The 55,113-nt window shown below is 72.1% G+C and carries 55 protein-coding genes (1 of these 55 cut by a window edge); 15 read left to right on the top strand and 40 right to left on the bottom strand.

What is annotated here, in order from left to right:
- Window positions 1–2: 2 nt before the first annotated feature.
- Window positions 3–1,022 (bottom strand): ScbA/BarX family gamma-butyrolactone biosynthesis protein, encoded by a 1,020-nt coding sequence (locus tag ACZ3OF_RS04885; protein ID WP_467302765.1) that lies wholly within the window; start codon window positions 1,020–1,022, stop codon window positions 3–5.
- 252 nt (window positions 1,023–1,274) lie between these two features.
- Between ACZ3OF_RS04885 and ACZ3OF_RS04880 the strand changes: the two genes are divergently transcribed.
- Window positions 1,275–1,922, top strand: a complete 648-nt coding sequence (locus ACZ3OF_RS04880; RefSeq protein ID WP_361666109.1) for a ScbR family autoregulator-binding transcription factor — start codon at window positions 1,275–1,277, stop codon at window positions 1,920–1,922.
- 172 nt (window positions 1,923–2,094) lie between these two features.
- Here ACZ3OF_RS04880 and ACZ3OF_RS04875 read toward each other — a convergent pair whose 3' ends face one another.
- The 4 genes from ACZ3OF_RS04875 to ACZ3OF_RS04860 form a co-directional block, all read right to left on the bottom strand.
- Window positions 2,095–3,171: an acyl-CoA dehydrogenase family protein gene (locus ACZ3OF_RS04875; RefSeq protein WP_361666112.1), complete on the bottom strand. Its 1,077-nt coding sequence runs from the start codon at window positions 3,169–3,171 to the stop codon at window positions 2,095–2,097.
- Complete coding sequence (locus tag ACZ3OF_RS04870) at window positions 3,168–4,367, bottom strand: acyl-CoA dehydrogenase family protein (RefSeq protein WP_361666115.1); 1,200 nt, start codon at window positions 4,365–4,367, stop codon at window positions 3,168–3,170. The genes ACZ3OF_RS04875 and ACZ3OF_RS04870 overlap by 4 nt, the downstream gene beginning before the upstream one ends.
- Window positions 4,364–5,332: an NADPH:quinone oxidoreductase family protein gene (locus ACZ3OF_RS04865; RefSeq protein WP_361666117.1), complete on the bottom strand. Its 969-nt coding sequence runs from the start codon at window positions 5,330–5,332 to the stop codon at window positions 4,364–4,366. The genes ACZ3OF_RS04870 and ACZ3OF_RS04865 overlap by 4 nt, the downstream gene beginning before the upstream one ends.
- A 122-nt stretch (window positions 5,333–5,454) precedes the next feature.
- Complete coding sequence (locus ACZ3OF_RS04860) at window positions 5,455–6,051, bottom strand: helix-turn-helix domain-containing protein (protein WP_361666119.1); 597 nt, start codon at window positions 6,049–6,051, stop codon at window positions 5,455–5,457.
- A 63-nt stretch (window positions 6,052–6,114) separates the two neighbouring features.
- Between ACZ3OF_RS04860 and ACZ3OF_RS04855 the strand changes: the two genes are divergently transcribed.
- From ACZ3OF_RS04855 to ACZ3OF_RS04840, 4 genes are all read left to right on the top strand, one after another.
- Entirely contained in the window at window positions 6,115–7,074 is a 960-nt protein-coding gene (locus ACZ3OF_RS04855; RefSeq protein ID WP_467302760.1) for an NAD(P)/FAD-dependent oxidoreductase, read from the top strand.
- Between the two features lie 87 nt (window positions 7,075–7,161).
- Complete coding sequence (locus tag ACZ3OF_RS04850) at window positions 7,162–8,061, top strand: SDR family oxidoreductase (RefSeq protein ID WP_467302758.1); 900 nt, start codon at window positions 7,162–7,164, stop codon at window positions 8,059–8,061.
- A gap of 119 nt (window positions 8,062–8,180) precedes the next feature.
- Window positions 8,181–8,960: a VOC family protein gene (locus tag ACZ3OF_RS04845; RefSeq protein ID WP_467302756.1), complete on the top strand. Its 780-nt coding sequence runs from the start codon at window positions 8,181–8,183 to the stop codon at window positions 8,958–8,960.
- A gap of 285 nt (window positions 8,961–9,245) precedes the next feature.
- Entirely contained in the window at window positions 9,246–10,430 is a 1,185-nt protein-coding gene (locus ACZ3OF_RS04840; protein ID WP_467302754.1) for a hypothetical protein, read from the top strand.
- Between the two features lie 39 nt (window positions 10,431–10,469).
- Here the strand turns inward: ACZ3OF_RS04840 and ACZ3OF_RS04835 are convergent, their stop codons facing one another.
- From ACZ3OF_RS04835 to ACZ3OF_RS04810, 6 genes are all read right to left on the bottom strand, one after another.
- Window positions 10,470–11,303 carry an enoyl-CoA hydratase/isomerase family protein gene (locus ACZ3OF_RS04835; protein ID WP_361666137.1) on the bottom strand — a complete coding sequence of 278 codons (834 nt, stop codon included), beginning with the start codon at window positions 11,301–11,303 and terminating at the stop codon, window positions 10,470–10,472.
- Between the two features lie 55 nt (window positions 11,304–11,358).
- Window positions 11,359–11,931 (bottom strand): YwqG family protein, encoded by a 573-nt coding sequence (locus tag ACZ3OF_RS04830; RefSeq protein ID WP_361666139.1) that lies wholly within the window; start codon window positions 11,929–11,931, stop codon window positions 11,359–11,361.
- 57 nt (window positions 11,932–11,988) lie between these two features.
- Window positions 11,989–12,741: a PIG-L deacetylase family protein gene (locus ACZ3OF_RS04825; protein ID WP_361666141.1), complete on the bottom strand. Its 753-nt coding sequence runs from the start codon at window positions 12,739–12,741 to the stop codon at window positions 11,989–11,991.
- Between the two features lie 19 nt (window positions 12,742–12,760).
- A complete protein-coding gene (locus ACZ3OF_RS04820) occupies window positions 12,761–13,660 on the bottom strand; it encodes an SIS domain-containing protein (RefSeq protein ID WP_361666143.1) in 900 nt (299 codons plus the stop codon).
- A 193-nt stretch (window positions 13,661–13,853) separates the two neighbouring features.
- The gene (locus tag ACZ3OF_RS04815) at window positions 13,854–15,152 is read right to left on the bottom strand and encodes an alpha/beta fold hydrolase (protein ID WP_467302751.1); all 1,299 of its coding nucleotides are present in this window, start codon (window positions 15,150–15,152) and stop codon (window positions 13,854–13,856) included.
- 84 nt (window positions 15,153–15,236) lie between these two features.
- On the bottom strand, window positions 15,237–16,700 hold the full coding sequence (locus tag ACZ3OF_RS04810) for a cellulase family glycosylhydrolase (protein ID WP_361666147.1): 1,464 nt from the start codon (window positions 16,698–16,700) through the stop codon (window positions 15,237–15,239).
- A 170-nt stretch (window positions 16,701–16,870) separates the two neighbouring features.
- Here ACZ3OF_RS04810 and ACZ3OF_RS04805 point away from each other — a divergent pair, with 170 nt between their 5' ends.
- On the top strand, window positions 16,871–18,034 hold the full coding sequence (locus ACZ3OF_RS04805; protein ID WP_361666149.1) for a betaine/proline/choline family ABC transporter ATP-binding protein: 1,164 nt from the start codon (window positions 16,871–16,873) through the stop codon (window positions 18,032–18,034).
- 12 nt (window positions 18,035–18,046) lie between these two features.
- Here ACZ3OF_RS04805 and ACZ3OF_RS04800 read toward each other — a convergent pair whose 3' ends face one another.
- From ACZ3OF_RS04800 to ACZ3OF_RS04765, 8 genes are all read right to left on the bottom strand, one after another.
- Complete coding sequence (locus tag ACZ3OF_RS04800; RefSeq protein WP_467302748.1) at window positions 18,047–19,015, bottom strand: ABC transporter substrate-binding protein; 969 nt, start codon at window positions 19,013–19,015, stop codon at window positions 18,047–18,049.
- Entirely contained in the window at window positions 19,012–19,686 is a 675-nt protein-coding gene (locus ACZ3OF_RS04795) for an ABC transporter permease (RefSeq protein ID WP_361666154.1), read from the bottom strand. The genes ACZ3OF_RS04800 and ACZ3OF_RS04795 overlap by 4 nt, the downstream gene beginning before the upstream one ends.
- Entirely contained in the window at window positions 19,683–20,363 is a 681-nt protein-coding gene (locus ACZ3OF_RS04790; RefSeq protein WP_361666156.1) for an ABC transporter permease, read from the bottom strand. The genes ACZ3OF_RS04795 and ACZ3OF_RS04790 overlap by 4 nt, the downstream gene beginning before the upstream one ends.
- Window positions 20,364–20,476: 113 nt before the next feature.
- Complete coding sequence (locus ACZ3OF_RS04785) at window positions 20,477–20,926, bottom strand: hypothetical protein (RefSeq protein ID WP_361666158.1); 450 nt, start codon at window positions 20,924–20,926, stop codon at window positions 20,477–20,479.
- A 9-nt stretch (window positions 20,927–20,935) separates the two neighbouring features.
- A complete protein-coding gene (locus ACZ3OF_RS04780) occupies window positions 20,936–21,193 on the bottom strand; it encodes a DUF6381 family protein (protein ID WP_361666161.1) in 258 nt (85 codons plus the stop codon).
- A 167-nt stretch (window positions 21,194–21,360) separates the two neighbouring features.
- Window positions 21,361–21,747, bottom strand: a complete 387-nt coding sequence (locus ACZ3OF_RS04775; protein WP_361666162.1) for a VOC family protein — start codon at window positions 21,745–21,747, stop codon at window positions 21,361–21,363.
- Window positions 21,748–21,860: 113 nt separating this feature from the next.
- Window positions 21,861–22,691: an ammonia-dependent NAD(+) synthetase gene (gene nadE / locus ACZ3OF_RS04770; RefSeq protein WP_361431631.1), complete on the bottom strand. Its 831-nt coding sequence runs from the start codon at window positions 22,689–22,691 to the stop codon at window positions 21,861–21,863.
- Between the two features lie 178 nt (window positions 22,692–22,869).
- Complete coding sequence (locus ACZ3OF_RS04765) at window positions 22,870–23,211, bottom strand: hypothetical protein (RefSeq protein WP_361666165.1); 342 nt, start codon at window positions 23,209–23,211, stop codon at window positions 22,870–22,872.
- Window positions 23,212–23,420: 209 nt separating this feature from the next.
- Between ACZ3OF_RS04765 and ACZ3OF_RS04760 the strand changes: the two genes are divergently transcribed.
- Entirely contained in the window at window positions 23,421–26,408 is a 2,988-nt protein-coding gene (locus ACZ3OF_RS04760) for a carbohydrate binding domain-containing protein (protein WP_467302742.1), read from the top strand.
- Between the two features lie 63 nt (window positions 26,409–26,471).
- On the opposite strand, the gene ACZ3OF_RS04755 is transcribed toward ACZ3OF_RS04760, so the two are convergent.
- Window positions 26,472–26,879: an STAS domain-containing protein gene (locus ACZ3OF_RS04755; protein WP_361666170.1), complete on the bottom strand. Its 408-nt coding sequence runs from the start codon at window positions 26,877–26,879 to the stop codon at window positions 26,472–26,474.
- A gap of 251 nt (window positions 26,880–27,130) precedes the next feature.
- Entirely contained in the window at window positions 27,131–28,714 is a 1,584-nt protein-coding gene (locus ACZ3OF_RS04750) for an SDR family oxidoreductase (RefSeq protein WP_361666173.1), read from the bottom strand.
- A 133-nt stretch (window positions 28,715–28,847) separates the two neighbouring features.
- Between ACZ3OF_RS04750 and ACZ3OF_RS04745 the strand changes: the two genes are divergently transcribed.
- Together ACZ3OF_RS04745 and ACZ3OF_RS04740 are read left to right on the top strand one after the other, a co-directional pair.
- Entirely contained in the window at window positions 28,848–29,342 is a 495-nt protein-coding gene (locus ACZ3OF_RS04745) for a MarR family winged helix-turn-helix transcriptional regulator (protein ID WP_361666175.1), read from the top strand.
- Between the two features lie 188 nt (window positions 29,343–29,530).
- On the top strand, window positions 29,531–31,636 hold the full coding sequence (locus tag ACZ3OF_RS04740; RefSeq protein ID WP_467302739.1) for an MMPL family transporter: 2,106 nt from the start codon (window positions 29,531–29,533) through the stop codon (window positions 31,634–31,636).
- Between the two features lie 63 nt (window positions 31,637–31,699).
- Here ACZ3OF_RS04740 and ACZ3OF_RS04735 read toward each other — a convergent pair whose 3' ends face one another.
- The 10 genes from ACZ3OF_RS04735 to ACZ3OF_RS04690 form a co-directional block, all read right to left on the bottom strand.
- Complete coding sequence (locus ACZ3OF_RS04735; protein ID WP_361666181.1) at window positions 31,700–32,614, bottom strand: amino acid ABC transporter permease; 915 nt, start codon at window positions 32,612–32,614, stop codon at window positions 31,700–31,702.
- A complete protein-coding gene (locus ACZ3OF_RS04730; RefSeq protein ID WP_361666184.1) occupies window positions 32,611–33,276 on the bottom strand; it encodes an amino acid ABC transporter permease in 666 nt (221 codons plus the stop codon). The genes ACZ3OF_RS04735 and ACZ3OF_RS04730 overlap by 4 nt, the downstream gene beginning before the upstream one ends.
- Window positions 33,277–33,289: 13 nt before the next feature.
- On the bottom strand, window positions 33,290–34,132 hold the full coding sequence (locus tag ACZ3OF_RS04725) for a glutamate ABC transporter substrate-binding protein (protein ID WP_361666185.1): 843 nt from the start codon (window positions 34,130–34,132) through the stop codon (window positions 33,290–33,292).
- Window positions 34,133–34,172: 40 nt separating this feature from the next.
- Window positions 34,173–34,913 carry an amino acid ABC transporter ATP-binding protein gene (locus ACZ3OF_RS04720; RefSeq protein ID WP_361666187.1) on the bottom strand — a complete coding sequence of 247 codons (741 nt, stop codon included), beginning with the start codon at window positions 34,911–34,913 and terminating at the stop codon, window positions 34,173–34,175.
- A gap of 133 nt (window positions 34,914–35,046) precedes the next feature.
- On the bottom strand, window positions 35,047–36,207 hold the full coding sequence (gene pcaDC / locus ACZ3OF_RS04715) for a bifunctional 3-oxoadipate enol-lactonase/4-carboxymuconolactone decarboxylase PcaDC (protein WP_467302735.1): 1,161 nt from the start codon (window positions 36,205–36,207) through the stop codon (window positions 35,047–35,049).
- Window positions 36,204–37,547: a 3-carboxy-cis,cis-muconate cycloisomerase gene (pcaB, locus tag ACZ3OF_RS04710; RefSeq protein ID WP_467302733.1), complete on the bottom strand. Its 1,344-nt coding sequence runs from the start codon at window positions 37,545–37,547 to the stop codon at window positions 36,204–36,206. Before pcaB ends, pcaDC begins: the two co-directional genes overlap by 4 nt.
- Complete coding sequence (gene pcaG / locus ACZ3OF_RS04705) at window positions 37,544–38,110, bottom strand: protocatechuate 3,4-dioxygenase subunit alpha (protein ID WP_361666195.1); 567 nt, start codon at window positions 38,108–38,110, stop codon at window positions 37,544–37,546. Before pcaG ends, pcaB begins: the two co-directional genes overlap by 4 nt.
- A gap of 6 nt (window positions 38,111–38,116) precedes the next feature.
- Window positions 38,117–38,887, bottom strand: coding sequence for a protocatechuate 3,4-dioxygenase subunit beta (gene pcaH, locus ACZ3OF_RS04700; protein ID WP_361666198.1), 771 nt, complete (start codon window positions 38,885–38,887; stop codon window positions 38,117–38,119).
- Window positions 38,888–38,904: 17 nt separating this feature from the next.
- Window positions 38,905–39,555: a CoA transferase subunit B gene (locus ACZ3OF_RS04695; protein ID WP_467302730.1), complete on the bottom strand. Its 651-nt coding sequence runs from the start codon at window positions 39,553–39,555 to the stop codon at window positions 38,905–38,907.
- The gene (locus tag ACZ3OF_RS04690; protein ID WP_467302858.1) at window positions 39,552–40,304 is read right to left on the bottom strand and encodes a CoA transferase subunit A; all 753 of its coding nucleotides are present in this window, start codon (window positions 40,302–40,304) and stop codon (window positions 39,552–39,554) included. The genes ACZ3OF_RS04695 and ACZ3OF_RS04690 overlap by 4 nt, the downstream gene beginning before the upstream one ends.
- Before the next feature lie 154 nt (window positions 40,305–40,458).
- Between ACZ3OF_RS04690 and ACZ3OF_RS04685 the strand changes: the two genes are divergently transcribed.
- Window positions 40,459–40,917 (top strand): MarR family winged helix-turn-helix transcriptional regulator, encoded by a 459-nt coding sequence (locus tag ACZ3OF_RS04685; RefSeq protein ID WP_467302728.1) that lies wholly within the window; start codon window positions 40,459–40,461, stop codon window positions 40,915–40,917.
- Here the strand turns inward: ACZ3OF_RS04685 and ACZ3OF_RS04680 are convergent.
- A complete protein-coding gene (locus ACZ3OF_RS04680) occupies window positions 40,904–41,395 on the bottom strand; it encodes a MarR family winged helix-turn-helix transcriptional regulator (protein WP_361666208.1) in 492 nt (163 codons plus the stop codon). The two genes, ACZ3OF_RS04685 and ACZ3OF_RS04680, sit on opposite strands and share 14 nt — an antisense overlap.
- Before the next feature lie 84 nt (window positions 41,396–41,479).
- A complete protein-coding gene (locus tag ACZ3OF_RS04675; RefSeq protein WP_467302726.1) occupies window positions 41,480–43,189 on the bottom strand; it encodes an IclR family transcriptional regulator domain-containing protein in 1,710 nt (569 codons plus the stop codon).
- Between the two features lie 154 nt (window positions 43,190–43,343).
- On the opposite strand from ACZ3OF_RS04675, the gene ACZ3OF_RS04670 reads away from it, so the two are divergent.
- Window positions 43,344–44,561 carry a 4-hydroxybenzoate 3-monooxygenase gene (locus ACZ3OF_RS04670; RefSeq protein ID WP_361666213.1) on the top strand — a complete coding sequence of 406 codons (1,218 nt, stop codon included), beginning with the start codon at window positions 43,344–43,346 and terminating at the stop codon, window positions 44,559–44,561.
- A gap of 34 nt (window positions 44,562–44,595) precedes the next feature.
- Here ACZ3OF_RS04670 and opcA read toward each other — a convergent pair whose 3' ends face one another.
- Together opcA and ACZ3OF_RS04660 are read right to left on the bottom strand one after the other, a co-directional pair.
- Entirely contained in the window at window positions 44,596–45,519 is a 924-nt protein-coding gene (opcA, locus tag ACZ3OF_RS04665) for a glucose-6-phosphate dehydrogenase assembly protein OpcA (RefSeq protein WP_361666216.1), read from the bottom strand.
- A gap of 119 nt (window positions 45,520–45,638) precedes the next feature.
- A complete protein-coding gene (locus ACZ3OF_RS04660; RefSeq protein WP_467302856.1) occupies window positions 45,639–46,757 on the bottom strand; it encodes an MFS transporter in 1,119 nt (372 codons plus the stop codon).
- 102 nt (window positions 46,758–46,859) lie between these two features.
- Between ACZ3OF_RS04660 and ACZ3OF_RS04655 the strand changes: the two genes are divergently transcribed.
- A complete protein-coding gene (locus tag ACZ3OF_RS04655) occupies window positions 46,860–47,666 on the top strand; it encodes an AraC family transcriptional regulator (RefSeq protein WP_361666218.1) in 807 nt (268 codons plus the stop codon).
- Here ACZ3OF_RS04655 and ACZ3OF_RS04650 read toward each other — a convergent pair.
- A complete protein-coding gene (locus tag ACZ3OF_RS04650; RefSeq protein WP_467302722.1) occupies window positions 47,606–48,460 on the bottom strand; it encodes an alpha/beta fold hydrolase in 855 nt (284 codons plus the stop codon). The genes ACZ3OF_RS04655 and ACZ3OF_RS04650 overlap by 61 nt on opposite strands.
- Before the next feature lie 63 nt (window positions 48,461–48,523).
- Here ACZ3OF_RS04650 and ACZ3OF_RS04645 point away from each other — a divergent pair, with 63 nt between their 5' ends.
- Both ACZ3OF_RS04645 and ACZ3OF_RS04640 read left to right on the top strand, forming a co-directional pair.
- Window positions 48,524–49,123 (top strand): sigma-70 family RNA polymerase sigma factor, encoded by a 600-nt coding sequence (locus ACZ3OF_RS04645; RefSeq protein WP_467302720.1) that lies wholly within the window; start codon window positions 48,524–48,526, stop codon window positions 49,121–49,123.
- Between the two features lie 39 nt (window positions 49,124–49,162).
- Window positions 49,163–50,080, top strand: coding sequence for an oxidoreductase (locus ACZ3OF_RS04640; protein WP_361666226.1), 918 nt, complete (start codon window positions 49,163–49,165; stop codon window positions 50,078–50,080).
- 79 nt (window positions 50,081–50,159) lie between these two features.
- Here the strand turns inward: ACZ3OF_RS04640 and ACZ3OF_RS04635 are convergent, their stop codons facing one another.
- The 4 genes from ACZ3OF_RS04635 to ACZ3OF_RS04620 form a co-directional block, all read right to left on the bottom strand.
- A complete protein-coding gene (locus tag ACZ3OF_RS04635; protein WP_467302717.1) occupies window positions 50,160–51,461 on the bottom strand; it encodes a sugar ABC transporter permease in 1,302 nt (433 codons plus the stop codon).
- Window positions 51,458–52,237 carry an ATP-binding cassette domain-containing protein gene (locus ACZ3OF_RS04630; RefSeq protein ID WP_361666230.1) on the bottom strand — a complete coding sequence of 260 codons (780 nt, stop codon included), beginning with the start codon at window positions 52,235–52,237 and terminating at the stop codon, window positions 51,458–51,460. Before ACZ3OF_RS04630 ends, ACZ3OF_RS04635 begins: the two co-directional genes overlap by 4 nt.
- A gap of 108 nt (window positions 52,238–52,345) precedes the next feature.
- Window positions 52,346–53,428 (bottom strand): sugar ABC transporter substrate-binding protein, encoded by a 1,083-nt coding sequence (locus tag ACZ3OF_RS04625; protein ID WP_361666232.1) that lies wholly within the window; start codon window positions 53,426–53,428, stop codon window positions 52,346–52,348.
- 83 nt (window positions 53,429–53,511) lie between these two features.
- Entirely contained in the window at window positions 53,512–54,486 is a 975-nt protein-coding gene (locus ACZ3OF_RS04620; RefSeq protein WP_467302714.1) for an EamA family transporter, read from the bottom strand.
- Between the two features lie 80 nt (window positions 54,487–54,566).
- Here ACZ3OF_RS04620 and ACZ3OF_RS04615 point away from each other — a divergent pair, with 80 nt between their 5' ends.
- Window positions 54,567–55,113, top strand: the 5' portion of a protein-coding gene (locus tag ACZ3OF_RS04615; RefSeq protein ID WP_467302712.1) for a LysR family transcriptional regulator. It continues 353 nt past the right edge of the window; the window shows 547 of its 900 coding nt (coding positions 1–547); it begins with the start codon at window positions 54,567–54,569; its stop codon lies beyond the right edge, outside the window.

Genomic DNA, 55,113 nt, shown 5'->3' with positions numbered 1-55,113 from the left:
CGTCAGCGGCGGGAGCCCGACTCCACCGACGACCGGCCGCTCGGAGCAGGAGACGATGTCCGGGCGGGCGCCCAGACCATCGTCGATGTCATGACGACGGCGTCCCGCTGAACAGCGTCCACGGCGAGCTCCCGCGCACCCGTCCGGTCCCCCGCACCACGGTCGGAGCGCACCACCAGCCGTGTGGGTACGTCGAGTTCGGCCCAGGCACGACACTCGGAGTCCAGCGCCACCAGCACATACGGCCCGGCGCCGGCGGAAGGTGCGGGCGAGTGCGTGGCCGATGGTGGGGCGGGGGAGGCCTCGGCGGCGTTCACCAGCAGATGTCCGAGCTGACGGAACCCCTCGAAGACCACCATCAGCGGCACGTGGTCGGTCGGGTGGTCGAAGAGGATCGCGTGGTCGAGATCGGCCGCGAGCAACCACTCCCCCGGCCGCTCACCGGTCATCAGCACACTGTCCTTCTCCCGCAGGCGCCCCACGGAAGACCCCGCAACTCGGCCCGGATGCCCCGCAACTCGCCCGCCAGGGAACCCTGCGAAGCGCCCCGTCGCCCCGGCAGGCCGGCCTGCCGGCGGCACTCCGCCCGGACGGCGGCGCAGCCTGCGGTAGTACGACTCGTCGACGGCCACCACGCTCAGGCCGCCCCGTCCGCACACCACGCCCGCGACGCGGAGTTCGGCCTCGATCCGCATGCCACGGCGCCGCGGCGAGTCGTTCCCGACACCGAACCAGCGGACGTCCAGCACCACCGGCAGCGGCTCCCCGCCCACCCGCAGCGCATCGGGGTCGTCGATCACCAGATGCATGTCCCGGCCGACGAACCGGCGCTCCAGCGGAACGCCGTAGTGCCAGTGCGCCACGTACACCAGCGCCTGACGGACGGTCTCCGCGAACAGCAGCGGATCGCTCCTGCCCGCCGGATCCGGGTGGTAGAGCGCGTGATCGCGCGGCCACTGGGCCGCGATCACGAAATGGTCGTCCTCCAGTGCCACGGCATCGGTCAGGAACACCTCCGACACGGCCGCCCGGTGAACCAGTCGCCGGGGAATGGTCTGCTGGAACGTAAGCTCAGGAGCCCGGCTCACGAAACCACCCGCCCGGACGTGCTTAACACCCCGTGCCGTCGCATACACACACCCCCGTCGTACCGCCGACCCGGCCTCTTGCCGGGCCCTGTTCGGCCATGCAAAACCTACCTTCGAGAAGGTATCTTTCGGGTCTCCGGCACTGCCAATGCGGCGCATGTCACTGCCCAGTTAGGACCAAACGCCATGAACACACCCGCCACACCTGCTAGGGCCACCTCGCGCCGCAGCGTCTCCACGGAGCCCGCACGCTCAACGGTCAGGCAGGAGCGCGCCGTTCGTACCCGCGCGCGCATCCTCGCCGCGGCAGCCCAGCTCTTCGCCGAGATGGGGTTTCCCACCGTCACCATCCAGGACGTGGCACAGCACGCCGACGTCACCAAGGGCGCCGTCTACTTCCACTACGCCAACAAGGAAGCCCTCGCCCACGCCGTCGCCGACGAGTTCTACAGGCGGATCCGCGACATCGCCGACACCGTCGAGAACAAGGAGCTGACCCCCCTGTCGGCCGTGGCGGAGCTCCTCACCCGGACCGCCACCGCGCTCAGAGACGACATCGTCATGCAGGCCGGAGCCAGGCTCCAGATCGAGCGGACCATGATCACCCCCGAACTCCCCACGCCTTTCGAGGACTACACCGAAGTCATCACCGCGTGGCTCCACCGGGGCGCCCACGACGGCACCCTTCCGGCGACCACGAATCCCACGGCCCTCGCCCAGGTCCTCGTCTCCGCCTTCTTCGGCGCGCAGCACATCTCCTGGACCCTCAACAACCGCGCCGACCTCCCCGCGCGCACCCACACCATCATTCAGACCGTCATCCCTCACATCTAGGGGGTGACGACCGGCCCTTCGGACGACGGGACCCGCCGCGACGGCCCGAGCCGAGCGGCATCGCACGAAGGGCCCCCGACCGGCACTCTCGCCGGCCAGAGGCCCTTTCGGGGCCATCGCCCCCACTCAACGGTCTGTCAGGGATGCGGGACCTGGGCCCCTTGCTCCGGGGTCAGGCGGGGGCCGGGAGGCCGACCAGGGCGGCGATCGTGTCCTGGTGCCTTCCCGTCGAACCCAGGGCGATCTGGTCGGACTTGGCCCGCTTAAGTGCCAGGTGCGCCGGGTGCTCCCAGGTCATGCCGATGCCGCCGTGTAGCTGTACGCACTCCTCGGCCGCGTGGACGGCGACCTTCGCGCAGTACGCCTGGGCGACGGCGACGGTCAGCGGCGCGTCGGGGCTGCCCGTGGCCAGCGCGTCGGCGGCGGCACGGGCCGCCGCCCGGGCGTTCACGACCTCCAGCCAGAGCTGCGCCATGCGGTGCTTGAGCGCCTGGAAGGAGCCGACGGGCCGGTTGAACTGGTAGCGGGTGCGGGTGTGGCGGACGGTCTCCTCCAGGCACCACTCGGCGAGCCCCAGCTGCTCGGAGGCGAGCAGCCCGGCCCCCGCGAGCAGACCGCGCCTGATCGCGGCCGTGGAGGTCTCCGCGTCGGCGAGCCGGACGCCGCTCGCGCCGGTCGTGGTCACCGTCGCGAGGGGCCGGGTCAGGTCGAGCGGTGTCTGCGGCTCCACGCCGGCGGCGTCCGCCGCGACCGCGTGCAGGCCGTCGGCCCGCGGGACGAGGAACACGTCGGCGAGGGCGGCGTCGGCGACACCGTCGACGGTCCCGGTGGTGGACGGCGCCGCGTCGGGGGCCGTGGACAGGGGCAGCGCGAGCACGGCGACCCTGCCCCCGGAGGCGAGCCCCGCGAGGAGCTCGGCGACCGGGGCGCTCTCCGTGTCCAGGGCGAGCAGGATCTCGGTCGCGACCACGGCGCTGGTGAGGTACGGCGCCGGGGTCACCGCGCGCCCCAGCTCCTCCAGGACCACGGCCGCCTCGCGGTGGCTCGCGCCCTGGCCGCCCAGCTTCTCGGGAACGAGCAGCCCCGCCGCGCCGATCTCGCCCGCGAGGGACTTCCAGAGGCCGGGGACGTACGGGTCACCGGTCTCGACCCGGCCGAGCAGCGCGGCCGGGCCGGCCCGGTCGGTGAGCAGGGAGCGGACCGCCGCCCGCAGGTCGTCCTCGGCATCGGAGTAGAGCAGGTCAGTCATCGCGCGAGGTCCTTCCAGGCGACGTCCTTGTCGTTGCGGGGCTCGGCGGGCAGGCCGAGGACGCGTTCGGCGACGATGTTCAGCAGGACCTCGGTCGTACCGCCCTCGATCGAGTTGCCCTTGGAGCGCAGATAGCGGTAGCCGGCGTCGCGGCCTGTGAAGTCGACCAGCTCGGGGCGGCGCATGGTCCAGTCGCCGTACAGCAGCCCTTCCTCGCCCAGCAGTTCGACCTCCAGGCCGCTGATGACCTGGTTGAGGCGGGCGAAGCCGAGCTTCATCGCGCTGCCCTCGGGTCCCGGCTGTCCGGCGACGAGCTGCTGGCGCAGGCGTTCCCCGGTGAGCCGGGCCACCTCGGCGTCCACCCACAGGTCGAGCAGCCGCCGGTGGAGGTCGTGGGTGCGCAGGTCCGGTCGGTCGCGCCAGGTCGTGGCGACGGGTCCGATCATGCCGCCCTCGCGGGGGATGCGGGCGCCGCCGATCGAGACCCGCTCGTTCATCAGCGTGGTCTGGGCGACCCGCCAGCCGTCGCCGGTCTCGCCGAGCCGATGGGCGTCGGGGATGCGGACGTCGGTGAGGAAGACCTCGTTGAACTCGGCCTCGCCGGTGATCTGGCGCAGCGGCCGCACCTCGACGCCCGGGTCGCTCATGTCGCAGATGAAGTACGTGATGCCGCGGTGCTTGGGCAGATCGGGGTCGGTGCGGGCGATGAGGATGGCCCAGCGGGCGACATGGGCGCTGGACGTCCACACCTTCTGGCCGTTGACGATCCAGTCGCCGGTGGCGTCGTCGCGGACGGCGCGGGTGCCGAGCGCGGCGAGGTCGGAGCCGGCGCCGGGCTCGCTGAAGAGCTGGCACCACACCTCCTCGCCCACCCACAGCGGCTTGAGGAAGCGCTGCTTGACCTCTTCGGAGCCGTACGCGAGGAGGGTCGGCGCCGCCATGCCGAGGCCGATGCCGATCCGGCGGGGATCGTTGTCGGGGGCCTCGGCGGCGGTGAGTTCGGCGTCCACGACGGCCTGCAGGGAGCGCGGGGCGTCGAGTCCGCCGAGGCCGACGGGGTAGTGCACCCAGGCGAGCCCGGCGTCGAAGCGGGCCCGCAGGAAGTCGGTGCTGTCGGTGGTCGCGGGCGGGTGCTCGGCGAGCAACCGCTGCGTCCGGGCGCGCAGTTCGGCGGCGTCCGGGGTCGGGGCGGTCATGCGGCCGCTCCTTCGGGGACGACGACGAGGCGGCCGGTGGTGGCGCCCTCGCTCACGCGCTGCACGGCGTCCGCCGCGCCGGTGAGCGGGACACGCTCGCTGACCAGGGGCTTGATCAGGCCCTTGGCGGCGTACTCGGTGAGCGTCTCGTGGCAGCGGAGGATCGCCGCGGGGTCCTTGAGGTTGTAGAGGCCCCAGTGGAGTCCGAGGATCGAGTAGTTCTTGACGAGGGCGTGGTTGAGGGCGGCGGAGGGGATGACCCCGCTGGCGAAGCCGACCACCACGATCCGGCCCTCGAAGGCGACGACCTTCGTGGACTGGGTGTAGGCCTCGCCGCCGACGGGGTCGTAGATCACATCGGCCCCACGGCCGCCGGTGGCCTCCTTGACGGCGGTGATGACGTCCTCGGAGCGCCGGTCGACGACGATGTCGCAGCCGAGCGCGCGGGCGGCCTCGGCCTTCTCCGCCCCGCCGACGACACCGATGACGGTGGCGCCGGCCGCCTTGCCGAGCTGGACGGCCGCGCTGCCGACTCCGCCCGCGGCGGCGTGGACGAGCAGGGTCTCGCCCTCCTTGAGGGCGGCGCGGCGGTGCAGCCCGAACCAGCCCGTCTGGTAGCCGATGTGGAGAGCGGCCGCCTCGGCGTCGTCGAGGGCCTCGGGGGCGGGCAGCAGGGCCGCCGAGTCCGCCACCGCGTAGTCGGCGAAGCCGCCGTACGGGAGGGCGGGGGTCGCGATGACCCGCCGGCCGTCCTCGGTCTCGCCGCAGATCTCCACCCCGGGGGTGAAGGGGAGCGGGGGCCGCACCTGGTACTGACCCCGGCAGAGCAGGGCGTCCGGGAAGTTGACGTTGGCGGCGCGCACCCTGAGGAGGAGCTGCCCCTCGCCGGGCGTGGGCGCCTCCACCTCGTCGAGCTGCATCACCTCGCCCGGCTCGCCGTTCTCGTGCACTCGCCATGCCTGCATCGCGGTCCTCCACCAGCCGTCGTCCGTACTGCGCGGTCGATCGCATACTAAGCGGTCGCTTGTGCCCGGTGGAACCATGTGCCGGGGACTTCTTGCACCCGGCCGCCCCGCGCACCGTCGGCTCAGGACTGCTTCGGGCGGGCCCGTACATGCATCCGCTCACCCTGCGGACCGAACAGGCTGAGGAACTCCACGGGCCCGTCGGGCGTCGGTCCGAACCAGTGCGGTACGCGCGTGTCGAACTCGGCGGCCTCCCCCGCCCCCAGCACGACGTCGTGCTCGCCGAGGACGAGGCGCAACTTCCCGGACAGCACGTAGAGCCACTCGTACCCCTCGTGGACCCGCGGATCCGGATTCTCGTACGGCTTCTCCTGCACCACCTTGTACGCCTGGAGGCCACCCGGCTGGCGGGTGAGCGGGAACATCGTCCGGCCGTGCCGCACGATCGGCTTGGCCTTGACCCGGGGGTCGCCGACCGGCGGCGCGCCGACCAGCTCGTCCAGCGGCACCTGATGGGCGCGGGCGATGGGGAGCAGCAGCTCCAGGCTCGGCCGTCGCTGCCCCGACTCCAGTCGGGAGAGGGTGCTCACGGAGATCCCGGTGGAGGCGGAGAGGTCCCCGAGCGTGGCTCCGCGATCGCGCCGGATCCGGCGCAGCCGTGGACCGACCTCGTTCAGCACGGCGTCGATGCGGTCGTCCCCGGTATCTGCTTCAGTCATCTCTCCATTGCAGAAACAGCAAACGCGTTTGTCAACCCCGGTCGCCGGAGGGACGCTGCCGGTATGAGTGGACACACGAGCACACATGACCCTCGCCCCTACGACGTGGTGGTGGTCGGTGGCGGCGCGGCCGGGCTGAGCGCGGCCTTGATCCTCGGCCGGTCGCGGCGCCGGACCCTGGTCGTCGACGCCGGTGAGCCGCGCAACGCCCCGGCCGCCCATATGCACGGGTTCCTCTCCCGGGACGGGATGAGCCCGGCGGAGTTCCTGGAGACGGGACGGCGCGAGATCGCCGCGTACGGGGTGGAGTGGACGGCGGGCCGCGTGACGGAGGCGGTACGGGACGGCTCCGACGGGTTCGTCGTGACGGTGGACGGCGGCCGCCGCGTCGAGGCGCGCCGGCTGATCGTCACCACCGGGCTGGCCGACGAGCTCCCGGCGATCGACGGGGTCGCCGAGCGGTGGGGGCGGGAGGTGCTGCACTGCCCGTACTGCCATGGCTGGGAGGTCCGCGACCAGGCCTTCGGGGTGATCGCGCACCCCGTCATGGCCGCTCATCAGGCCGTGATCCTCTCCCACTGGTCCCCGGACGTGACCCTTTTCCTGCACACGGCCGCACCGCTCTCCGAGGAGGAGCGCGCCCGGGTCGCGGCGGCCGGCGTCGAGGTGGTGGCGGGCGAGGTGGCGGGTCTGGTCGTCGAGGACGACCGGTTCACCGGCGTACGGATGGCGGACGGCCGGGTCGTCGAGCGCGACATGCTCTTCGTAGGTCCCCGCATGACACCGAGGGACGGGCTGCTCACCGCGCTCGGCGCCGAGACCCACGAGACGCCGCTCGGCGCGTTCGTGGCGGTCGACGAGACCGGCCGGACGAGCGTGCCGGGCGTGTGGGCGGCGGGCAACGCGATCGGTGCCCAGGAGCAGGTGATCAACGCCGCGAGCGGGGGCTACCGGGCCGGGGTGGCGATCAACATGGAGCTGCTCATGGGCGACCTGGACCGCAAGGTCGCGGCCGCGGGCTGACGGGGCGTCCCGCCGAGGGCCGCCGCGGCTTTCCGTCGCGAGCCGACAGGGCTTCAGTTCTCGTCCTCGCCGCGCTATCGATGCGGCATGACGAACGCAGAGACGGATCCGCCGGGACTGCCCGCCCCTCCCCCGCTCGGTGCGAGCGCGCTGCCACCCGGGACGTACGAGGGGCGGACGGTTCTGGTGACCGGGGGCGGGTCCGGGCTGGGGAAGGCCGTCGCCGCCGAGTTCGCCCGGCTGGGCGCGGAGCTGATGCTCGTCGGCCGGACGGCCGCCCGCCTGGAGGCCGCGCGGCGGGAGCTGGCGCGGATCGGCGGGACGCGGGTGGCGACCGCGGTCTGTGACATCCGTGAGCCCGCCGCCGTGGCCTGCGCCTTCGACACGTGCGAGACGGCGCTCGGCTCCCGGCCGGACGTCCTGGTGAACAACGCGGCCGCCAATTTCCCCGTGCCGGCGGAGGAGTTGTCGCCCAACGGCTGGCGCGCGGTCGTCGACATCACGCTGACCGGGACCTGGTTCATGACCCGGGAGTTCGCCCGGCGCCACCTCGCCGCGCGCACGCCCGGGTCCGTCGTCAACGTGGGCGCCTCCTACGCCTGGACCGGCGGCCCGGGGTTCGCGCACTCGGCGGCGGCGAAGGCCGGGGTGAAGAACCTGGTCGAGACCCTGGCGGTGGAGTGGGGGCCGTACGGGATCCAGGTCAACGGACTGGTGCCGGGTCTGATGCCGCACGAGGACATGACGGACGACATCCGGGGCGCGCTCGGGCGGGCGCCGCACCAGGACGCCCGGCAGCCCGCCCTGCGCGTGGGATACCCGCGGGAGCTGGGCTGGGCGGCGACCTTCCTGGCCTCTCCGTACGCCCGGTTCGTCTCCGGGCACACGCTGGTGGTGGACGGCGCGAACTGGCAGCGCCGGGCCCTCGTCAACGATCCCGTGGTGCCGGTGCGCGAGCAGCTTGGCCGGGGGCGGTTCGGGGAGTGACGCGCGCTGGTCCACGCGGATGAACCCGGGCGGCTGCGGCTGCGACGGCGAGGGAGAGCGGCGAGGATCGGCGAGGGTGACCGGACGACCTCCAGACTCGGAAAGGCAGGGCACACCACATGCTCGGTACGGACTTCACCAAGGGATCGCCCAGCTGGGTCGACCTGGGCAGCCCCGACACCGCGGTCGCCGCCGCGTTCTACACCGCCGTCTTCGGCTGGGAGTTCGCCTCGGCGGGGCCGGACGCCGGAGGCTACGGCTTCTTCCAGCAGGACGGGAAGACCGTCGCCGCCCTCGGTCCGCTGACGGAGGCGGGGGCGAGCAGCGCGTGGACGCTGTACTTCCAGACGCCCGACGCCGACGCCACGGCCAAGACCACCGAGTCCGCGGGCGGGACCGTGCGTGCCGAGCCCATGGACGTCATGACCGCAGGGCGGATGGCCCAGCTGACCGACCCGGCGGGCGCCGACTTCGCGATCTGGCAGCCGGGCGAGACGAAGGGCCTCGACAAGGCCTCCGAGAACAACACTCTCTGCTGGGCCGAGCTGCACGTGCCCGACCCGACGTCCGCCCTGCACTTCTACGGGAAGCTGTTCGGCTGGCGCTCGCAGGAGATGGAGGCGCCGGGGATGACCTACCGTGTGCTGTCCACCGCCGAGGGCGATCTGGAGGACGCCACCTTCGGCGGGGTCGCCGAACTCCAGGAGGGCGGGAACAAGGCGCGCTGGATCCCGTACTTCGGTGTGACGGACGCGGACGACATCGTCGCCCGCGCGCAGGGCAACGGCGGGTCGGTTCTGATGCCGGCGGCCGACATCCCCGACGTCGGCCGCATCGCGTGGCTCGCGGACCCCTTCGGAGCCGCGTTCGCGGTCCTGAAGCCCGCCCCGCCGAACTAGGGCGCGTTTCGAGACCTTGTCGGCACGGACCTCGCCCGGCCGGGTGCGCGGGTGCCCCGGCCCGGGGCTGAGCGCACCCGGACAGCCCCCGGATCGCCTCGCTCGGCTGTCCTGGGGGCTGTCCGTCATGGACTGCCGTCTGTCACCCGATCGGTGACCACTCTGCGATCTTCTCCGCGCGTAATTCTCCATTGCGCGCATTCTCGGGCGTGCTCTGAGTAGGGTCCGGAGCGTTACCGGTCCACGACCGCGCTATCAGCTGCGGCGCCGATGATTGGGCACGAATTGACCGTCGAGACGGGCGCCAAACCCACACAGGTGGTTCTGCAGAAATCACGGCGGAACATTCTCGTTCGACGTGCCTTCCTGTCGTTTCGCCGCGCCAGCCCGGCCATCCTCTGCTACCTGGCCTGCAAAGTCCTGGGTGTCACCTGGATCGCGATGCGATCGAAGGAGGGCGACCAGTCTCTTGTGACATTGCTGGGCTATGTGTGGGATGCGCGGTGGTACCTGGGCATCGCACAGAATGGCTACGGGCACGCGGATCTGATTCCCGGCTACGGCGGCGGCCCGGCCGGCAGATGGCAGGATCTCGCGTTCTTTCCGTTGTATCCGGGTGTCGTGCGAGCGGCCGACGAACTGCTGCCGACGACAATCGTCGGTACCGCACTGCTGATCAGCTTCGTGTCCTCCTGTGTCGCGGCATGGGGGATCCATGCCTTCGGCACGGCCCTGCACGGCAATCGCGTCGGACTGCTGCTCGTCGTCCTGTGGGGTCTGCTGCCGCAGGCCTTCATCCAGTCCATGGCCTACCCGGAGGCGATGTTCACCGCGCTGTGCGCCTGGGCGCTGTACGCGCTGGTGACGCAACGTCTGGTCACGGCGTCCTTCCTTGCCGTGGCTGCGGGCCTGACCCGTCCGTTGGGCGTCGCGGTAGTGGCCGCCGTCGTCGTCACGGCGGTGCTCGCCTCGCCGCGCGGGCGCCGGACGCTCGCCGCTGTCCTCATCGCGCCCCTGGGGTTGCTCGGCTATTTCGTGTGGGCCGGAGTGTCCACCGGGCGACCGCTGGGCTACTTCGATGTGCAGCGGGACTGGAAAACGCACGTCGACTTCGGCCAGTCCGTCATCGCTGCCACGAACAGGGTGGCCGCCGGCCACGTGAGCGCGGTGGAACAAGGTTCCGTGCTCATCGTGATCGCGGGCCTTGTCCTCCTGTGGGCTCTTCTGAGTTCGCGTCCGCCGGCAGCCGTCGTCGTCTTCACTCTGGTCCTGGTGGCCGTAGCCGTAGGCGTGAGCGGCTACATTCAGATCAAGCCCCGCTTTCTGCTGCCCGGATTCACCCTGCTGCTGCCCGCGGCCGCCGCTCTGGCCAGGGCCAGACCGATCACCGTGGTCGCGACGCTCTCCGCACTGGCGTTCGTCTCCTTCACCTACGGGGCCTTCTTCGTGACCTCCGGATACACGCCGTAGCGCCCTGACGTAGGCCGTCGCCGCACCGCTGCGGTTCGGTCAGGTGCCGTCGAAGTGCGGGGGCCGGCGGGTCGCCTTGGCGGCGTAGCCTTCGCGGGCGTCGTCCGAGGTCAGGGTGAGCGCCGCGGAGAGGGCCGCGCGGTCCAGGGCGGCGGACATGCCCTGGTCCGCGAAGGCGTCGATGTTCCGTTTGATCGCGCGGACGGCGAGCGGCGCGGCGCACGCGATGGCGTCCGCCGTTTCTCGGGCCGTGCGATCCAGGTCGTCGCGGGGCGTGACGACCTGGACGAGGCCGAGCCGTTCGGCGGTGGCGGCGTCGATCCGGCGGCCGGTGAGGGCCAGGTACTTGGCCCAGCCCGCGCCCGCCTCACGGGCGATCCGCAGATCGCCGCCCGCGTCGACGGCGACGCCGAGGCCCGCCTCGGGGAGGGCGAACACGGCGTCGTCGGCGGCGATCCGGATGTCCGCCATCAGCGCGAGCTCGAAGCCGAAGCCGAGGCAGTAGCCCTGGACGGCGGCCACGACCGGCTGCGGCAGCCGGGCGAAGACCGCGAAGCGTTCGTGGACCCAGCGGATGCCTTCGTCGTACCGCTGGATCCTCTCCGCGGCCGTGCGGCCGGTGATCCCGCCACCGGGCGCCGTGACATCGATGCCCGCGCAGAACGCGCGCCCCTCGGCCCGCAGCAGCACGACCCGTACGCGTTCGTCGAAGCGGAGCCGGTCGGCCATGAGGCCGAGCTGGCGGCTGGCCTCCCAGCTCCAGCCGTTGAGCTTCTCCGGCCGGCAGAGCGTGAGGACGCCGACGCCGCCCTCGACCGTGAGTGCGATGCGCTCCTCGCCCTCCGGGATCTCCGTGCCGAGCGTGTCGATCACGGCGCACCACCTCCTGATTCTGACGCCCTGTCAGGCAGGGGGTCAGGCTAGGGGGTCAGCACTGCCAGAGGAAGGCCGCCCGCCGGCATCCGTCGCAGACGAAGGAATAGGCGTATCCCCCGCCGAAGTTGGCGACCTGGTCCAGCTGGGCCACGAACCCCATCTTCGTGCCGCAGTCGGCGCAGTCCGGTGTCTCGTCCCACTGGAGCCAGTACGGCTCCCCGCCGAGCTGTCCCAGGACGTCCTTGCCGTCCACGGGCCCGAACGTGTCCTCCTCTCCGTACGTCTCGGCCGCGACGGGCCGCGCGGTCAGGACGGAGACCTCGTCGAGCCGCGTCACGCCCTCGGCCGGGGCGGTGGCCGGAAGGAGTCCCTCGGCGGGGAAGACGTACGCCCGGTTGCCGCCCGCGGCGGGATCCCACTCCTGGCACAGCCCCGGCTCGTTCTGGCACATGAAGACGGAGACGACGTCCGCGCCACGGTCCAGATGCGCGATGAACTGCATCGCCCCCTCGCACTCCGCGCAGAGCGGCCAGACGAAACCCTCCGGCACGAGAGGCAGGCCGCCCGCGCGGGAGACGGGCGCGACGGGATCGGTCACGCCACCGTGGAGAAGCAGTGTGGTCATGCGGGCGAGGTTAGGCCACACCACTGACAGCGCCCCGGCGGCGGCTTCCCCGGCCGTCTAGCGGGAGAACAGCTCGAAGGCGACGGCCGGCCGTCCGCCGTACCGGGCGGCGAAGCGCTCGTTGTTCTGCGCCAGGAAGGTACGGACGTACTGTTCGGGGTCCTGGTCCGTCAGGCCCTCGATGTACGCGCGGTGGGCGAGCAGCGACTGCACGGAGCGCTCGATGCCGGGCGTGGCGTCGACGGCGTGGGTCGGCGTGTTCGTTCCGGCGACCGCCACCCAGCGCACACCGTTCCACGGTTCCAGGCCCTGCTCGGTCAGTTCGGGGAAGATCCAGCGGTTGCCCGCGTCGCCCGCCGCGTCGAGCGTGGCGCGGCCGACGGCCACGTGGTCCGGCGTGTTCCAGAACCCGCCGACGCCCGAACCCCAGGTGTCACGGTGGTTGAGCGTGATGACGAGCTCGGGCCGGTGGCGGCGGACGGCCGCCGCGATGTCGCGGCGCAGGCCGAGTCCGTACTCGATCACCCCGTCCCGGTGGTCGAGGAACTCGACGGCCGACACCCCGACCACCTCCGCGCTCGCCCGCTGCTCCTGCTCCCGCAGCGGGCCGCAGGTGGCCGGGGCGATCGAGTCGATGCCGGCCTCGCCACGGGTCGCGAGGACGTAGACGACCTCCTTGCCGGCGTCCGTCCACCCCGCGATGGCGGCGGCGCAGCCGTACTCCAGATCGTCCGGGTGGGCGACCACGGCGAGCGCGCGCTGCCAGTCGTCGGGCATGTCGTCGAGGGGTGTGCTGCTCGTGTCGATCATGGGCGCAGGATACGGGGGTTCACCCCCGGATCGCTCCGGAAAGGATGACCGAGCGGGAGGCGTGACGGGGGCGGTCCGGGTTCAGGCCGCGCCGCGCCGCGAGGGTGACGGCGAGGCGCTGGGCGCGTACCAGGGCGGCCACCGGGTCGATGGCGTCGGCGTCGAACAGCGCGCCGGTGGCCTCCACTTCCTCCCGCAGACCGGCCGGCTCCGGACCGAGGCAGCACACGAGACTCGTCCGGTCGCTGATGACGATCGGCCCGTGGCGGTACTCCATCGCCGCGTAGGACTCCGCCCAGGCGCGCGCCACGCCACGGAGCTTGTGCGCGGCCTCGTCGGCGAGTCCGACCGTCCAGCCGGTGCCCAGGAAGGTGAACTGGGCGCGCCGCTCCCAGACCGTGGGCAGCGGTTCGTAGAGGGCGAGTTCGGCGTCGGCGATCGAGGGGGCGAGGTCCACGCCCAGCCCCGCGCGCAGCAGTTGGAGGGCGGTGGTGGCGAACCGGGTCTGGACGACGGAGCGTTCGTCGGCGTAGTCGAGGACGACGACCCGGTCCGCGTGGTCCGCGGCCCGGCTGTCGGGGACGCCGGTCAGGACGAGCGTCGGGATACGGCCGGCCGCGCGGGCGAGCAGGGTCACCACCTCCGTGGTCGCACCGGAGCGGGTGAGGGCGACGATCCGGTCGTAGCCGCGGCCGAGCGGGGTCTCGTCGGAGGCGGGGAAGGCGTCGGTCTCGCCCGCGCCGAGGGATTCACGCAGGGCGGCGTAGGCACGGGCCATGAAGTACGAGGTGCCGCAGCCGACGACCGCGATCCGCTCACCCCGCCGGGGCAGCAGATCGGCGTGGTCGGCGGCGGTGTCCGCCGCACGGCGCCAGCAGTCGGGCTGTCCGGCGATCTCGGCACTGACGTGGGTGGTCATGTCCGGTCCTCTCCTGGGTGCACTCCGGACGAGTTCTATCCGTCGCGCCCCGCGCGCACCATGAGCAATCAGGACGCACTGCTTGGACTTTTCCACCCGCCTGTGACGGTGCTCGTGCCGCGGGAGGCGCGGACGGCCGGCCGTGGCCGGCGCCGATGTCACGGATCGCGCGGCGAGGCCCGGCCCCGGGCGGTCAGATCTCGCCCCGGGCGAGGGAGAGCAGCCGGTCGAGCACCCTCGGCCCTCCGGCCCGCACGCCGTCGTGCTCGAACTCGTCCGTCACCCAGGTGCGCAGCCCCCGGACGGCGCGGGCGGTCTCCAGCGAGTGGGCGGTGTCGACGTACATGTCGTCGTGGTAGACGGCCGCGGCTACGGGCACCTCGTTGGCGGCGAGCCTCGCGGGGTCGTAGAGCGGGGCCCAGTCCGTCCGTTCGGCGAGGAGGTGGGCGGTCTCGCGGAGCGGGCGCAGCGCGGGGTCGGTCTCGAAGTGCCAGGGGTGGACGGTCTCTCCGGTGAAGAGGAGGGGTGCGTCACCGGCCAGGGCCTTCTCCGCGTCGAACTCCGGGAACTCGGCGCGGACGCGTTCCGCGGCCCAGGCCGTCGGTCCCTGGCCCTGGGCGTAGATGGCCTCGTGGAGCACGGCGTAGAGCGGGTGTCCGGCGTACGAGAGCCTGCCCTGGACGTTCTCCAGGAAGGCGTCGGAGAGTGCGGGGCCGGCGGGCGTGGGGACGAAGGCCTCTTCCAGGAGGAAGTGCAGCTCGTGGGTTCCCTCGCCGCTGCCGAGGAGGATGCCGAGGGACTGGAAGGCCTGGGCGGTGAGAAGTCCGCCGTTCGGCAGGGTCGTCGGGTGCTCCAGGAGGTGGGCGGCGATCCGGCGGGCGCGCTCGACGTCCTGCGGGTAGCGGGCGTAGTGGGCCTCGACCTTGCGCCGTACCCGGGGGTAGGCGGCCCGGTAGACCTCGTCGGCGGTGGCGTGCAGGGAGGGCAGACCGCCGGTGATGAGGGCCGTGCGCACGCCCTCGGGGGCGCTGGAGAGGTAGTGGGTGGCGCAGAAGCCGCCGAAGCTCTGGCCGAGGACGGTCCAGGGCGCGCCGCGGGTGAGGCGCTTCCGGATGAGTTCGCAGTCCTTGACGATCGAGTCGGCGCGGAAGTGCGCGAGGTGGTCGGCCTGCTGCCGCGGGGTGCCGTGCAGGGGCAGGGTCTGGCGGTTGACGGGGGTGGAGTGACCGGTGCCGCGCTGGTCGAGGAGGAGGACGCGATGGTCCTGGACCGCCCGGCCGAGCCAGGCCTGCCGGCCGATGAAGCGGCGGGCTCCGAAGCCGGGCCCGCCCTCCAGGTACACCAGCCAGGGCAGGTCCTCGGCCGACCTGTCGTGCGCGACGACCTCACGGCCGTAGACCTCGATCTGTTCGCCTCCGGGGTCCGCGTGGTCGAGCGGAACGGTGAAGCGGCGGTCGGTGAGGACGAGGCCGGGCTGGCGGTAGCTGGTCAATGCGGCTCCTGTTCGATACGCCCCCCGCCCGCCCAGTGCATCACAGGGCGCGGGCCGGGGGCGCGTCGAGGGGTCAGGAAGGCGTCACGAGGTGGGGAAGTCGTCGGCGGACCTGATCCGGTCGCGAATCCAGACGCCGGCCTCCTTCAGGGACGAGGTGCCCGTCCAGGGACCGTTGCCGTCGCACGTGCCGGTCTTGAAGACCGCGCCCGAGCGGTGGTCGTCGGAGAAGTTCCAGTTGGTCCAGCTGATCTTCTTCGCGGCCATCAGGTCGATGTACTTCTGCGTCATACCGAAGTCGTTGGCGCCCTCACCCGCGTAGTCCTGGGTGCCGAACTCGGTGACGAACACGGGGATCCGGTCGGCGGCCCGGGAGAGGGTGTTCAGGTACTCCTCGCGGTGGGACATCGCGTAGAAGTGGAACGTGTACATGACGTTGGTGGCGTTGACCGGGTTGTTGACGACCTCGGTCTCGCTGCCGCCGTTCGAGACGCCCAGGGAGGACCAGGCGCGGGTGCCGAGCAGGATCGGGGCGTTGCCGTCGATGTTCCGGATGACCGGGACGATCTGCTCGTGGTAGCTCTTGATCCTCGGCCAGGTCACGCTGTCGCCGTTGGGCTCGTTGGCGACCTCGTAGAAGATGTTGTTCTTGTCCTTGTGCCGGTTGGCGATGTCGGTGAAGAACCTCTTGGCGTTCGCCAGGTTGGCGTGCGGGTCGCCCGGCGTGAGCATGTGCCAGTCGACGATCACGTACATGCCGCGCGCGGTGGCCTGGTCGATCAGCGTGTGGGCGAGGTTGGTGAACTTGACCGGGTCGGTCTCCCAGCCGTCCTCCTGGACGTAGGTGGAGACGCGCAGGATGTCGGCCTTCCAGTCCTTGGCGAGGGCGTCCAGCGATCCGCTGGTGAGGCACTGCGGGTACCACTGGGTGCCGTGGCTGGACATGCCGCGCAGCTGGACGGGCTTGCCGTACTGGTTGCAGAGCTTGACGCCGCAGACCGTGAGCTGGCCGTTGATCGCGACCGGGGTGCCGCCGGCGGGCGGAGCCGTGGCGGTGTCGACCTTGATGTGGTCGACGTTGGGGCCGCCGTTGGCGGTGGTGGCTGTGGCGCGGATGGTGTTGGCGCCCGCCCTGAGGTTCACCGTGAGGGTGGTGGTGGCCCAGGCGGTCCAGGCGCCTGTTCCGGCGAAGGCCTTGCCGGCGGCGGCGACGGTGCCGTTGACCGCGATGTCCATGGGCCGGTCGGTGGTGGTGCCGTTGGCGTAGCGCAGGGTCAGGGTCGCCTGGCCCGCCTGCGCGGCGTCGACGTTCCACTGGACGTAACCGCCGGTGGCGTTGTCGTAGTTGACGAATCCGGTGCCGGTGAAGCCCGCGTGGTTGGACTCGACCGCGCCCCGCGAGACGGTGGCGGTCTCCGCCTCATGGGTGACGGGGGCCGCGACCGCGGCGGGTGGGGCGGTGGCGAGGCCGAGGAGGAGTGCGGCCGCCGCGGTGCCGGCGGCACCCAGGGAACGCAGTCGGAGACGTGCCGATCGTGCCGATGTCATGGGGGTCTCCCGGAACGATGGATTGGAAGGAAAGTTTCCTAACGGATGAATAGCAGCCCGGGCGAGCGACTCGCAAGGGTCATGACAAGAGACGATGTTCAGCGGGCTGTCGCTCCCCGGAAGGTCCCGGCCCCCGTGCACGGTGCGACCTCGCCTCCTAGCGTGGATCCATGATCCGGTTCGAGCAGGTCAGCAAGGTGTACGCGGACGGCACCACCGCGGTCGACGACCTCTCCTTCGACGTGGCCGAGGGGGAACTGGTCACGCTCGTCGGCCCCTCGGGCTGCGGCAAGACGACCACGATGATGATGGTCAACCGGCTGATCGAACCGACCTCGGGCCGGATCCTGGTCGACGGGGAGGACATCGCGAAGGTCGACCCGGTCAAGCTGCGACGGAGCATCGGCTACGTCATCCAGCAGGTCGGGCTCTTCCCGCACCGAACCGTCCTCGACAACACCGCCACCGTGCCCGCGCTGCTCGGCTGGAAGAAGTCGAAGGCAAGGGCCCGCGCCGCCGAACTCCTCGACCTGGTCGGCCTCGATCCCGAGACCTACGGCCGGCGCTATCCGGCGCAGCTCTCCGGCGGCCAGCGCCAGCGCGTCGGCGTCGCCCGCGCGCTCGCCGCCGACCCGCCCGTGCTGCTCATGGACGAACCCTTCGGGGCGGTGGACCCCGTGGTCCGCGAGCACCTCCAGAACGAGTTCCTGGGGCTCCAGGCCACCGTGCGCAAGACGGTCCTCCTGGTCACCCACGACATCGAGGAGGCGGTCCGCATGGGCGACCGGATCGCCGTGTACGGGCAGGGCCGCATCGAGCAGTTCGACACCCCGGCGGCCGTGCTCGGCGCGCCCGCCACGCCCTACGTCGCCCAGTTCGTCGGCGCCGACCGGGGGCTCAAGAGGCTCTCGGTCACCACGATCGAACCGGACGACCTGGAACAGCCGTCCGTGGCCCGCCTGGACGAGCCCGCGCCGGACGCGGCGGACCGGCTGCGTGCGGAAGGGGCGCGCTGGGCCGTCGTCCTGGGCGCCGACGGCGATCTGCACGGCTGGGTCGCCACCGACGTCCTCGCGCTCGCGGGCCGGGAGGGCACGGTCGGCGACCTGGCCCGCCGCATGGAGGCCTGGGTGCCGGTCGGGGCCCCGCTGAAGCACGCGTTCAGCGAGATGCTCCAGCACGACGCGGGCTGGGTGGCCGTCCTCGACGGGGCGCGGTTCCTCGGCGTCCTCACCCCGGCGAAACTCCACGAGGCACTGCGCCGCTCCGTGGACGCCGACGCCAAGGGCGTGGGCCGGGACGAGGTCGAGTTCGACTCGGTCCACGACGTGTGAGGGGCCCGGGCGTCAGCCCGAGCCGGCGGGGACGAGCCTCTTCTCCTGCAGGTACGTCCGCGCGACGTCCTCCGGCAGGCGGCGCCAGCTGTCCACCTGCTCGTTCATGTGCGCCAGATCGGCCGTGGTCAGAACCGCGTTGAGCCGCCCCAGAGCGGAGGTGACGCGCTCGCCGCCGGCCCGGGAGCGGTTGACCACGGGGACGATGTGGTCCGCGTTCTGGAGGTGTTTGTCGTCGGCGAGCAGCACCAGTCCGAAGTCGTCGAGCGTGGCGTCGGTGGTCGTGGTCAGGACCATCTGGTCCTCCCCGCTCTGCACGGCCTGCTTGGCCTGAGTGGTCCCCACGCCCTTCGGGTCGACGCCGGTGACGACGATGCCGTACGTCTCCCTCAGACCGGGCGCGCAGTACGGCCGCTGGACGCACTCGTCGCCCGCCGCGAGCCGTACGGGAAGCTTCGCCGCGCCGACGTCGCTCAGGGTCTTCAGCCCGTGCTCGGTCGCGTACGCGCGCGTGACGGCGAAGGCGTTCTGGTCGACGGCCCGGCCCGCGTCGAGGACCGTGAGGCCGCGCGGTCCGGCGAGCCCGCGCAGGGCGGTCATCGTGGCGGCCAGGTCGGGCGAGCCGACGGTCGGCGCGTCAGGCCCGTGCGCCTTGGCGTTCAGCCAGTCCGCGAAGGTGGCCGCGTACTCCGGTACGACGTCGATCTGACCGCTCTCCAGGGCCGGCTCGTAGATCTCACGGTTGGTCACCGAGAGGATCTTCGTGCCGTACCCGGCGTCTTCGAGGAGCAGTGCGTACATCTGGGCCAGCAGATCGCTCTCGGTGAAGCCGGCGGAGCCGATGGTCAGGTCCTGGCTGTCGCCGGGCGGGGCGGTGACCTCGCCCTGCTTCTCGAGCGAGGGGCCGGTGGCGCAGCCGGTGAGGGCGGACAGGGCCAGCGCGAGCGCCACCGCACCCGCCGCGCCACTCCGCCCTCTCATGCCACGCTCCCCCGTGCCCAGGAGGGGGCCAGGCGCTGCGCTCCCTCGAAGACACCCTCGACCACCAGTGCGAAGAGCGCGACGAGCACCGCGCCCGCGACGACCTGAGGGGTCGAGGCGAGGTTGAACCCGGCGGTGATGATCCGGCCGAGACCCCCGCCGCCCGCGAGCGCGGCGACGGTCGCGGTCGCCACGAGCTGCACGGCGGCGATACGGACGCCGGTGAGGATCAGCGGGAGCGCCAGCGGCAGTTCCACCCCGAAGAGCATCTGCCGGCCGGTCATCCCCATCCCCCGCGCTGCCCGTACGACGTCGGCGTCGACGCCGCGCATGCCGACGTACGCGTTGGTGAGGAGCGGCGGGACGGCGAAGAGGACGAGCGCGATGATCGTGGGCCACTCCCCGTACGAACCGATCGGGCTGAGCAGCAGCAGGACGAGGACGGCGAAGGTGGGCACGGCGCGGCCGACGTTGGAGAGGTTGACGGCGAGGGCGCCGCCCTTGCCGAGGTGGCCGAGGGTCAGCGCGACGGGGAGTGCGATCGCGCAGCTCAGCGCGAGGCAGACGACGGTCAGGTAGAGGTGCTCGGCGAGGCGGTGCCGGATCCCGTTGTCGCCCGACCAGTTGGCGGCGCTGGTGAGCCATTCCCAGGTGGCGGAGAGGGTGTTCACGCGGCCTGCCTCCGGGCCCAGGGCGTGAGCAGCCGCTGCGCGCCGAGCAGCAGCAGGTCGGCGACGACCGCGATGACCACGCAGAGGGCGGAGGCGGTGAGGACCTGCGCCTTGAAGTAGGTGTTCATCCCCGAGTAGATGAGGTTGCCGAGTCCGCCGTGGCCGACGATCGCCCCGATGGTGACGAGGGAGACCGCCGAGACCGTGGCGATGCGCAGCCCGGCCATCGAGGCGGGGAGCGCGAGCGGCAGCTCGACGGTGAGCAGCAGCCGGACAGGCCCGTAGCCCATGCCGCGCGCGGCCTGCCGGGTGTCCTCGGGGACGGCGCGGAGGCCGGCCAGGATGTTCCGTACGAGCAGCGTGAGCGAGTAGAGGACGAGCCCGGCGATGACCAGTGCGGCGCTCAGCCCGTAGAGGGGCAGGAGCAGCGAGAACATCGCGAGGGACGGGATCGTGTACAGGATCGTGGTGACCCCGAGGACGGGAGCGGCGGCCCAGCGCCGGCGGCGGGCGGCGACGGCGAGGGGCACGGCGAGCAGCAGACCGAGGGCGACGGAGACGACGGTCAGTTGCAGATGCTGGAGGACCGCGTCGCCGAGGATCTCGCTCCGGGAGGTCAGATAGGCGCCGCAGATCCACTCGTTGCGCGCGAGGCAGTCGTCGGGAGGCGCGGTCATCCCCCCATTGCAGGCGGCGGCCCGGAGCGGCGCACTCCGGGCGGTCCGTTCGGGCGGGTCGTCCCGCGCGGGCCGCCGCGGACGCCTTCATGGGCGGCCGCCGCCCTGGGCGGTCACAGCCGGAAGGTGACTCCCCGCCATGTCCAGCCGGCACCGAGAACCGCGTTCCGCAAGGGGTTCTTCATGTCCCGGGAGTCGAAGCGGAGCGTCTCGACCCGGCGCCGACGGCCGTCGGGCCCGCGCTCGTACGTCCACTCGCGCGCCACCCGGGTCGCGTGCCCGCGGCCGTACTCCCGCTCCCGCGCGTCCCACTGTTCGTCGAGGGCGCGCACCACGCGGTCGGCGGGGACGAAGCGCATCCGGGTCCGCAGGGTGAGCCGTAGCTCCGGGACCCGCCACTCGGCCACCAGGTCGGCGCGCTCGGCGGCGGTGGCGTGGCGCACGACGTAGGGCACGCCCGGGGCGTTGATCCCGAGCAGCGCGGCCCGGACGTCCTCCGTCGAGCGCGGGGCGATGCCGGCCTCGGGGCGTCTGGTGCCGGTGAGTCGGTCGAAGAAGCCCATCCTCCGACCCTAGCCGGGGTACGGCTCGTGAAGATCGTCGGGCCAGGTTTCGTGCTCCTCGCGCAGGGCCTGTTCACTGCGCTCCTTGAGTTGCTCGCCCTGTTCCCGCAGCCGGGCGGCCTCTTCGGGGTCGGCGCTCTGCCGTGCCCGCTGGAGAAGATTCTCCGCCTTGTCGCGCTGGTACTGGGCGTGGGCGTGCGCGGCCTCGCCTTCCCTCCTGCTCTCCCGGCCCCCGCCCTCCGGCCCTCTGCTGTCGCGTCCGGACATGGCGCACCTCCTCGGCCTGCGGCTTCCCGGACGGCCACAGGGGAAACCCCGCGCACGGACGCCAGAGGCCGTGCGGCGACGGCGCCCGGCCCTCCCGCTGACACCGGGGCCGTACGGCGACGGCCCGGCCCCTCGCTCGGAGGGCCGGGCCGTCGCCGTACGGCTCGCTACTCCTGGATGACGGACAGGACGTTGCCCGCCGGATCGGTGAACCACGCGATCGCGGTCGGCCCCTCCGGGCCCCTGACGACACCCTTGGCGTCGTGCTCGAACTCCGGGTAGCGCTTGAGGGTCACGCCCCGCTTCTCCAGCGCGTCGACGGCCACCTCGATGTCGTCGACGGGGAAGTTCAGGATCGTGAAGGACGCGGGCGTGTGGTTGTCCTTGGGATAGACGAAGATGTTCGCGCCGCTCCCCAGCTTGATGGTCAGCATCCGCATGGGCCCGGCACCCGACTCCTCCACCTGGAGACCGAGGGTGTCGCCGTAGAACCGGTGAGCCTTGTCCATGTCGTCGACCGAGAAGCCGCTGAACGCCTTCGACTGTCCGAACATGCCGTTGTCTCCTTCGCGTGTGCCGTTCGGGATTTCCGAGGGCACACCCAGCGGACCACCGACCGGACGCCCGCCACTCGGGCTGACGTCCGGATGGTCTCCGCCCGTCACCCTCAGGGAGCGATCGGCAGCCGGCGCTTGTGGTCGGTCAGCTCGTAGCGGCGGACGATCGAGGCGAACGCGGCCTCCGCGACCGGCTTGCCCTCCAGGAAGTCGTCGATGTCGTCGTACGTGACGCCGAGCGCGTCCTCGTCGGGCTTGCCCGGGTCGAGGGTCTCCAGGTCGGCCGTCGGGGTCTTCCACACCAGCTCGGCCGGGGCGCCGAGAGCCTCGGCACAGGCGCGCACGCGGCGCTTGGTCAGGCCGGTCAGCGGGACGACGTCGGCCGCGCCGTCGCCGTACTTGGTGAAGAAGCCGGAGACCGCCTCCGCCGCGTGGTCCGTGCCGACCACGAGGCCGTCGTGGGCGCCCGCGACGGCGTACTGCGCGATCATGCGCTGCCGGGCCTTGATGTTGCCCTGGACGAAGTCCTGGTGGTGGGCGTCCCGGAAGGTCACCCCGCCGGCCAGGCAGGCGTCCAGCGCGGCGTCGCTCGACGCCTTGACGTCGACGGTCAGGACCCGGTCGGCGGCGATGAAGCCCAGGGCGAGCTGGGCGTCCTTCTCGTCGGCCTGGACGCCGTAGGGCAGGCGCATGGCGTAGAAGGTGGCGTCGTGGCCCGCCGCGCGGGCCCGTTCCACGGCGAGCTGGCAGAGCCGGCCCGCGGTCGTGGAGTCCACGCCGCCGCTGATCCCGAGGACCAGGCTGCGCAGCCCGGTGGAGGTGAGGCGCTCGGCCAGGAAGGCGACCCGGCGTTCGATCTCGACGAGCGGGTCGAAGGTCGGGGACACCTCGAGTTCCCGGGCGATCTGCTGCTGCAGGGCGGTGGACGCCGCGTCGGTCACGGAGTGCTCCTCGGGGTGGTGCGACGGTTTGGGGGACGGCGCGGGTCCTGTACGCCCCGGTCGGGCACCGGTTCCCTCGCCGCGTCCGACTCTATGCGGCGGCGCCCGTGACCTGCTGCGCGGGCCCGGCCCGACCACTTGCCGCCACCGGACTCCCGCGCGGGCGGACTCGGGCGTCTCAGGCGCGGCGCGCCGTTCGGGCTGCCCGGCACTCACGGACGAACACGCGGGCGAAGCTCGCCGCCGCCCAGAGCAGCAGGACGTTGGCGAGCGCTCCGGCCACACCGAACACCAGCGGCCCGAGAGCGGACGCCGATGCGGCGGGCGGTTCGCCGGAGCCGAAGGGCGCCGACGCCAGGTACAGGACCACGACCGCCACGACGGACCCGGGGAGGGCCAGGACGTACGGCGCGGCCGAGCCGCCCGGGGAGAGGACGTCGACGAGGCCGAGGGCGGCCACCGTCCCGACGTAGAGGACGACGGCGCACAGGATCCAGGTACGAGGGCGCGGGAAGCTCATGGCCACATTATTGAACACGTTCAAGCCTCGTATCACCCCGGCCCCGCACGCGTTCGACCCCACGCGTCACGGATCCCGTCGCGACTCTTTACGGCCATGTCATGCACGGGTAACTTTCGCTCTCGCAAGCGCTTGCTGCAAGTTTCAGGCCGATTTTTCAGCGCCCGCCACGGCCTCTCCGCCGTGGCCCTGCTCCGGAGAAGAGACGCATGCGACGCACCCCCCTTCTGTGCTTCGGTCGCGCCCCGGCCGCGGCCGTGGTCACCGCCTGTCTGCTCGGGCTACTCTCCGCCACACCCCCGGCCGGCCCGGCCGCCGTGCCCTCGGTGCCCGTCGCGGCGGCGGAGAACACGGCGACGGTCTTCTACTACACAAAGACCAAGAACTGGCCGGCCCACCACCTCCACTACGCCCCCGACGGCGGCGCCTGGACCACCGTCCCCGGCATGGCGATGGAGGCGGCCTGTACGGACTGGGTGAAGAAGACGGTCGCCCTGGGCTCCGCCGAGGGACTCCAGGCCACCTTCAACAACGGCGCCGGCACCTGGGACAACAACGGCGGACAGAACTACGACCTCGGCACCGGCACGATCACGGTCAAGGACGGCGTGGTCGCCCACTCCGACCCGTGCGCCGACGACCCGGGCGAGCCCGAGCCCGGCAACCGGGCCACGGTCTACTACTCCACCGCCGCGCTCGGCTGGACCACCGCCAACCTGCACTACGCCCCCTCAGGCGGCACCTGGACCACCGTCCCCGGCATCGGCATGGAGGCCGCCTGCACCGGCTGGTGGAAGCGGACCGTCGACCTCGGTACCGCCACCGCGATGAGCGCCGTCTTCAACAACGGCAACGGCGTCTGGGACAACAACAACGGCGCGAACTACGCCCTCTCCGCCGGCACGACGACCGTCAAGGACAGGGTCGTCACCGCGGACGCCGCGAATCCGTGCGCCGCCGAGGTCCCCGACACCCAGGCGCCCAGCGTGCCCGTCGGGGTCACCGCGCGCGCCGACGGCACGTCCGTCGTCCTGACCTGGGAACCCGCCACCGACAACAAGGGGGTGACGGGCTATCAGGTGACCCGCACCGGCGGTACGGGCGGCACGACGGTCACCGACGTCGGCTCCACCGTCCTCTCCGACACGAACCTGGCGGAGAACACCGCCTACACCTATACGGTCCGGGCCCTCGACGCCGCCGGCAACGCCTCCGCAGCCTCCGCCCCCGCCCGGGCGACCACCGGCACGGCGCCGCCCGCCCCCGACCCGAGCCGCCCGCTCGGTACCGATCCGCGCAAGGACCCGATCTACTTCGTCCTGACGGCCCGCTTCAACGACGGCGACGCCTCGAACAACCGCGGCGGCAGCCAGCACACGAAGTCCGGCAACGCGGCCGGCGACGACCCCATGTTCCGGGGTGACTTCAAGGGCCTGGTGAACAAGCTCGACTACATCAAGGGGCTCGGCTTCTCGGCCGTCTGGATCACCCCCGTGGTGCTCAACCGGTCCGACTACGACTACCACGGGTACCACGGGTACGACTTCTACAAGGTCGACGCCCGCCTGGAGTCGGCCGGTGCCTCGTACCAGGACCTGATCAACGCGGCCCACGCCAAGGGTATGAAGATCTACCAGGACGTCGTCTACAACCACTCCTCCCGCTGGGGCGCGAAGGGCCTGTTCACCCCCAAGGCGTACGGCGTCCGCGACAGCCAGTGGAGCTGGTACTACGACGAGCCGAACTCCTCCTTCGAGTACGACGGGCTGACCGTGGAGCCGAAGTCCGGGAAGTCGTACTACAACGGCGATCTGTGGTCGACGGCCGCGCCGACCGGAAACACCTGCGTCAACTGGGGCACCCCCACCCAGTACACCTCCCCCGAGGGCTACCGGATCTACAACTGCCAGTGGCCGAACCCCACGTCCGGCATGTTCCCGAAGTCGCTCTACCACAACTGCTGGATCGGCAACTGGGAGGGCGAGGACTCCCGTTCCTGCTGGCTGCACGACGATCTGGCCGACTTCGCCACCGAGTCGGCGCCCGTGCAGAACTACCTGATCGGCGCCTACAACAAGTACATCGACATGGGGGTCGACGGCTTCCGCGTCGACACCGCCGTGCACATCCCGCGCACCACCTGGAACCGGCGCTTCCTGCCCGCCATACAGGAGCGGGTGACCCAGAAGTTCGGCGCGGAGGCAGCGAAGAACTTCTTCGTCTTCGGCGAGGTCGCCGCCTTCGTCAACGACAAGTGGAACCGCGGCTCGGTCAACCACTCCGCCCAGTTCTACACCTGGAAGGAGCGCAGGGAGTACGACGCCGACGACACCAGGGCCGCCCTGGAGATGTACGACTACGAGCAGCAGCAGGGTACGGCGACCCAGCCCACGTCCACCAACGCGTTCCTGAACGGCAACAGCTACCACGCTCCGGACCACAGCAGGTTCTCCGGGATGAACGTCATCGACATGCGCATGCACATGAACTTCGGTGACGCGCAGAACGCCTTCGGCAACGGCAAGGACTCCGACGACAGCTACAACGACGCCACCTACAACGTCGTGTACGTCGACAGCCACGACTACGGACCGAACAAGAGCAGCGAGCGCTACGCCGGCGGCACGGACGCCTGGGCGGAGAACATGTCGCTGATGTGGACCTTCCGCGGCATCCCCACGCTGTACTACGGCTCGGAGATCGAGTTCCAGAAGGGCAGGAAGATCGACTGCGGGCCCACCTGCCCGCTGGCGACCACGGGCCGCGCCTACTTCGGCGACCATCTCGCCGGGGACGTGAAGGCCTCCGGCTTCTCCACCGTGGAGTCGGCGAGCGGAGCGGTCGCCCAGACCCTCGCCCAGCCGCTGGTCCGGCACGTGCAGCGGCTCAATCAGATCCGCCGGGCGATTCCGGCGCTCCAGATGGGCCAGTACTCCACCGAGGGCATCAGCGGCTCGATGGCGTACAAGCGCCGCTACACCAGCGGCACGACGGACAGCTTCGCGCTGGTGACGGTCAGCGGCGGGGCGACCTTCACCGGCATCCCGAACGGCACCTACACGGACGCCGTCACCGGTGACCAGCGGGTCGTCGGCAACGGCACCCTGAGCGTCGCGGCGCCGGGGAAGGGCAACCTGCGGGTCTACGTCCTGAACGGGCCCGGCCGGATCGGCGCCGCGGGGCCGTACCTGAAGTAGCGGCCCCGGAGGCAGGGTCGAGAGGCGGGCGGGCCGCGGCGTGGGACGCCGCGGCCCGCTCCGTCACCGCCTTCCGCCGGCCCTTCCGCCGGGCAGCCGGGGGGCCAGGGTCCCGGCGGCGACCCTCAGCAGCCTGAGGACGACGGGCGGTGGCGCGTCGATGCGGTACCTGCGGCCCAGCCGGGACCACTGGTCCAGGACGCCGAGGAGGCCGGAGTCGCAGAACGTGACGCGGGAGGCGTCGAGGACCAGGTCGGTACAGCCGTCCGCGGCCGCGGAGACGATTATCGCCCGCAGCGGTGCGGCGCTGTGATGGTCGATCTCTCCGGTCAGCCGGACCAGGAGGGTCGCCGGGCCGACCCGCTCGCAGGAGTGGACGACTATGCCGCCGGGCGCGTTGTCCGCGCCCGGGTCGGGCACGGGAGGCCGGTGCGTCTCGGTCAGTATCGGTGCGGTGCTCGCGGTACTCACATACCCATCAACGGCCCTCGGGCACGCTCCGGAGAACGTGGCACGCCGTCCGGTCACCCCACCAGGCATCAGTGATCCACTTACGGGGGACACCGGGCATGTCGGGACGGGCCCCTGTCGTTCCCGGCCCCCGTCCCGCCGGAAGGGGGCGGGACCGTCGGGGAGCACCACGAGCCGGGCCTCGGCTTTCCCCGCCCTCACCCTCACCCTCGACTTCACCTTCACCCTCACTCCCACCCTTGCCCCGCGCCTCACCGTCCGCGGTCGGCCTCCGCGCCGGACGGGGCGCGGTCCAGGGGGGCGCCCGACGGGTCGCCGTCGGCGCGGCCGGAGCTCTCGATCGCCTCCGCCTTCTGCGCGATGTTCCGGGCCATGCCGCCGAAGACGACGGCGTGGAACGGCGAGACGCTCCACCAGTAGGCGTGACCGGCAAGGCCGCGTGGGTGGAACAGCGCCCGCTGGCAGTAGCGGCTCCCCCGCTCGCCGTCGCTCTCGGCGTACATCTCCAGCCAGGCGAGGCCCGGGAGGCGCATCTCGGCGCGCAGGCGCAGCAGCCGGCCGCGCTCGATCTCCTCCACCCGCCAGAAGTCCAGCGAGTCGCCGACCCTCAGGTGCGTGGCGTCGCGCCGGCCGCGGCGCAGCCCGACACCGCCGACGAGCCGGTCGAACCAGCCGCGGACGGCCCAGGCGAGCGGGAAGGAGTACCAGCCGTTCTCGCCGCCGATTCCCTCGACGACCCGCCACAGCGCCTCCGGTGACGCGTCGACGGCGAGTTCGCGCACGTCGGTGTAGAGACTCCCGCCCGCCCAGTCGGGGTCCGTGGGCAGTGGATCGCTGGGCGCTCCGGGCACGGACGCGGAGGACCAACGGGTGATGACCTGGGCGTCGCGGACCCGCTGCAGCGCGAGGTCGAGCGCCCGGTCGAAGGCGACGGGGGTGCCGGGAGAATCCGGAACCCAGCCGGCGATGTCGTGCTCGTCGCAGACGACCTCGTACTTGAGCGACTCCGCGAGCGGGCGGGCGATGGACCGTGGCACCGGGGTGACCAGGCCGATCCAGTGGCTGGACAGGCGGGGGGTCAGGACCGGCACGGGGACGATGAGCCGTCGGGAGAGCCCGGCGACGGCGGCGTAGCGGCGCATCATGCCGAGATAGGTGAGGACGTCGGGACCGCCGATGTCGAAGGCACGGGAGACGTCCTCGGGCATGCGGGCACTGCCGACCAGATAGCGCAGGACGTCCCGGACGGCGATGGGCTGGATCCGGGTGCGCACCCAGCTCGGGGTGACCATCACCGGCAGACGCTCGGTCAGATAGCGGAGGATCTCGAAGGAGGCCGAGCCGGAGCCGATGATGACCGCGGCGCGGAGCACGGTGGTGGGGACACCCGACTCCAGGAGGATGCGCCCGACCTCGGCCCGGGAGCGCAGGTGCGGGGAGAGGCCCTCGGCGGGTACGTCACGGGGGGTGAGTCCGCCGAGGTAGACGATGCGGCGGACCCCGGCCGCGCGGGCCTGTTCGGCGAAGGTCCGGGCGGCGAGCCGGTCGGTGCGTTCGAAGTCGCGGCCGCCGCCCAGGGCGTGCACCAGGTAGTAGGCGACGTCGGTGTCCTGGAGGGCGGGGGCGAGGCTCTCGGCGTCGGTGACGTCACCGCGTACGACCTCCACATCGCCGGACCAGGGCTGGTCGCGCAGTTTCGCGGGGGTCCGCGCCAGGCAGCGGACCCGGTGTCCGGCCTTCAGGAGTTCGGGGACCAGGCGGCCGCCGATGTAGCCGGTGGCGCCGGTGACGAGGCACCGCAGTCCCTCGGTCGCCTGCCCTTGTGCGTCCGTCATCGAGCTGCTCCGTTCCGCCGTCGGGGAGAACACGTGTCCGTGTCGCGCTCCGCCACCGACCGCGTCCTTCGTCGGTCTCTTCCCGGAGCGCGGTCGCCGCGGATGCACGGACGGGTGTCGATAGGCTGATCGTGTGGCCAGCACAGAAGAGTCCGAGACCGGTGGCGCCGCGCCCGAGAGCGCGCCCGGCGATCTGCAGAGTTTCGCCGTCGCGCTGCGGCGGACGAACGGAGAGATCAACCGGCTGGTCCACGGTTTCGCACTCGCGCAGGGATTGCATCCCACGGACGTGCAGGCCCTGTCCGTCGTCCTGGACAGCCCGGAGCCGCTGACCCCCGGCCGTCTGCGCGAGCACCTGGGGCTGACCTCGGGGGCGGTCACCGCCTGCCTGGACCGGCTCGAGCGGGCCGGGCACATCCGCCGCTCCCGCGAGAGCGCGGACCGCAGGGTCGTCCATGTGCACTACGTCGAGGGGGCGAAGGCCGCCGCGCGCAGCCACTTCATGCCGCTGGCCCAGGCCGCCGAGCGGGCCCGGGGCCGGTTCGACGCGGAAGAGCTGGCCGTCGCCCTGCGGTTCCTGAGCGCGCTCAACGAGGAGCTCGGCGAGCTGCGCGTACCGCGGCGCTGACCCGGACGGGTGTCGCCCGCACGGGTGCATCCGTGCGGGTCCGCGCGCCGGAAGAGGCGTCCGAGCGGGGCGTCTCCCTACCCTCGTGTGCCCCCTGTCCCCACGTCCGTCCGCGCATGATTCAATCTATCTCAATCATTGAGATTCTTTTTCGTTGAGATACTTCTTGCTACCCGCCTGGAGTCCGTATGTCCAGCCCCACACGATGGGCCGGCCGTCTGCTGCCCCTCGTCCTGCTCGTCGTCTGGCTCGCCGTCGGCGGCGGCCTCGGTCCGTACGCCGGGAAGCTGGGTGAGGTCGCCACCAACGACCAGGCCGCCTTCCTCCCGCGGAGCGCCGAATCCACCCGGGTGATCGAGGCCCAGCGCGCGTTCCGGCAGGACGGGACGCTGCCCGCGCTCGTCGTCTGGACCGCCCCCGGCAGCGGCCCGATCGGCGCCGAACAGCGGTCCGCGGCGACGCGCGCGCTGGCCACGCTCACCGAGGTGCCCGGTGTCGTCGGGACGCCGTCCCCGGCCCTGCCCTCCGAAGACGGGGAGGCGCTGCGCGGTGTCGTCCAGCTCCGCCCCGACCTCGGTGAGGAGCTGGCCCCCACGCTCGGCGCGATCGACCGGGCGGCCTCCACGGTGCCCGGCACCACGGTCTGGCTCGCCGGTCCCGCGGCCACCCAGGCCGATCTGTCGGACGCATTCGCCGGCATCGACGGACTGCTCCTCGTGGTCGCCCTCGTGACGGTGCTGCTCATCCTGCTGCTCGTCTACCGCAGCGTGCTGCTGCCCCTGGTGATCATCCTCGGCGCGGTGTTCTCGCTCGGACTCGCCTGCGCCGTCGTCTACGTCCTCGCCGACCACGGCGTCCTGCGCGTGGACGGACAGGTCCAGGGCATCCTGTCGATCCTGGTGATCGGCGCCGCCACCGACTACGCACTGCTCCTGGCCGTCCGCTACCGGGAGGAGCTCGCCCGCCACGAAGGGGACCGCGTCCCGGCCATGCGCGCCGCGCTGCGCCAGTCCGTCGGGCCCATCACGGCCAGCGCGGCCACCGTGGCGCTCGGCCTGCTCGCGCTGCTGTTCAGCGACCTGACCAACAACCGGGCGCTGGGACCGGTGGGCGCCATCGGCATCGTCTGCGCCCTGCTCAGCGCCCTGACCTTCCTGCCGGCCGTCCTGGTCCTCCTCGGGCGCGCCGCGTACTGGCCCGCCAAGCCGCGGCCGTCGGAGTCCGAGGGCGGCGGCCACGGCGTCTGGCGCCGGGTGGCCGCGCTGGTGGACCGTGCTCCGCGCACGGTGTGGGCGGCGACCCTCGCCGGCCTCCTCGCGTGCGCCGCCTTCGCCCCGACCCTCGGCTCCAGGGGGGTGCCGCTCGACGAGATCTTCGTGAACGACGCCCCCTCCGTCGCCGCGCAGCAGACCCTGGGCCGTCACTTCCCCGGCGGGGCGGGCAACCCCGCCGTCGTGATCACCGAGGCCGGCGCCCTGGCCGAGGTGACCTCCGCGGCCGAGGGCGTCGAGGGCGTGGACTCCGCCAGCGCGGTCACGGCCTCCGGACGCCCCGGGGCCGGCGCGCCCCTGGTCGTCGACGGACGGGTCCGCGTCGACGTCACCCTGGCCGACGCCGCCGACACCGACGCGGCCAAGGACACCGTCGCCCGGCTCCGTACGGCCGTGCACGCGGTCCCGGGGGCGGAGGCGCTGGTCGGCGGCTACACCGCGCAGCGGTACGACACGCAGCGGACCGCCGAACGCGACCGGATGCTCATCGTGCCGGTGGTGCTCGCCATCATCCTGGTCATCCTCGTCGCCCTGCTCCGCTCCCTGCTGCTGCCGCTGCTGCTGGTCGCCACGGTGGCCCTCAACTTCCTGGCCACGCTCGGGGTCTCGGCCCTGGTCTTCGAGCACGTCTTCGGCTTCACGGGCACGGACTCGTCCGTGCCGCTGTACGGGTTCGTGTTCCTGGTCGCCCTGGGTGTGGACTACAACATCTTCCTGATGTCCCGGGTACGGGAGGAGTCGCTGCGCCACGGGGTCCGCGAGGGCGTGCTGCGCGGGCTGACCGCGACCGGCGGTGTCATCACCTCCGCCGGTGTCGTCCTGGCCGCCACGTTCGCCGCCCTGGGCGTCATTCCGCTCGCGTTCCTGGTGCAGATCGCGTTCATCGTCGCGTTCGGCGTCCTGCTGGACACGCTGGTCGTCCGGTCGCTGCTGGTCCCGGCGCTCGTACGGGATCTCGGCCGCACGGCGTGGTGGCCCGGCGCGCTCAGCCGGCGTCCGGAGGCGGACTCCCCCGCCGCGTGAGGGTCTTCGCCGCCCGGCTCCGGGAGCCGGGCGGCGAGGCCGCGGGGGCTCGGGGCCCGCCGGTCACCTGGGCCCGTCCGCGGGTCCGACGTGTTCGCCGGGGGTCGCGAGCTCCTCCACCGCGTCGGCACCGACCACCGCGCCCGTCGACTTCTTCGCACGGCGCAGCCGGCGCTCCAGCCAGCCGGCGAAGGTGGTGAGCGCGAAGTTCAGGATCACGAAGATCACGGCGACGACGGTGAAGCTGGCGATGGTGTTGGCGCCGTAGTTGGCACTCATCGGGCGCACGGACGCGAGCAGTTCGGAGAAGCCGAGCATCGCTCCGCCGAGCGCGGTGTCCTTGACGATGACGACGAGTTGGCTGACGAGCGCGGGGAGCATCGCGGTCACCGACTGGGGCAGCAGGACGTTCGTCATGGTCTGGCCCTTGCGCATGCCGATGGCCTTGGCGGCGTCGGTCTGGCCCCGGGGCAGGGAGAGGATGCCGGCCCGGACCACCTCGGCGAGGACCGAGGCGTTGTAGAGGACGAGGCCGGTGACGACCGCGTAGAGCGGGCGGCTCTCCGGGCTGATGTCGGTGAACTCCGAGTAGGCGGCGTTGGCGAAGAGCATCAGGATGAGCACGGGGATGGCGCGGAAGAACTCCACGACCGTGCCGGCCGCGCCCCGCACCCAGCGGTGCTCGGAGAGTCGGCCGACGCCGAGAAGGGCTCCGACGGGCAGTGCGATGACCACGGCGAGCGCGGCGGCGACGAGGGTGTTCTTCAGAGCCGGCAGGAGGAACGTGGTCCACGTGCGGGAGTCGGTGAAGAAGGGGGACCACTTGGCCCATTCCAACTGCCCCTGGTCGACGAGGGTCACCACGACCCACCAGATCACCGCGCCGAGGCCGAGCAGGAACAGCACGGTGTAGAGGACGTTGCGGCGCTTCGCGCGCTTCCCCGGGACGTCGTAGAGGACGGTCGGTTTGACCTTCATCGCTTCACCGCCACCTTCTTGCTCACCCAGCCGAGCAACAGCCCCATGGGCAGCGTGAGGCAGATGAACCCGACCGCGAAGATCACCGAGATGAGGATGAGCTGGGCCTCGTTCTCGATCATCTCCCGCATGAGCAGGGCGGCTTCGGCGACGCCGATGGCCGCGGCGACGGTGGTGTTCTTGGTGAGGGCGATCAGCACGTTCGCCAGGGGTCCGACCACCGAGCGGAAGGCCTGCGGCAGCACGATCAGGCGCAGCACCTGGGGGAAGTTGAGTCCGATGGCGCGGGCCGCCTCGACCTGGCCGAGGGGCACGGTGTTGATGCCGGAGCGCACCGCCTCGCAGACGAAGGCGGAGGTGTACGCGGTCAGTCCGAGGACCGCGAGCCGGAAGTTGATGGTGGTGAAGTCGTCCGCACCCATGTTGACCCCGAGCGTCTGGAACAGACCGAGCGAGGTGAAGACGATGATGACCGTCAGGGGGATGTTGCGGACGATGTTCACGTAGGCGGTGCCGAAGCCCCGCATCAGGGGGACGGGGCTGACGCGCATGGCGGCCAGCAGCGTCCCCCAGATCAGGGAGCCGATCGCCGAGTAGACGGTGAGCTGCACCGTCACCCAGAAGGCTCCCAGCAGGTCGTACCCTTCGAGGAAGTCGAACACGTGGGCCTGCCGCTCACTTGACGACGACGCCGACCTCCGGCGCGGGCTCGTTCTGGTACTCCGCCGGTCCGAAGTTCTTCTTCACGGCTGCGTCCCAGGATCCGTCGGCGACCATCTTCTCGAGGGCGTCGTTGATCTGCTCCTTGAGCTCGCTGCCCTCCTGGACGCCGATTCCGTAGTTCTCGTTGCTCATCTCGAAGCCACCGAGCTTGAACTTGCCCTCGAACTCCGGCTGCGAGGCGTAACCGGCGAGAATCGCGTCATCGGTGGTGACCGCGTCGATCACGCCGTTCTCCAGGCCGGTCAGGCACTCCGAATAGCCGCCGTACTCCTGGAGCTGCGCGTCGGGGGCGATCTTGTCCTTGACGTTCTGCGCGGACGTGGAACCGGTGACCGAGCAGAGCTTCTTGTTGTTCAGGTCCTCGGGCTTGGTGATGGAGTTGTCGTCGGCGCGGATCAGCACGTCCTGGTGGGCCAGGAGGTACGGACCGGCGAAGTCGACCTTCTCCTCGCGCTGGTCGTTGATCGAGTACGAGGCCGCGATGAAGTCGACGTCGCCTCGCTCCAGCATCGTCTCGCGGTCGGCGCTCTTGGCCTCCTTCCACTCGATGTCGCCGGGATCGCGGCCGAGCTGCTGGGCCACGTAGGTCGCCACGTCGACGTCGAAGCCGGTGTACGTGCCGTCCGGCGTCTTCAGCCCGACGCCGGGCTGGTCGTACTTGATGCCGACGGTGATCTTCTCGCCGTCACCGCTCGACCCGTTCCCGCTGTCGCCGCCGCAGGCGGCCAGCGAGAAGGAGAGGGCGAGAGCGGCGGCGGCTGCCACCACGGCTTTGGTGAGCTTGCGCGGGTTCATGTGATCACCCCTGGGGGCTGCTGTGAGCGGCGGCCACGGTTCAGTGGTGCAGGATCTTCGAGAGGAAGTCCTTGGCGCGGTCGCTGCTCGGATTGCTGAAGAACTGGTCGGGTGTGGTCTCCTCCACGATCCTGCCGTCCGCCATGAACACCACGCGGTTGGCTGCGGAGCGCGCGAAGCCCATCTCGTGCGTGACGACGACCATGGTCATCCCGTCACGGGCGAGCTGCTGCATGACCTCCAGTACCTCGTTGATCATCTCGGGGTCCAGCGCGGAGGTCGGCTCGTCGAAGAGCATGACCTTCGGCTCCATGGCCAGCGCCCGGGCGATCGCCACGCGCTGCTGCTGGCCGCCGGAGAGCTGCGCGGGGTACTTGTCGGCCTGGGAGGCGACCCCGACGCGGTCGAGGAGCTCACGGGCCCGCTGCTCGGCGGCCTTCTTGTCCTTCTTGCGAACCTTGATCTGGCCGAGGGTGACGTTCTCGAGCACGGTCTTGTGCGCGAAGAGGTTGAACGACTGGAACACCATGCCGACGTCGGCGCGGAGGGCGGCCAGCTCGCGTCCCTCGGCGGGCAGCGGCTTGCCGTCGATGACGATCTCGCCGGCATCGATGGTCTCCAGGCGGTTGATGGCCCGGCACAGGGTCGACTTGCCGCCGCCGGACGGGCCGATGACGACGACGACCTCGCCACGGCCGACGGTCAGGTCGATGGACTGGAGCACATGGAGCTGGCCGAAGTACTTGTCGACGGCCTTCAGCACGACGAGCGCGTCGGGCATGGCAGCCTCCTGGTTCGCCGCCCCCACCCTCCTCACGTTCATGCTCCGCCCTCGGCCGATTTACTGCACGCCGGACGCCTCCTCACGGGGAGGAGCAGGGGACGTGATGAAAACGATTGTCACCCCGATGTGGTCAGTCCGTCGGGCCCGGCCCGGGCTCCGTCCCCTCCGCGAGGACGCGCTGGGCCACGGCGAAGGCCGCGTTGGCGGCCGGTACGCCGCAGTAGACCGCGGTCTGCAGCAGCACGGCCCCGAGCTCCTCGGGCGTGAGCCCGTTGCGGCGCGCCGCGCGCACGTGCATCGCCAGCTCGTCGAGATGGCCACGGGCCACGAGCGCCGTGAGAGTGACCAGGCTCCGCTCACGCCGGGAGAGGGTCGGATCGGTCCAGACCTCACCCCAGGCGTAGCGCGCGATGAAGTCCTGGAACGGCGCCGTGAACGCCGTCTGGCCCGCCTGCGCACGGTCCACGTGCGCGTCGCCGAGCACCTGCCGGCGGACCTCCATGCCCCGCTTCGCGCCCCCGTCCGTGAAGTGGCCGCGCAACGCGGCGAGGACGGCCTCGGGCCGCTCGGCAGGCGCCAGGTGCGAGGCCCCCGCGATCTCGGTGAGCGCCGCGCCGGGGACCGCGTCCGCGATCTCCCGCAGATGGGCGGGCGGCGTCGCCGGATCCTCCCGCCCTGCCACGAGGAGCGTGGGGGCGGTGATCGAGGGGAGCCGGTCCCGCAGGTCGAAGGCTGCGAGCGCGTCGCAGCACGCGGCGTAGGCCTCCGGGTCCGCCCCGCGGTGGTCGTCGACGAGCTCCGGAACGGTGAAGCCGGGGGTGAACCAGCGGCCGGGGGCCGTCTCCGCGAGTGCGGCGAGGCCCTCGCGGCGTACGGTCGCCGCGCGTTCGGTCCAGTGCGCGGCGGGTCCGAAGTGCGCGGACGAGCAGAGGACGGCGAGCCGCTCCACCCGCTGGGGCTGGTGTGCGGCGAGGTGCAGACCGACCGCGCCGCCGAGGGAGACCCCGGCGTACGAGAAGCGGTCGGCGCCGAGCGCGTCGGCGAGGTCGCGTACGAGCCGGGCCAGGTCGGCGACGGTCGCGCCGGGGCCGATGAGGGAGGCGGGTGAGCCGCCGTGGCCGGGCAGGTCCCAGCGGACGACGCGGTGGGTGGCCGACAGTTCGGGCGCGACCGCGTCCCAGAGGGCGGTGGAGGTGCCGAGCGAGGGGCCGAGGATCAGCACGGGCGCGGTGGGCGGCCCCTCGACGCGGTGGTGCAGTCCCGCGTACGGCGGCGGGGTGGTGGCGGTCACGGTCGCTCCAGGGCGCGGTCGGTCAGGGTCCCGGCGGAGCCGGTGTAGTGGGTGGGGTCGGCGAGCTCGTCCAGGTCGACGCCCTTCACCTCGGGTACTGCGGCGAGCAGTTCGGAGAGGGGACGCCCCTCGGCGCGGGCACGCCGGGCGAGTTCGGTGAGGAGTTCCTTCGCCCGTGCGCGTCCGAGGAGAGGGGCGAGGACGGCGGAGAGTCGCTCGGAGACGATCGACCCGCCGGTGAGATCGAGGTGGTGTCGCATGGCCTCGGCGTGCACCTGTAGCCCCGAGGCCAGTTCCGCTGTGGCGCGGGCTGCGCCGCCGACGAGCCGGAGCAGTTCGCGCAGTGGCTCCCACTCGGCGTGCCAGGCGCCGGCCGGCCGTTCGTCCTCGGCGGCCAGCGAGCCGTACAGCGTGGCGGCGAGGTGCGGGGCGCGCCGGGCGGCCGCGGCGACGAGCGTGGCGCGCACGGGGTTCGCCTTGTGCGGCATGGCGGAGGAGCCTCCGCCCGTTCCCTCCGTGACCTCCGCGATCTCGGTGCGGGAGAGGGTGAGGACGTCGACGGCGGTCTTCCCGAGGGCCCCGGCGGTGAAGGCGAGGACCCCGGCGAGGTCGGCGATCGGGGTGCGCAGGGTGTGCCAGGGCAGTGCGGGCTCCACGAGACCGGTCTCCCGCGCATAGGCGGCCACGAGCCGGTCGGCACTCCCCGCGGCGCCTTCGCCGTATGCGCCGAAGGCGGCCAGGGTTCCTGCGGCGCCGCCGAGTTGGGCGGGCAGGGAGTTCCGTACGGTCCGGATCCGGTCGCGCGCGTCGAGTACGAGCGCGCGCCAGCCGGCGGCTTTGAGACCGAAGGTGGTGGGCACGGCGTGCTGGGTGAGCGTACGGCCTGGCATGGCCGTGTCCCGGTGCGCGGCGGCCAGCGTGCCCAAGGCCCGCTCCGTACGGTCGAGGTCGTCCAGGACCAGGTCCAGGGTGCGGCGCGCGACCAGCATCGTCGCGGTGTCCATGATGTCCTGGCTCGTCGCGCCCCGGTGGACGTACGCGCGCCACTCCCCCGGCACCGCCGCCGTGAGGTCCGCGACGAGCGGGATGACGGGGTTGCCCCCGGCCCGGGCACGCAGGGCGATGTCGCGTACGTCGAAGCGTGCGGTGTCCGACGCGGCTGCCGTGACCGCGTCGGCTGCCCCCTCCGGCGCCTGCCCGATGGCGGCCTGGGCGCGGGTGAGGGCCGCCTCCGCGTCGAGGAGCGCACGCAGGAACGCGGGGTCGCCGGTCGCCGCCTCGGCCGGGGAGCCCGCGCGCCCCGGAGCGAGGAGGCCCACCTCGGTGGGGTCGGACGTCATGCGAACTCCAGGAAGACCGTCTCGCCCTCGCCCTGAAGGCGGATGTCGAAGCGGTACGTCCGGGGCGCGGTCCGCTCGTCGGGCGTGGCGAGCAGCGTGGTGCGGCGCTCGGGCGGGAGCGCGTCGAGCAGTGTGTCGGCGCCGTCCCGCAGATACGCCCGGGTGAAGAGGTGGTGCAGGAGGCCGCGGGCGAAGACACAGACGCTGAGGTACGGCAGGCCCGTGGTGCCGGGCGGCAGCGTGGCGAGCGCGTAGTGGCCGTCCGCGTCCGTGGCGACACGGCCGAAGCCGGTGAAGTCGGTTCCGTTGCGGCCGAGATGGCCGCCGGTGACGGGGTCGCGGCGCATCGACCCGGGCGCGCCGGTGAGGGAGCCGTCGGGTGCGGCCTGCCAGAAGTCGAGGAGCGCGTCGGGGACGGGAATGCCCTCACCGTCGTACACGTATCCGTGCAGGACGATCCGGTCGGGGTGGCCGTCCGGTGCTATGCGCTCTCCGTCGGGGAAGGGCAGGGCGTAGCCGTAGAACGGGCCGACGGTGTGGGAGGGGGTGGGGAGGAGCGTCATCGCGGGTCAGCGCCCTTCTTCGATCCAGGTGGCGGAGGGGCCGTCGAGGACGATGTCCCAGGCGTAGCCGAGGGAGAGCTCGGGCCGCGACAGCGCGTGGTCGTAGCGGGCGACGAGCCGTTCGCGTGCCGCCGGGTCGGTGACCGAGCGCAGGATCGGGTCGTGGACGAGGAGCGGGTCGCCGGGGAAGTACATCTGCGTGACGAGCCGCTGGGTGAAGGCCGTACCGAAGACGGAGAAGTGGATGTGGGCGGGGCGCCAGGCGTTGGTGTGGTTGCGCCACGGATAGGCGCCCGGCTTGACGGTGGTGAAGGTGTAGCGGCCCTCGTCGTCGGTGAGGGTGCGGCCGACGCCGGTGAAGTTCGGGTCGAGCGGGGCGGGGTGCCGGTCGCGCAGATGGGCGTACCGGCCGGAGGCGTTGGCCTGCCACAGCTCGATGAGCTGCCCGCGCACCGGGCGCCCCGCCCGGTCGAGGAGGCGGCCGGAGACGGTGATCCGCTCGCCGAGGGGCTCGCCGGCGTGCCGGCGCGTGAGGTCGTTGTCGGTCTCCGTGACGTCGGTGGGGCCGAAGACGGGGCCGGAGAGCTCGACGGTCTCGGGGTCGCCGCCGTCGACGGCGACGAGCGGCTGCCGGGGGTGGCGGAGCAGGGAACTGCGGTACGGGGCGTAGTCGCGGGCCGGGTGGCTGCGGGGCGGGGCGCCGGCGGCCCGTTCCTTGTCGTAGGCGTTCTGGAGCTCGTCGATCTCGGTGTCGATGTCCGACTGGGTGAGGGCCATGTGGGTTCCCGGTGGGGTCAGCGGGCGGAGGTGTCGACGGCGCGGTGGACCGTGGCCGCCGTCCTGGCGAGGACGTCGGCGGGGTCGACGCCGGGTGCGGTCTCGGTGAGGACGAGGCCGTCGTCGGTGACGTCGAGGACGCCGAGGTCGGTGACGATCCGGTCGACGCAGCTCCGGCCGGTCAGCGGGAGGGTGCACTCCTCCACGATCTTCGGGGTGCCGTCCTTGGCGGTGTGGGTCATCACGACGATGACGGTCCGGGCGCCGTGCACGAGGTCCATCGCTCCGCCGATGCCGGTGACGAGCCTGCCCGGTACGGCCCAGTTGGCGAGGTCGCCGCGGGCGGAGACCTGCATGGCGCCGAGGACGGCGACGTCGATGTGGCCGCCGCGGATCATCCCGAAGGAGAGCGCGGAGTCGAAGTAGGAGGCCCCGGGCAGGACGGTGACGGTCTCCTTGCCGGCGTTGATGAGATCCGGGTCGACCTCGTCCTCGGCGGGGTACGGGCCGGTGCCGAGGATCCCGTTCTCCGACTCCAGGATCACCTCCACCCCTTCGGGCAGGTGGTTGGGGATCAGGGTCGGCAGTCCGATGCCCAGGTTGACGTACTGACCGTCCCTCAGCTCGCGCGCGGCGCGGGCGGCCATCTGCTCGCGGGTCCAGCTCATCGCGTGGTCCTGTTCTCTATGCGCTTCTCCCGGGCCTGTTCGGGGGTCAGGGCGACGACGCGCTGGACGAAGACGCCGGGGAGGTGCACGGCGTCGGGGTCGAGCTCGCCCGGTTCGACCAGTTCCTCGACCTCGGCGATCGTGACCTTTCCGGCCATCGCGGCGAGGGGGTTGAAGTTCCGCGCCGACTTGTTGAAGACGAGGTTGCCGTGGCGGTCCCCGCGGGCGGCGCGGACGAGCGCGAAGTCGGTGCGGATGCCGCGCTCCAGGACGTACGCGACGCCGTCGAATTCCCGTACCTCCTTGGGCGGCGACGCGAGGGCGACGCCTCCGTCGCCGTCGTAGCGCCAGGGCAGGCCGCCGTCGGCGACCTGTGTGCCGACGCCGGCCGGGGTGTAGAAGGCGGGGATGCCGCAGCCGCCGGCCCGGAGCCGCTCGGTGAGCGTGCCCTGCGGGATCAGCTCGACCTCCAGCTCACCGGCGAGGTACTGGCGGGCGAACTCCTTGTTGGCGCCGATGTACGAGCCCGTGACGCGTGCGATGCGGCCCGCGGAGAGGAGGACGGCGAGGCCGGAGTCCATGGCCCCGCAGTTGTTGGAGACGACCCGCAGGCGGGCGGAGCCGCGTCGGTGGACGGCGTCGATGAGCACGTCGGGCACGCCGCTGAGGCCGAAGCCGCCGACGGCGAGCGAGACCCCGTCACCGACGTCTGCCACCGCGTCGGCCGCGGTGGGGACGACCTTGTCCATTCGAAGAGCCTCCGGAGTCGAGTCGTAATTAGTCAGTGCACTGAGCATCTGATCCGATGCCGCCATGCTGGCATCGGCATCTGCGTGGGTCAATAGGTGCTCGGGCCAGGGGCGTATCGTTCAGTACACCGACGAACTCAACCGGAGGCAGCCGATGGCCGCGGTCGATCTGACCACCCATCCCGGGCACCTGGCCCGACGGCTCCAGCAGGCGCACCACCTGCTGTGGACGACGATGGTCTCGGAGGAGATCACCTCCCCGCAGTTCGGCGTCCTCAACGCGCTGACCGCGGAGCCGGGACTCGATCAGCGGACGGTGGGCGAGCGCGTGGGCCTGGACCGCTCCACGATCGCCGAGGTCGTCAGCCGGCTCACGCGCCGCGGCCTGCTCGACAAGGTGCGCGACACCGAGGACGGCCGCCGCTTCCTGCTGTGGCCGACCGAGGAGGGCCGGCGCACGCACCGCAGACTGACGGTACGCACGGCACGGATGAACCAGGTCTTCCTGGCCCCCCTCTCGGCCGAGGAGCAGGCGCAGTTCCTGAGCCTGATGCTGCGGGTCTCGGACGCGGCCGAACGGCTGCGGGACCCGGCGGAGCCTACGGGTTCCTGACGGCCTCGACGTTGGAGATCATCCTGCGCAGCACCGTGAGCGCGGCCACGTACTCCTCGTCGCTGATGCCCTCGTGGACCACGGCTCGCACCTCGGTCACCAGCTCCCGCAGCCGCAGTCTGGCGGCTTCTCCGGCGTCGGTGAGGTGCAGGCGCTGCCCGGCGTCGGTCCGCAGCCAGCCGCGATGGAGCAGCTGGTCGACGACGCGGGGGATCTCGTGCGGCCCGTCCGCGAGGGGCGCCAGTTGGCCGGCGACCTCGTCGCGGCTCGGCGCGGCGGGCGCGTATCCGACGTTGTTGAGCACCCAGTACTGCGGCTGCGTGGCGTCGACCCTGGCCATGGCGTCCCGCAGGTGCCGGGTGACGGCCGTGTGCGCCAGTCCGCTCCAGTAGCCGATGGGCTGGCTCGCCAGCATGTCGTCGGTGGCGGCCGGATCGGCGGGCGCCTGGTCGGTGGCGGTGCCAGTCAGCGATTCCATGATCACGACGCTACACCCGCCCACTGACGGTGCGGTTGGCCCGCCCCCCGGCCGAGAGCCGGTCCGGGCGCCGGGCCCGGTCGGTCAGGCTTCGGGTACGAGGGTGAAGCGGCCCGCCGTGCGCAGGTCCTCCTCGATGCGGGCGGCCGTGGCCCGCAGTTCGGGGAGGACCTCGGCGACGCACTCCTCCACGGTCCGGCGGCTGCTGTGCATGGCGACGTTCACCGCCGCCACCACCGCGCCCGCGCGGTCGCGCACCGGCACGGAGATCGAGCGCAGGCCCTGTTCGAGCTCCTCGTCGACGAGGGCGTACCCCTGTTCCCGAACACGCTCCAGGACGGCGGCGAGTTCGCCGACCGAGGTGAGGGTGTGCGGGGTGAGGGCCTGCGGTTCGACGTCCGCCAGCCACGCGCCACGGGCGTCGGGCGGCAGATCGGCGAGCATCACCCGGCCCAGCGAGGTGGCGTGAGCGGGGAAGCGGGTGCCGACGGTGATGTGGACGCTCATGATCCGGCGGGTGGCCACCCGGGCGGTGTACCGGACGTCGTGACCGGCGAGGACCGCGAGGGACGCCGAGTCGTGGACGCGCCGCGAGAGTTCGGCCAGGTGGGGAGCGGCGATCTGCGGGAGCGGCAGCCGCGAGAGGTACGGGTAGCCGAGCGCGAGGACCTGGGGGGTGAGCCGGAACCGCCGGCCCTCGGCGTGGACGTACCCCAGATGTTCCAGGGTGATCAGGGCGCGCCGCGCGGTGGCCCGGGCGAGCCCGGTGGCCTCGGCGACCGCGCTCAGGGAGAGCGCGGCCCGGCCCTCGCCGAACGCGGTGAGGACGGTGAGCCCCCGGGCGAGGGACTCGACGAAGCCCCGGCCGAGCTCCTGCTTCGAGGCATGGGTCCAGTCGGCGAGTCCGGGCGGTCGCGGTACGAGGTCCCGCGGGCCGGCCTGCGGGCGCGCCGCCGCCTCGTGGCTCTCACCGCTCAGCAGTCGCTCCCAGTCCGCCACCGCGGCGCGCAGCCGGGGCAGCATCGCCTCGCGCAACGAATCGGCCGTGTGGCGGCTGGTGTGGCTGACCACGCTCGCCACGCAGGCGACGGCGCCGTCCGCGTCCCGTACGGGCAGGGCGAGCGCGACGAGGCCCGGCTCGATGAGTTGGTCGTCCAGGGCCCAGCCCCGCTCACCGGCCCGCGCCGCCCGCGCGGCGAACTCCCTCTCGTCCGGCCCCCCACCGGGCGGTACGGCGGGAAAGCCGGCCGCCCGGGGATCCGCGGCCCTGCGCGTCCGCCACCGCGCCCACTCCGCCTCCGTCCAGTGGGCGGCCAACAGCGCTCCCGGGGCAGTCCGTTCGGCCGGCAGCAGGTCGCCGATACGGAAGCTGAGGGACATCGCACGCCGGCGGGTGGCCTGGTGGACGAAGCGGATGCCGTCCCCGTCGGCGACCGCGAGCGACACCGACTCGTCCAGGGCGTCCGCGAGCGCGTCGGCGGGACCACCGAGCAGCCCGGGGAGTCCGAGAGCGGCCAGATAGGCGTTGCCCAGGTCCATCAGCCGGGGCGCGAGGAAGACATCGCGGCCGTCGAGCCGTACGTATCCCATGCGGGCGAGCGTGCCGGTCACCCGGTCGACCGTGGAGCGGGCCAGACCGGTGATGCGCTCCAGCTCGCTGAGGCTGAGGACCCCGTCGGCGTCGGTGAGCCGGCGCAGCACCATGAGCGCGCGCATCAGCGGCGCGACGGCCTCCCGCGGCACATCCCCCGACGCGCCGGTGTCCGGCGGCGGCGCGGTTTCGGTCGGTGGCATGGACTCTCCCTGACGGATCTTGGGGACACCGTAGAGGACGGACGCTCCGGCGGGCCGCGGCGTCCACGGTGGGCGTTGACAGCCAGGCGTGGCAGGCGCAGACTCGGCGAACTCTTTGGTGAAGTTTATTTCACTATACGAACATGGAGGCTCGATGCACACCACCGTCGGCATCATCGGCGGCGGCCCCGCCGGGCTGCTCCTCGCCCGGCTGCTGCGCAACGCCGGCATCGACAGCGTGGTCCTGGAGTCCCGCGACCGGGCGTACGTCGAACGGAGGCAGCGTGCGGGGATACTCGAACAGGCCACCGTCGACGCCCTGCGTTCCGCCGGGGCGGGTGCACGCCTGGACGCCGAGGGGATGGCCCACGACGGCATCGAGCTGCGCTTCGACGGCCGCGCCCACCGGGTCGGCTTTCCCGGACTCACCGACGGCCGCCGGGTCTGGGTCTACGCGCAGACCGAGGTGGTGAAGGACCTGATCGCCCTTCAGCTCACCGACGGCGGCCCGCTCCTGTTCGGCGCCGAGGTCCTGTCGGTGGAGGGCGTCGACACGGGCCGTCCGGTGGTCCGCTACACCCACGAGGGCCGCGAGCAGACCCTGACCTGCGACTACGTGGTCGGGTGCGACGGCTTCCACGGGGTCGCGCGCACGGCCGTGCCGGAGGGCGGGCGGACGACGTACGAGCGGACGTATCCGTACTCCTGGCTCGGCATCCTGGCCGAAGCCCCGCCCGTGTACGAGGAGTTGATCTACGCCCACTCCGAGCGGGGCTTCGCTCTCGCCAGCATGCGCTCCCCCACCGTGAGCCGGCTCTACCTCCAGGTGCCGAACGGCACCGACCCGGCCGACTGGCCGGACGACCGGATCTGGGACGAACTCGACGCGCGCCTCGCGCTCGGGGAGGCGTCCGAGTGGAGGCTCAGGCGCGGCCCGATCACCCAGAAGTCGGTTCTGCCGATGCGGAGTTCGGTGACGGAGCCGATGCGGTACGGGCGGCTGTTCCTCGCCGGGGACGCGGCCCACATCGTCCCGCCGACCGGCGCGAAGGGACTCAACCTCGCCGCGGCCGACGTGATCGTCCTGGCGCGGGCGTTCGCCCATCTGGCCGCGACGGGTTCGACGGAGCTGCTCGACGGCTACTCCGAGACATGTCTGCGCCGGGTGTGGCGCGCCGAGCACTTCTCGTACGCCATGACGACGACGCTGCACCGCGATCCGGCCCAGTCCGGCTTCGACACCCGTCTGCAGCTCTCGCAACTGGACCGGATCGCGACCTCGCCGCACGCGGCCGCCGAACTCGCCGAGAACTACGTGGGGTTGCCGATCGAGGAGCCGCCGATCCGGGCGGTGCCTCCTGCGACGCCGTGACGGATCCCCGCCACGGCGCCACGCACGGCATCATTCACGCCGCCGGTGCCGCCGTGGCCCGGAGCGCCGAGGCGTAGATCTCGTCGGGGTCGAGCCTGCGCAGTTCCTCGGCGATCAGCTCGGCCGTCGTACGGACCTTCAGGGCGAGGACGCGGCTGGGCTGGCCGGGGATGGAGAGCCGGGCGACCGGACCCTCCGGCCGGTCGATGCGGATCTCGCCGTCGGGCGTGCCGAGGCGCACGGCGGTGACGACCGGCCCGTCCGTGACGACGCGTTCGACCGGGACCCGCAGCCGGTCCTCGAACCAGCGGGCCAGCAGCTCGGCGCTCGGGTTGTCGGCCTCGCTCTCGACGGCGGCGGAGACGATCGTCGCGGCGGCCTGGTCGAGAGCGGCGGCCAGCATCGAGCGCCACGGGGTGAGCCGGGTCCAGGCGAGGTCGGTGTCACCGGGGGCGTAGGAGGCGGCGCGGACGGCCAGCGCGCCGAGGGGGTCCTCGACGGCGTACGCGTCGGTGATGCGGCGCTGGGCGAGTGAGCCGAGCGGGTCCTTGGACGGGACGTCGGGGGCGTCGACGGGCCACCAGACGACGACGGGGGCGTCGGGGAGCAGCAGCGGGAGGACCACGGAGTCGGCGCGGGCGCCGAGTTCGCCGTGCAGCCGGAGCAGGACGGTCTCGCCCGAGCCGGCGTCGCTGCCGACGCGCACCTCCGCGTCCAGGCGGTCCTCGTGCCGCCGCCGGGGCGAACGGGCGTGGCGCTTGATGACGACGAGCGTGCGCGACGGGTGCTCGCGCGAGGCGTCGTTGGCGGCCCGCAGCGAGTCGTAGGCGTTCTCCTCGTCGGTGACGATGACGAGGGTGAGCACCATGCCGACGGCGGGCGTGCCGACGGCCCTGCGGCCCTCGACGATCGCCTTGTTGATCTTGCTGGATGTGGTGTCCGTGAGATCGATCTTCATGGCCCGCGCCCGTTCCCTCCGTCGCCCTGTGATCGCTGCGGCCTGTCCCCCCGAGCCTACGCGGGCGGAGACACTCCCGCCCCACCCACGGGTGGGGTGCGCGGCCGCCTCGCCCCGGGTCACCGCGACTCCGGTTCCCGCAGGGTGCGCAGCAGCAGCCAGCCGAGCGCGGGCAGGGCGATCAGGGGGGCGAGGGCGGTGCGGAGGGACGTGGCGTCGGCGAGGGCTCCGACGACCGGACTGGCGAGGCCGCCGACGCTGACGGTCAGTCCGAGCGTCACCCCGCTCGCCGTGCCGACGCGCCCGGGCAGGTAGTCCTGGCCGAGGGTGATGTGCAGGGAGAAGGGCACGTACAGACCCGCCGAGGTGAGCGCGACGAAGACGTAGAGGAGCGGGCCGGGGACGAGGATCACACCGGCCAAGGCGGGGACGGTCAGGGCGTAGGACCACCGGACGACCGCGACGCGCCGATGACGGGTGGCGAGCTTCCCGCCGGCCACGGTGCCGACCGCGCCACCGAGGTAGAGCACGAACAGGGCTGCCGTACCGGCGACTTCGCCGCCGCCGGTGCGCTGGCGCGCGTACAGGGAGAGGAAGGTGGCGAGTCCGACGAAGACGACCGAACGGCAGACGACCGCACCGGAGAGCCGCGCGAAGGAGGCCCGGTCGTCCCGGCGTACGGGCGGTCCGGTGCCGTCGCCGGGCGCCTTCGCCGGCGGAGCGCCGATCGACCGCAGCGCGGCCGCGCACAGGGTCGCGCCGGCGAGGGCGGGGACGACCAGCAGCGGGGTGACGTCCAGGCCGCCGGTGGCGACGACCGCCGCGACCAGCAGGGGCGCGGTGGCGAAGCCGAGGTTGCCGCCGAGGGAGAACCAGCCCATGGCCGTGTGACTGCCCCGGCTCGCCCGGCGTGCGACGCGGGCCGCCTCGGGGTGGTACGCGGCGACGCCGATACCGGACACGGCGACCACGGCCAGGGTCAGCCCGTAGGAGTCGCTCACGCCGCTGAGCGCGACCCCGGTCCCGGCGAACAGCGCGCTCACCGGCAGGAGCCAGGGCAGAGCCCATCGGTCGGTGAGCGCTCCGAACAGCGGTTGCACCACCGACGAGAGCAGCGAGGCGGCGAGGACGACACCCGAGGCGGCGGCGTAGGTGTAGGCACGCTGGGAGACGAAGAACGGCACGAGGGCGGCGACAGCTCCCTGATAGACGTCCACGCACGCGTGCCCCCAGGACATCAGCGCCAGGGGGCGACGGGGTGGGGTGAGGTTCCGGTTCGTCGTCACCGTTCGATCGTGGCAACGCGGCCCTGTGTCGCGCCTTCGATATTCTGCCGACTTGTGTCGAACATCCGCCGCTCCGTCCGCCACACCCCGCAGGCACCGACCCGCGCCCAGATCCTGGCCGCGGGTGAACGCATCGACGCGCACCGCCACGACGACCACCAGATCGTCTACGCGGGCTCGGGCGTGCTGGCCGTGACCACCGACGCCGGTACGTGGTTCGCGCCCGGCACCCGTGCCATCTGGGTCCCGGCCGGGACGGTCCACGCCCATCGGGCGCACGGGCACCTGGATCTGCACCTGATCGGGCTGCCCGCCGACGACAACCCGCCGGGCCTCGACGCCCCGACCGTGCTCGCCGTCAGCCCCCTGCTGCGCGAGCTGATCCTCGCGTACACCCGCTTCCCCGACGACACCGGCGCCGAGCGCGGGCGCCTGCTCGCCGTACTCAGAGACCAGTTGCGGGCCTCGCCCCAAGAGCCCCTACGGCTTCCCGCGCCGACCGACGCGCGCCTCGCCGCCGTCTGCGCGGTCCTCCGGAACGACCCGGCCGACCCCCGTACGCTGGCCGAGCTCGGCGCCGCGACCGGGGCGGGCGAACGCACCCTCAGCCGGCTGTTCCGCTCCGAACTCGGTATGACGTTCCCTCAGTGGCGGACCCAGGCGCGGCTCTACCACGCGCTGCGGATGCTTGCGGACGACGTCCCGGTCACCGCCGTCGCCCACCGCTGCGGCTGGTCGTCGCCCAGCGCCTTCATCGAGGTCTTCCGGCGCGCCTTCGGGTACACCCCGGGCGCGCACCGTCACGAGAGGAAGTCCCCCACGGTGGCGGCGAACGGCTCGGGGTCGTCGATCCACGGGTAGTGGCCCGCCCCCGGCTGCACGGCGAACGCGGCGTCGGGGAAGAACGCGGTGAGTTCGGAGACCGGCCCGGGCGGGCTGTTCAGGTCGAACTCCCCGGCGAGCACGAGGACGGGGGCCTCGAAGGCGGCGAGCGCGGCGCGCGTGGACTCCGGGTCGAAGGCCCCCGCGGCGGCGAAGCCGGCGACCGCCTCCGCGTTGCCCGGCCGCGCGTCCGCGTGGTGCCGGCGCGCCGCGTCGTCCCAACGGCCCCAGAGGAAGGGTGCGATGGCGTCCCAGTCGCCGCCCCTGCCCTCGGTGAGGGCCTCCAGGGCGGCGTAGGCGTCGGGGAACCACGGCTCGTCCTTCCGCAGCAACGCCGCCGCGCGTCGGGTCTCACCGCCGATGGTGATGCCGACGGCCGCCGTGCCGGGGGTGATCAGGGCGAGTCTGCGGACCCGGTGCGGGTACCGGGCGGCGTACGCGACGGCGACGTTCGCGCCGCCGGAGTGGCCGAGCAGGTCGATACGGTCGAGGCCGAGGTGGACGCGCAGGGCCTCGACGTCGTCGACGACACGGTCGCAGCGGTACGAGGCGGGATCCTCGGGAACGTCGGAGCCGCCCGTTCCGCGCGGGTCGAGGAGGACCAGGCGACGGCTCGCGGAGAGGCCGCCGAGGTCGCCGAGGTAGCGGGAGTCCGTGGGACCTCCGGGGACACAGACGACGGGATCGCCGGCTCGTTCCGCGCAGTCCTCGGTGCGGTCCTTCGTGCGGTGGGCGAGCCGGGTTCCGTCCGCTGCCGCGAAGTAGGTGGTCATGATCCGAGCCTGCCATTCATAACCGCGTAATACAACCTGGTTATGGTGGTGTATAACCGAGTCATGGAAGGTGAGGAGATCACTGAGGACGAGGCCGCGCGCATGCTCGCGGTCATGAACGAGGCCATCCGGGCGGGCGAGGAGATGCGGCGGCTGCGCGCCGAGATGATCAAAGTGTTCGTCGGCTACGGCTGGACACAGGAGCGCATCGCACGGCTCACCGGGATGAGCCAGCCCGCCGTGTCAAAGCAGGTCCGGGCCAGGTCGCCGGAGGCGCCGATGGCGCTCTCCCTGCGGCAGGAGGACGCCCCCTGGCTCGAAGGGCGCCTGTGGGGCCTCGCCGAGGCGATCTCCGAGTCCTGCGACGGGACCGCCCACTGCACGCCGTACGTCCACGCGTTCGCGCGGGGCCGGAAGCGCTTCACTTCCCGGACCGTCGACGAGCTGCGCCGCCTGGTCGAGGAGGACCTCCGGGCGCATGCGGACCGCTTCCCCGCCGCGAACCGGAGCGCGTACCGGACGGCGTACGACGAGATCAGCCGCGGTCTCGACGTCCCCGCGGAGAAGGCCGCGGCCACGCCCGCCCCGGCTTCCGCCACTCCCTCGATGCGCCGGACCGTCGCCCACCAGATCCAGCGCGACCGGCTCCGGGCCGACGGCTGACGCTGGCGCTCCCGGCCCCCACGGGGAGATCATCTCGGGATGACCACGGAAACGATCACCGCCGCCGCCTCGGGCACCTGGACCCTCGGCGACCTCACGGTCAACCGGATCGGCTTCGGCGCGATGCGCCTGCCGCAGACCGGCGAGGCGCTCATCGAGAACGCCGTCCCCCGCGACCGGGACCAGGCCATCGCCGTCCTGCGCCGGGCGGTCGAGCTCGGTGTCAACCACATCGACACCGCCGCCTTCTACTTCTCGCCCCTCCGCTCCGCCAACGAGCTGATCAACCGCGCCCTGGCGCCGTACCCGGACGACCTGGTCATCACCACCAAGGTCGGACCCTGCCGGGACGCCTCGGGGCGGTGGGCGACGCACGCCACGACGCCGGAGGAACTGCGCGGACAGGTCGAGGAGAACCTGCGCCAGCTCGGCCGCGACCACCTCGACGTGGTGAACCTGCGGATCCTCGGCACGGACTCGATCGCCGAGCGGTTCGGGGCGCTGGCCGACCTGCGCGAGGCAGGGCTCATCCGCCACCTGGGCCTCTCGAACATCCACCCCCACCACCTGGCCGAGGCGCAGGCGATCGCCCCGGTGGTCTGCGTACAGAACCGGTACGGGATCGGGATCCGGCCGGACCACGACGCGTTCGTCCGCGAGTGCGGCGAGCAGGGCATCGCGTACGTGCCCTTCTATTCCATCGCCGGCACGGCCGGCCAGGCAGGCGCCGCCCGGGCCGCGGTGGACGACGAGGTGCTGGCCGTCGCCCGGGCGCACGACGCGAGCCCGGCGCAGGTGCGTCTCGCGTGGACGCTGCACCGGGGCCCGCACATGCTCGCCATTCCCGGCACCGGCGATCCGGAGCACCTGGCGGCCAATGTCGCGGCGGGCGCGCTGCGCCTCACCGAGGACGAACTGGCCACCCTGGACGCCCTGCACCGGCGCGGCGACGCCTAGGGGATGTGCGGAACGGGGACGGCCGGGAAGGACCGCGAGCGGAACTCCCCTCGCACCGGCCGTCCGGGCCGTCGTCGCTTCAGGCGCGTCCGGCGGCCTTCTGGCTGCGGCGGGACAGCGAGTCGACGACCACGGCGGCCAGCAGCACGGCCCCGGTGATCATGAACTGGACCGCGTTGCTGACGCCCATGATGTTCATGCCCGACTGGATCGACCCGATCACCAGTGCGCCGAGCAGCGCGGACCAGACCGAACCGCGCCCGCCGAACAGGCTGGTGCCGCCGATGACGGCCGCGGCGATGACGTTCATCAGCAGGTTGCCGCCACCGGAGGTCTGGCTCGCGGACTGGATCTGCCCGGCGAGGAAGAGACCGCCGACCGCCGCCATGGTGCCGGAGATCGAGAAGACGCTCATCCGGATGAACGGCACGCTGATACCGGCCCTGCGCGCGCCCTCGATGTTGCCGCCGACGGCGAAGATCTGCCGCCCGTACGTGCTGCGGCGCAGCAGGAAGTCGACGAGGACCAGGACGACGAGGAAGATCAGGAGCGCCAGCGGCAGCCCCTGGTACTGGTTGAGGATGTACGCGGCGGCGAAGGCGATCGCGGCGATGACGACCGTGCGGATCACGATCTCGGCGATCGGCCGGAACGGCACCCTGGCCTTCTGGCGGCGCCTGGCGTCGAGGAGGGAGGCCGCCAGGAACAGGCCCACCCCGACAGCGGCCGCCACATAGGCGGCGACCGGGGTGTGGAAGATCTTCGAGTAGAGCTCGGAGACGATGCTCTCGCTCGGGATGTTGACCGTTCCACTGGTGCCGAGCACCTGGAGCATGAGTCCGTTCCAGGCGAGATTGCCGGCCAGCGTGACGACGAACGCGGGCACACCGACCTTGGCGAAGAAGAAGCCCTGGATGAGTCCGACGGCGGCTCCGCCCGCGACGGCGACCAGGAGCGCCAGCCACTCGTTCATGCCGTTCAGGACGTTGAGCACGGCGAAGATCGCGGCGCACAGGCCGCTGACCGAGCCGACGGAGAGGTCGATCTCACCGAGCAGCAGGACGAAGACGATCCCGATGGCGATCATGCCCGTGCCGACGATCTGCTGGCTCAGGTCGGACAGGTTCTGCGCCGACAGGAACGCGCTGTCCAGGGAGCCGAAGACCGTCCAGATGATGATCACGGCGATGACCACCGGCAGGGAGCCCAGCTCACCGCTGCGCAGCTTGCGCTTGAACTCCCCGAGGTATCCCTTCAGCCCCTCCTCCCGGACGATCAGCCGGGTGTCCACGGCGGGCAGGGCGTCATGCGCGGGTCCCTGGTTGGTCCCGTCGCCGGCTCCCGGGGTGGAGGGGTCGTGGCGGCCTCGGTCGCGCCTCATAGCTCCTCCTCCCGCTTACGGGCCTGGCGGCGCGTCACCGCGCTGTCGCTGGCGCCGGTGATGGCGGAGATGATCTCCTCGGTGGTGGTGGAACGCTTGTCGAAGAAGCCGTTGTTCCGGCCGAGGCGCAGCACGGCGATCCGGTCCGCGACCGCCATCACGTCCACCATGTTGTGGCTGATCAGGATGGTGCCGAGGCCGCGCTCACGGAGCCGCTCGACGAGGTCGAGGACCTCGGCGGTCTGCTCCACGCCCAGCGCGGCGGTCGGCTCGTCCAGGATGACGACCTTCGGTTCGCCGATCAGGGAGCGGGCGATCGCCACGGTCTGGCGCTGGCCGCCGGAGAGGGAGGCGACGGGGATCCGGACGCTGGGAATGCGGATGGAGAGCGTGTCGAGCAGCTCGCGCGAGCGCTGTTCCATCCGGACCTCGTCGAGGACTCCCCAGCTCTTGATCTCCCGGCCGAGGAAGAGGTTGCCGACGACGTCCAGGTTGTCGCAGAGCGCCAAGTCCTGGTAGACGGTGGCGATCCCGAGGTTCTGGGCGTCGTGGGGCCGGTGGATGGTGACCGGGCGGCCCTCCCAGGTGATGACTCCGTCGTCCGGCGGGTTCACCCCCGCGATCGCCTTGACGGCGGTCGACTTGCCGGCGCCGTTGTCGCCGACGAGGGCGACGACCTCTCCGGGGTGGACCTCCAGGTCGAAGTCCGAGAGGGCCTGGACGGCGCCGAATCTCTTGGAGATCCCCCGCAGACTGAGCACAGGTGTTCCGAGCACCTTCAATCGCCTCCTGCCGGGCCCCGTTCACCCTCGGGGATCGAGCCTGTCCGGTCGGTCGGCACGGCTCGCGCCGCGGGCGGCCTCGCGGCCGCCGCGCGCCACGGGCTACTCCAGACCGGCCTCCTGGCAGGCGGCCTCGTACGTCGGCGTGCAGATCTCGTCGACCGTGTACAGACCGTCCTTGACGACCGTGTCCTTGATGTTGTTCTTGTCGACCACGATCGGGGTGAGCAGATTGGCCGGGACCTCCTGGCCGCTTCCGCTCTTGACGGTCGTGGGCGTCAGGGACTTGGGAAGCTCCTTGCCCTCGGCCAGGTCGACGGCCATGGTGGCGGCGATGTCGGCCTCCGGCTTGTACGGCTTCATGATCGTGATGGTCTGGGTGCCGAGGAGAATCCGCTGGATGGCGTCGAGTTGGGCATCCTGACCCGTCAACGGGACGTTGATGCCGGACGACTTGAGGGCGGTGGCGATGCCGGCGGCCAGACCGTCGTTGGCCGAGTACACGCCGACGATGTTGTCCTTGCCCAGTGCGCTGATCGCGCCCGACATCTGCTGGTTGGCGTTGTTGGGGTCCCAGTTCGGCGTGTCGTACTCCTTGCCGATCTTGACCTTGCCGTCGAGGACGGAGTGCGCACCGGCCTTGAACTCCGCGGCATTGGGGTCGGTGGGAGAACCGTTGTGCATCACGATCTGACCGGACTCGGCCTTGTCACCGAGCGCGTCGAGCAGCGCCTGTCCCTGCAACTCGCCGACCTTGAAGTTGTCGTACGAGACGTAGGCGTCGACGGGACCCTGCGCGAGGCGGTCGTACGCGACGACCTTCACGCCCGCGTCATTGGCCTTCTGCACGGACGACTGGATCGACTTGGAGTCCACGGCGTCCAGGATGAGCACCTGATCACCCTTGGCGAGCGCGGTGTTGACCTGCTGCTGCTGGGTGGTGGCACTCTCGGCCGCGTTGTAGTAGTCGATCTGAGCGTCGGGTGCCAGTTCCTTGATCTTCTGCTCGATGTACGGCCGGTCGAACTTCTCGTAGCGCGTGGTCTTGCTCTCGGGGAGCAGCAGGCCGATCTTGATCTCCTCCTGCGCTGCGGCGCCGGGCTGGGCGTCGCTGACGGAGACCGCTCCCAGGGAGAGGGCCACGGCTCCGGCCAGGGCTATCGCGCCACGCAATGTGCGGGTCATCGGGGGCTCCTTCCGTACGCCCCCTTCCCTTCACCAGGTGAACGCGGGAGACGAAGGGGTGTACTTATGGCCTTAATACGACATTAGCCGCAACCGCTGGTCCGGCAAGCGGGTGAACGATCGGGGCCACCCCCCGGTGTACGGTCCGGGCCACCCCCGCGCGAACGGGCCGGGCCGCCCCTCCGAGGCACCTGGCCTGCGACGATCGAGGCGAGCGCGAGCCCGAACCCCAGGAGCTGGACCGGGCCCAGGGTCTGGCCGAGCAGGGCGGCGCCGAGGACGGCCGCGACGAGCGGCGAGAGCAGGACGAGCACCGCGACGGAGGTGACGGGCAGGGTCGTGAGGCCACGGAACCAGAGGACGAAGGCGAGCAGACCGCCGACGCCGCCGAGCCAGAGGTAGCCCAGGGCGGCGGGCAGGTCGACGGCGGGTGGCGCACCCTCGACGAGAAGGGTGAGCGGCAGCAGGAAGAGGCCTCCCGCCGTGAGTTGCCACCCTGCGAAGGCGGCGGGACCGGCGCCTTCGGGGCGCCCCCAGCGTTTGGTGAACGTCACGCCGAGCGCCATCGTGGCGGCGCTGCCGAGGCCCGCCAGGACCCCGACGAGGTCGAACGCCGCGTTCGGCCCGATCACCACCAGGCCGACGCCGACCACGCCGACCACACCCCAGGCGAGGCGCCGGAGGTTGGGGCGCTCACGGAGGACGACCACGGCCAGGCCCGCGACGACGAGTGGCTGGGCCGCCGCGAGGGTGGCGGCAACGCCGCCCGGCAGACGTTCGGCCGCCACGGTCAGCAGCGGGAAGAGCAGCCCGATGTTGAGCACACCGAGCACCGCGGCCTTCCCCCACCACGCGCCACGCGGCAACGTCCGGCCGATCGCAAGCGCGATCAGACCGGCGGGCAGCGCACGCAGAAGTCCGGCGAACAGGGGGTGTCCGGGCGGGAGCAGCTCGGTGGTGACGACGTAGAAGGTGCCCCACGCGACGGGCGCGAGCGCCGTCAGGAGCGTACGGGAGAGAGTGCCGCGCAGGTGGGCCCCTGCGGCTGGAGTGGTCATGTCCGGAAGTCTCGGTCCGCGACGATCGATGAGTCCAACACATGTTTGTCAGCCGATCGATCGTGATTCACGATGGATCCGTGGATCTCCAGCAGATGCGGTACGTCGTCGCCGTCGCCGAGACGAACAGCTTCACCCGGGCCGCCGAGCGGTGTCTGGTCGTCCAGTCCGCGCTCAGCCATCAGATCGCACGACTGGAACGGGAGCTGGGCGCGAGGCTCTTCGACCGCACGAGCCGCCGGGTACGGCTGACCCCGGCAGGCGCGGCGTTCCTCCCCGCCGCCCGCCAGTGTCTGGAGGCCGCCGAGCGCGCGGCCGCCGAGGTCGCGGCGGCGGTGGGAGAGGTACGGGGACGGCTCGCCGTCGGGCTGATCCCGACCGTCGGCGCGGTCGACGTCCCCGATGCGCTGCGCGACCTCCGCCGGCGGTATCCGCACGTGCGCATCGGCCTGCGGGTGGGCGCGAGCGAGGACCTCGCCGAGCAGGTCCGGCAGGGAACGGTCGACGTGGCGTTCCTCGGTCTTCCGCCGACGACGCGGCCGCAGGGCGTCGCCGCCCACGAACTGGCCCGCGGGAGACTCGTGGCCGTGGTGGCGCCGGACCATCCCCTCGCCGGCGGGCCGGCGG

Source organism: Streptomyces sp. NPDC022552 (assembly GCF_055561875.1).
This window is presented reverse-complemented; position numbering and strand designations above follow the sequence as displayed.

Coding starts and splice junctions, on each gene's coding strand:
- ACZ3OF_RS04880 (WP_361666109.1), top strand. CDS start 1,275: ATGAACACACCCGCCACACCTGCTAGGGCCACCTCGCGCCGCAGCGTC.
- ACZ3OF_RS04875 (WP_361666112.1), bottom strand. CDS start 3,171: ATGACTGACCTGCTCTACTCCGATGCCGAGGACGACCTGCGGGCGGCG.
- ACZ3OF_RS04870 (WP_361666115.1), bottom strand. CDS start 4,367: ATGACCGCCCCGACCCCGGACGCCGCCGAACTGCGCGCCCGGACGCAG.
- ACZ3OF_RS04865 (WP_361666117.1), bottom strand. CDS start 5,332: ATGCAGGCATGGCGAGTGCACGAGAACGGCGAGCCGGGCGAGGTGATG.
- ACZ3OF_RS04860 (WP_361666119.1), bottom strand. CDS start 6,051: ATGACTGAAGCAGATACCGGGGACGACCGCATCGACGCCGTGCTGAAC.
- ACZ3OF_RS04855 (WP_467302760.1), top strand. CDS start 6,115: ATGAGTGGACACACGAGCACACATGACCCTCGCCCCTACGACGTGGTG.
- ACZ3OF_RS04850 (WP_467302758.1), top strand. CDS start 7,162: ATGACGAACGCAGAGACGGATCCGCCGGGACTGCCCGCCCCTCCCCCG.
- ACZ3OF_RS04845 (WP_467302756.1), top strand. CDS start 8,181: ATGCTCGGTACGGACTTCACCAAGGGATCGCCCAGCTGGGTCGACCTG.
- ACZ3OF_RS04830 (WP_361666139.1), bottom strand. CDS start 11,931: ATGACCACACTGCTTCTCCACGGTGGCGTGACCGATCCCGTCGCGCCC.
- ACZ3OF_RS04825 (WP_361666141.1), bottom strand. CDS start 12,741: ATGATCGACACGAGCAGCACACCCCTCGACGACATGCCCGACGACTGG.
- ACZ3OF_RS04820 (WP_361666143.1), bottom strand. CDS start 13,660: ATGACCACCCACGTCAGTGCCGAGATCGCCGGACAGCCCGACTGCTGG.
- ACZ3OF_RS04810 (WP_361666147.1), bottom strand. CDS start 16,700: ATGACATCGGCACGATCGGCACGTCTCCGACTGCGTTCCCTGGGTGCC.
- ACZ3OF_RS04805 (WP_361666149.1), top strand. CDS start 16,871: ATGATCCGGTTCGAGCAGGTCAGCAAGGTGTACGCGGACGGCACCACC.
- ACZ3OF_RS04800 (WP_467302748.1), bottom strand. CDS start 19,015: ATGAGAGGGCGGAGTGGCGCGGCGGGTGCGGTGGCGCTCGCGCTGGCC.
- ACZ3OF_RS04790 (WP_361666156.1), bottom strand. CDS start 20,363: ATGACCGCGCCTCCCGACGACTGCCTCGCGCGCAACGAGTGGATCTGC.
- ACZ3OF_RS04785 (WP_361666158.1), bottom strand. CDS start 20,926: ATGGGCTTCTTCGACCGACTCACCGGCACCAGACGCCCCGAGGCCGGC.
- ACZ3OF_RS04780 (WP_361666161.1), bottom strand. CDS start 21,193: ATGTCCGGACGCGACAGCAGAGGGCCGGAGGGCGGGGGCCGGGAGAGC.
- ACZ3OF_RS04775 (WP_361666162.1), bottom strand. CDS start 21,747: ATGTTCGGACAGTCGAAGGCGTTCAGCGGCTTCTCGGTCGACGACATG.
- ACZ3OF_RS04765 (WP_361666165.1), bottom strand. CDS start 23,211: ATGAGCTTCCCGCGCCCTCGTACCTGGATCCTGTGCGCCGTCGTCCTC.
- ACZ3OF_RS04760 (WP_467302742.1), top strand. CDS start 23,421: ATGCGACGCACCCCCCTTCTGTGCTTCGGTCGCGCCCCGGCCGCGGCC.
- ACZ3OF_RS04750 (WP_361666173.1), bottom strand. CDS start 28,714: ATGACGGACGCACAAGGGCAGGCGACCGAGGGACTGCGGTGCCTCGTC.
- ACZ3OF_RS04740 (WP_467302739.1), top strand. CDS start 29,531: ATGTCCAGCCCCACACGATGGGCCGGCCGTCTGCTGCCCCTCGTCCTG.
- ACZ3OF_RS04735 (WP_361666181.1), bottom strand. CDS start 32,614: ATGAAGGTCAAACCGACCGTCCTCTACGACGTCCCGGGGAAGCGCGCG.
- ACZ3OF_RS04725 (WP_361666185.1), bottom strand. CDS start 34,132: ATGAACCCGCGCAAGCTCACCAAAGCCGTGGTGGCAGCCGCCGCCGCT.
- ACZ3OF_RS04720 (WP_361666187.1), bottom strand. CDS start 34,913: ATGCCCGACGCGCTCGTCGTGCTGAAGGCCGTCGACAAGTACTTCGGC.
- pcaB (WP_467302733.1), bottom strand. CDS start 37,547: ATGACGTCCGACCCCACCGAGGTGGGCCTCCTCGCTCCGGGGCGCGCG.
- pcaG (WP_361666195.1), bottom strand. CDS start 38,110: ATGACGCTCCTCCCCACCCCCTCCCACACCGTCGGCCCGTTCTACGGC.
- pcaH (WP_361666198.1), bottom strand. CDS start 38,887: ATGGCCCTCACCCAGTCGGACATCGACACCGAGATCGACGAGCTCCAG.
- ACZ3OF_RS04695 (WP_467302730.1), bottom strand. CDS start 39,555: ATGAGCTGGACCCGCGAGCAGATGGCCGCCCGCGCCGCGCGCGAGCTG.
- ACZ3OF_RS04690 (WP_467302858.1), bottom strand. CDS start 40,304: ATGGACAAGGTCGTCCCCACCGCGGCCGACGCGGTGGCAGACGTCGGT.
- ACZ3OF_RS04685 (WP_467302728.1), top strand. CDS start 40,459: ATGGCCGCGGTCGATCTGACCACCCATCCCGGGCACCTGGCCCGACGG.
- ACZ3OF_RS04680 (WP_361666208.1), bottom strand. CDS start 41,395: ATGGAATCGCTGACTGGCACCGCCACCGACCAGGCGCCCGCCGATCCG.
- ACZ3OF_RS04675 (WP_467302726.1), bottom strand. CDS start 43,189: ATGCCACCGACCGAAACCGCGCCGCCGCCGGACACCGGCGCGTCGGGG.
- ACZ3OF_RS04670 (WP_361666213.1), top strand. CDS start 43,344: ATGCACACCACCGTCGGCATCATCGGCGGCGGCCCCGCCGGGCTGCTC.
- opcA (WP_361666216.1), bottom strand. CDS start 45,519: ATGAAGATCGATCTCACGGACACCACATCCAGCAAGATCAACAAGGCG.
- ACZ3OF_RS04660 (WP_467302856.1), bottom strand. CDS start 46,757: ATGTCCTGGGGGCACGCGTGCGTGGACGTCTATCAGGGAGCTGTCGCC.
- ACZ3OF_RS04650 (WP_467302722.1), bottom strand. CDS start 48,460: ATGACCACCTACTTCGCGGCAGCGGACGGAACCCGGCTCGCCCACCGC.
- ACZ3OF_RS04645 (WP_467302720.1), top strand. CDS start 48,524: ATGGAAGGTGAGGAGATCACTGAGGACGAGGCCGCGCGCATGCTCGCG.
- ACZ3OF_RS04640 (WP_361666226.1), top strand. CDS start 49,163: ATGACCACGGAAACGATCACCGCCGCCGCCTCGGGCACCTGGACCCTC.
- ACZ3OF_RS04635 (WP_467302717.1), bottom strand. CDS start 51,461: ATGAGGCGCGACCGAGGCCGCCACGACCCCTCCACCCCGGGAGCCGGC.
- ACZ3OF_RS04625 (WP_361666232.1), bottom strand. CDS start 53,428: ATGACCCGCACATTGCGTGGCGCGATAGCCCTGGCCGGAGCCGTGGCC.
- ACZ3OF_RS04620 (WP_467302714.1), bottom strand. CDS start 54,486: ATGACCACTCCAGCCGCAGGGGCCCACCTGCGCGGCACTCTCTCCCGT.